At 73.7% G+C, this 56,142-nt stretch carries 51 protein-coding genes, 3 pseudogenes and 1 riboswitch (1 of these 55 only partly in view); of the genes and pseudogenes, 26 read left to right on the top strand and 28 right to left on the bottom strand.

The window, feature by feature from the left end; translation table 11 throughout:
• From AB0G63_RS27350 to AB0G63_RS27340, 3 genes and pseudogenes are all read right to left on the bottom strand, one after another.
• A pseudogene (locus AB0G63_RS27350) lies at positions 1–163 on the bottom strand (DMT family transporter) (its annotated part extends 584 nt beyond the left edge of the window); the annotation flags it as partial.
• Between the two features lie 52 nt (positions 164–215).
• The gene (locus AB0G63_RS27345; protein ID WP_360755236.1) at positions 216–1,037 is read right to left on the bottom strand and encodes an AraC family transcriptional regulator; all 822 of its coding nucleotides are present in this window, start codon (positions 1,035–1,037) and stop codon (positions 216–218) included.
• Between the two features lie 49 nt (positions 1,038–1,086).
• Positions 1,087–1,665, bottom strand: coding sequence for a Uma2 family endonuclease (locus tag AB0G63_RS27340; RefSeq protein WP_360755234.1), 579 nt, complete (start codon positions 1,663–1,665; stop codon positions 1,087–1,089).
• A 199-nt stretch (positions 1,666–1,864) separates the two neighbouring features.
• Between AB0G63_RS27340 and AB0G63_RS27335 the strand changes: the two genes are divergently transcribed.
• Positions 1,865–2,803, top strand: coding sequence for an ATP-binding cassette domain-containing protein (locus tag AB0G63_RS27335; protein WP_360755231.1), 939 nt, complete (start codon positions 1,865–1,867; stop codon positions 2,801–2,803).
• On the top strand, positions 2,800–3,561 hold the full coding sequence (locus AB0G63_RS27330; RefSeq protein WP_360755229.1) for an ABC transporter permease: 762 nt from the start codon (positions 2,800–2,802) through the stop codon (positions 3,559–3,561). The genes AB0G63_RS27335 and AB0G63_RS27330 overlap by 4 nt, the downstream gene beginning before the upstream one ends.
• Here the strand turns inward: AB0G63_RS27330 and AB0G63_RS27325 are convergent.
• Positions 3,545–6,724 carry a BTAD domain-containing putative transcriptional regulator gene (locus AB0G63_RS27325; protein WP_360755227.1) on the bottom strand — a complete coding sequence of 1,060 codons (3,180 nt, stop codon included), beginning with the start codon at positions 6,722–6,724 and terminating at the stop codon, positions 3,545–3,547. The genes AB0G63_RS27330 and AB0G63_RS27325 overlap by 17 nt on opposite strands.
• 181 nt (positions 6,725–6,905) lie before the next feature.
• Between AB0G63_RS27325 and yaaA the strand changes: the two genes are divergently transcribed.
• A complete protein-coding gene (yaaA, locus tag AB0G63_RS27320) occupies positions 6,906–7,688 on the top strand; it encodes a peroxide stress protein YaaA (RefSeq protein WP_360755225.1) in 783 nt (260 codons plus the stop codon).
• Between the two features lie 102 nt (positions 7,689–7,790).
• On the opposite strand, the gene AB0G63_RS27315 is transcribed toward yaaA, so the two are convergent.
• Complete coding sequence (locus AB0G63_RS27315) at positions 7,791–8,753, bottom strand: zinc-binding dehydrogenase (protein ID WP_360755222.1); 963 nt, start codon at positions 8,751–8,753, stop codon at positions 7,791–7,793.
• A 95-nt stretch (positions 8,754–8,848) separates the two neighbouring features.
• On the opposite strand from AB0G63_RS27315, the gene AB0G63_RS27310 reads away from it, so the two are divergent.
• The gene (locus AB0G63_RS27310) at positions 8,849–9,445 is read left to right on the top strand and encodes a helix-turn-helix domain-containing protein (RefSeq protein WP_360755219.1); all 597 of its coding nucleotides are present in this window, start codon (positions 8,849–8,851) and stop codon (positions 9,443–9,445) included.
• An 82-nt stretch (positions 9,446–9,527) separates the two neighbouring features.
• Here the strand turns inward: AB0G63_RS27310 and AB0G63_RS27305 are convergent, their stop codons facing one another.
• From AB0G63_RS27305 to AB0G63_RS27295, 3 genes are read right to left on the bottom strand one after another with little or no spacing between them, the layout of a single operon-like run.
• The gene (locus AB0G63_RS27305; RefSeq protein WP_360755216.1) at positions 9,528–10,799 is read right to left on the bottom strand and encodes a bifunctional RNase H/acid phosphatase; all 1,272 of its coding nucleotides are present in this window, start codon (positions 10,797–10,799) and stop codon (positions 9,528–9,530) included.
• Positions 10,800–10,808: 9 nt separating this feature from the next.
• Positions 10,809–11,552 (bottom strand): C4-type zinc ribbon domain-containing protein, encoded by a 744-nt coding sequence (locus AB0G63_RS27300; protein WP_360755272.1) that lies wholly within the window; start codon positions 11,550–11,552, stop codon positions 10,809–10,811.
• Positions 11,549–12,397: a Nif3-like dinuclear metal center hexameric protein gene (locus AB0G63_RS27295; protein WP_360755214.1), complete on the bottom strand. Its 849-nt coding sequence runs from the start codon at positions 12,395–12,397 to the stop codon at positions 11,549–11,551. The genes AB0G63_RS27300 and AB0G63_RS27295 overlap by 4 nt, the downstream gene beginning before the upstream one ends.
• A 222-nt stretch (positions 12,398–12,619) precedes the next feature.
• On the opposite strand from AB0G63_RS27295, the gene AB0G63_RS27290 reads away from it, so the two are divergent.
• Positions 12,620–13,987, top strand: a complete 1,368-nt coding sequence (locus AB0G63_RS27290) for a hypothetical protein (RefSeq protein WP_360755211.1) — start codon at positions 12,620–12,622, stop codon at positions 13,985–13,987.
• Between the two features lie 285 nt (positions 13,988–14,272).
• Here AB0G63_RS27290 and AB0G63_RS27285 read toward each other — a convergent pair whose 3' ends face one another.
• From AB0G63_RS27285 to AB0G63_RS27275, 3 genes are read right to left on the bottom strand one after another with little or no spacing between them, the layout of a single operon-like run.
• Entirely contained in the window at positions 14,273–15,214 is a 942-nt protein-coding gene (locus AB0G63_RS27285) for a 3-oxoacyl-ACP reductase (protein WP_360755209.1), read from the bottom strand.
• A gap of 35 nt (positions 15,215–15,249) precedes the next feature.
• Entirely contained in the window at positions 15,250–16,326 is a 1,077-nt protein-coding gene (locus tag AB0G63_RS27280) for a Zn-dependent alcohol dehydrogenase (protein WP_360755206.1), read from the bottom strand.
• A 47-nt stretch (positions 16,327–16,373) separates the two neighbouring features.
• Positions 16,374–17,231 carry a MaoC/PaaZ C-terminal domain-containing protein gene (locus AB0G63_RS27275; protein ID WP_360755204.1) on the bottom strand — a complete coding sequence of 286 codons (858 nt, stop codon included), beginning with the start codon at positions 17,229–17,231 and terminating at the stop codon, positions 16,374–16,376.
• Between the two features lie 410 nt (positions 17,232–17,641).
• On the opposite strand from AB0G63_RS27275, the gene AB0G63_RS27270 reads away from it, so the two are divergent.
• Together AB0G63_RS27270 and AB0G63_RS27265 are read left to right on the top strand one after the other, a co-directional pair.
• Complete coding sequence (locus AB0G63_RS27270) at positions 17,642–18,934, top strand: histidine kinase (RefSeq protein ID WP_360755201.1); 1,293 nt, start codon at positions 17,642–17,644, stop codon at positions 18,932–18,934.
• A 744-nt stretch (positions 18,935–19,678) separates the two neighbouring features.
• Entirely contained in the window at positions 19,679–20,311 is a 633-nt protein-coding gene (locus AB0G63_RS27265; protein ID WP_360755269.1) for a response regulator transcription factor, read from the top strand.
• A gap of 124 nt (positions 20,312–20,435) precedes the next feature.
• On the opposite strand, the gene AB0G63_RS27260 is transcribed toward AB0G63_RS27265, so the two are convergent.
• The 3 genes from AB0G63_RS27260 to AB0G63_RS27250 form a co-directional block, all read right to left on the bottom strand.
• Positions 20,436–21,857, bottom strand: a complete 1,422-nt coding sequence (locus AB0G63_RS27260; RefSeq protein WP_360755199.1) for an MFS transporter — start codon at positions 21,855–21,857, stop codon at positions 20,436–20,438.
• Between the two features lie 114 nt (positions 21,858–21,971).
• Positions 21,972–22,841, bottom strand: a complete 870-nt coding sequence (locus AB0G63_RS27255) for a hypothetical protein (RefSeq protein WP_360755197.1) — start codon at positions 22,839–22,841, stop codon at positions 21,972–21,974.
• Entirely contained in the window at positions 22,838–23,383 is a 546-nt protein-coding gene (locus AB0G63_RS27250) for a SigE family RNA polymerase sigma factor (protein ID WP_360755194.1), read from the bottom strand. Before AB0G63_RS27250 ends, AB0G63_RS27255 begins: the two co-directional genes overlap by 4 nt.
• Before the next feature lie 195 nt (positions 23,384–23,578).
• Here AB0G63_RS27250 and AB0G63_RS27245 point away from each other — a divergent pair, with 195 nt between their 5' ends.
• The 6 genes from AB0G63_RS27245 to AB0G63_RS27220 all read left to right on the top strand — a co-directional run bounded on the left by AB0G63_RS27245 (position 23,579) and on the right by AB0G63_RS27220 (position 29,473).
• Positions 23,579–25,312 carry an MFS transporter gene (locus AB0G63_RS27245; protein ID WP_360755191.1) on the top strand — a complete coding sequence of 578 codons (1,734 nt, stop codon included), beginning with the start codon at positions 23,579–23,581 and terminating at the stop codon, positions 25,310–25,312.
• 138 nt (positions 25,313–25,450) lie between these two features.
• Entirely contained in the window at positions 25,451–26,107 is a 657-nt protein-coding gene (locus AB0G63_RS27240) for a class I SAM-dependent methyltransferase (protein ID WP_360755266.1), read from the top strand.
• A 22-nt stretch (positions 26,108–26,129) separates the two neighbouring features.
• A complete protein-coding gene (locus AB0G63_RS27235) occupies positions 26,130–27,128 on the top strand; it encodes an N-acetylmuramoyl-L-alanine amidase (RefSeq protein ID WP_360755188.1) in 999 nt (332 codons plus the stop codon).
• Between the two features lie 83 nt (positions 27,129–27,211).
• On the top strand, positions 27,212–27,988 hold the full coding sequence (locus AB0G63_RS27230; protein WP_360755185.1) for a hypothetical protein: 777 nt from the start codon (positions 27,212–27,214) through the stop codon (positions 27,986–27,988).
• Between the two features lie 106 nt (positions 27,989–28,094).
• Entirely contained in the window at positions 28,095–29,105 is a 1,011-nt protein-coding gene (locus AB0G63_RS27225) for an LLM class F420-dependent oxidoreductase (RefSeq protein ID WP_360755183.1), read from the top strand.
• A gap of 74 nt (positions 29,106–29,179) precedes the next feature.
• Entirely contained in the window at positions 29,180–29,473 is a 294-nt protein-coding gene (locus AB0G63_RS27220) for a hypothetical protein (protein WP_324789480.1), read from the top strand.
• A 104-nt stretch (positions 29,474–29,577) separates the two neighbouring features.
• Here the strand turns inward: AB0G63_RS27220 and AB0G63_RS27215 are convergent, their stop codons facing one another.
• Genes AB0G63_RS27215 through AB0G63_RS27205 form a run of 3 tightly spaced genes read right to left on the bottom strand, consistent with a single transcriptional unit; the run spans position 29,578 to position 32,941 of the window.
• Positions 29,578–30,648, bottom strand: coding sequence for a prenyltransferase/squalene oxidase repeat-containing protein (locus AB0G63_RS27215; protein WP_360755180.1), 1,071 nt, complete (start codon positions 30,646–30,648; stop codon positions 29,578–29,580).
• Positions 30,645–31,379 carry a class I SAM-dependent methyltransferase gene (locus AB0G63_RS27210; protein ID WP_360755177.1) on the bottom strand — a complete coding sequence of 245 codons (735 nt, stop codon included), beginning with the start codon at positions 31,377–31,379 and terminating at the stop codon, positions 30,645–30,647. Before AB0G63_RS27210 ends, AB0G63_RS27215 begins: the two co-directional genes overlap by 4 nt.
• Positions 31,373–32,941, bottom strand: a complete 1,569-nt coding sequence (locus tag AB0G63_RS27205) for a glycosyltransferase family 4 protein (protein ID WP_360755174.1) — start codon at positions 32,939–32,941, stop codon at positions 31,373–31,375. The genes AB0G63_RS27210 and AB0G63_RS27205 overlap by 7 nt, the downstream gene beginning before the upstream one ends.
• A gap of 210 nt (positions 32,942–33,151) precedes the next feature.
• Here AB0G63_RS27205 and AB0G63_RS27200 point away from each other — a divergent pair, with 210 nt between their 5' ends.
• Positions 33,152–33,892, top strand: a complete 741-nt coding sequence (locus AB0G63_RS27200) for a TetR family transcriptional regulator (protein ID WP_360755171.1) — start codon at positions 33,152–33,154, stop codon at positions 33,890–33,892.
• On the opposite strand, the gene AB0G63_RS27195 is transcribed toward AB0G63_RS27200, so the two are convergent.
• From AB0G63_RS27195 to AB0G63_RS27185, 3 genes are all read right to left on the bottom strand, one after another.
• Positions 33,889–34,308, bottom strand: a complete 420-nt coding sequence (locus tag AB0G63_RS27195) for a hypothetical protein (RefSeq protein ID WP_360755169.1) — start codon at positions 34,306–34,308, stop codon at positions 33,889–33,891. The genes AB0G63_RS27200 and AB0G63_RS27195 overlap by 4 nt on opposite strands.
• A gap of 167 nt (positions 34,309–34,475) precedes the next feature.
• Positions 34,476–34,709: a ferredoxin gene (locus tag AB0G63_RS27190; protein ID WP_360755166.1), complete on the bottom strand. Its 234-nt coding sequence runs from the start codon at positions 34,707–34,709 to the stop codon at positions 34,476–34,478.
• Positions 34,710–34,715: 6 nt separating this feature from the next.
• Complete coding sequence (locus tag AB0G63_RS27185; protein WP_360755164.1) at positions 34,716–36,173, bottom strand: aldehyde dehydrogenase; 1,458 nt, start codon at positions 36,171–36,173, stop codon at positions 34,716–34,718.
• A gap of 132 nt (positions 36,174–36,305) precedes the next feature.
• On the opposite strand from AB0G63_RS27185, the gene AB0G63_RS27180 reads away from it, so the two are divergent.
• From AB0G63_RS27180 to AB0G63_RS27150, 7 genes and pseudogenes are all read left to right on the top strand, one after another.
• Positions 36,306–37,355, top strand: coding sequence for an MBL fold metallo-hydrolase (locus AB0G63_RS27180; protein WP_360755161.1), 1,050 nt, complete (start codon positions 36,306–36,308; stop codon positions 37,353–37,355).
• Positions 37,356–37,484: 129 nt separating this feature from the next.
• A riboswitch (cobalamin riboswitch) is annotated at positions 37,485–37,558 on the top strand.
• A gap of 128 nt (positions 37,559–37,686) precedes the next feature.
• Positions 37,687–38,922, top strand: coding sequence for a prenyltransferase/squalene oxidase repeat-containing protein (locus AB0G63_RS27175; protein ID WP_360755159.1), 1,236 nt, complete (start codon positions 37,687–37,689; stop codon positions 38,920–38,922).
• On the top strand, positions 38,919–39,578 hold the full coding sequence (locus AB0G63_RS27170; RefSeq protein ID WP_360755157.1) for an SCO2322 family protein: 660 nt from the start codon (positions 38,919–38,921) through the stop codon (positions 39,576–39,578). The genes AB0G63_RS27175 and AB0G63_RS27170 overlap by 4 nt, the downstream gene beginning before the upstream one ends.
• Entirely contained in the window at positions 39,568–40,704 is a 1,137-nt protein-coding gene (locus AB0G63_RS27165) for an energy-coupling factor transporter transmembrane component T (protein WP_360755154.1), read from the top strand. The genes AB0G63_RS27170 and AB0G63_RS27165 overlap by 11 nt, the downstream gene beginning before the upstream one ends.
• Positions 40,701–42,386 carry an ATP-binding cassette domain-containing protein gene (locus tag AB0G63_RS27160; RefSeq protein ID WP_360755151.1) on the top strand — a complete coding sequence of 562 codons (1,686 nt, stop codon included), beginning with the start codon at positions 40,701–40,703 and terminating at the stop codon, positions 42,384–42,386. Before AB0G63_RS27165 ends, AB0G63_RS27160 begins: the two co-directional genes overlap by 4 nt.
• Positions 42,383–43,234 carry an ECF transporter S component gene (locus AB0G63_RS27155; RefSeq protein WP_360755148.1) on the top strand — a complete coding sequence of 284 codons (852 nt, stop codon included), beginning with the start codon at positions 42,383–42,385 and terminating at the stop codon, positions 43,232–43,234. The genes AB0G63_RS27160 and AB0G63_RS27155 overlap by 4 nt, the downstream gene beginning before the upstream one ends.
• Positions 43,207–43,296, top strand: a pseudogene (locus AB0G63_RS27150) (lytic transglycosylase domain-containing protein); the annotation flags it as partial. The gene AB0G63_RS27155 and the pseudogene AB0G63_RS27150, both read left to right, overlap by 28 nt.
• Positions 43,297–43,580: 284 nt before the next feature.
• On the opposite strand, the gene AB0G63_RS27145 reads toward AB0G63_RS27150, so the two are convergent.
• Positions 43,581–43,820, bottom strand: a complete 240-nt coding sequence (locus AB0G63_RS27145; protein WP_360755145.1) for a hypothetical protein — start codon at positions 43,818–43,820, stop codon at positions 43,581–43,583.
• A 42-nt stretch (positions 43,821–43,862) separates the two neighbouring features.
• A complete protein-coding gene (locus AB0G63_RS27140; protein WP_360755142.1) occupies positions 43,863–45,032 on the bottom strand; it encodes a steroid 3-ketoacyl-CoA thiolase in 1,170 nt (389 codons plus the stop codon).
• 271 nt (positions 45,033–45,303) lie between these two features.
• Between AB0G63_RS27140 and AB0G63_RS27135 the strand changes: the two genes are divergently transcribed.
• Positions 45,304–46,539 (top strand): cytochrome P450, encoded by a 1,236-nt coding sequence (locus tag AB0G63_RS27135; protein WP_360755139.1) that lies wholly within the window; start codon positions 45,304–45,306, stop codon positions 46,537–46,539.
• 216 nt (positions 46,540–46,755) lie between these two features.
• Here AB0G63_RS27135 and AB0G63_RS27130 read toward each other — a convergent pair whose 3' ends face one another.
• The gene (locus AB0G63_RS27130) at positions 46,756–48,801 is read right to left on the bottom strand and encodes a bifunctional glycosyltransferase 87/phosphatase PAP2 family protein (RefSeq protein WP_360755136.1); all 2,046 of its coding nucleotides are present in this window, start codon (positions 48,799–48,801) and stop codon (positions 46,756–46,758) included.
• 348 nt (positions 48,802–49,149) lie between these two features.
• Positions 49,150–49,356 (bottom strand): hypothetical protein, encoded by a 207-nt coding sequence (locus tag AB0G63_RS27125; protein ID WP_360755134.1) that lies wholly within the window; start codon positions 49,354–49,356, stop codon positions 49,150–49,152.
• 228 nt (positions 49,357–49,584) lie between these two features.
• On the opposite strand from AB0G63_RS27125, the pseudogene AB0G63_RS27120 reads away from it, so the two are divergent.
• Positions 49,585–49,803 (top strand): annotated as a pseudogene (locus AB0G63_RS27120) (FCD domain-containing protein); the annotation flags it as partial.
• Positions 49,804–50,092: 289 nt separating this feature from the next.
• Here the strand turns inward: AB0G63_RS27120 and AB0G63_RS27115 are convergent.
• Complete coding sequence (locus tag AB0G63_RS27115; RefSeq protein WP_324789437.1) at positions 50,093–50,485, bottom strand: hypothetical protein; 393 nt, start codon at positions 50,483–50,485, stop codon at positions 50,093–50,095.
• Positions 50,486–50,601: 116 nt separating this feature from the next.
• Between AB0G63_RS27115 and AB0G63_RS27110 the strand changes: the two genes are divergently transcribed.
• The gene (locus AB0G63_RS27110; RefSeq protein ID WP_360755132.1) at positions 50,602–51,018 is read left to right on the top strand and encodes a DUF1992 domain-containing protein; all 417 of its coding nucleotides are present in this window, start codon (positions 50,602–50,604) and stop codon (positions 51,016–51,018) included.
• Here the strand turns inward: AB0G63_RS27110 and AB0G63_RS27105 are convergent.
• Positions 51,007–51,630: a hypothetical protein gene (locus AB0G63_RS27105; RefSeq protein ID WP_360755130.1), complete on the bottom strand. Its 624-nt coding sequence runs from the start codon at positions 51,628–51,630 to the stop codon at positions 51,007–51,009. The two genes, AB0G63_RS27110 and AB0G63_RS27105, sit on opposite strands and share 12 nt — an antisense overlap.
• A 5-nt stretch (positions 51,631–51,635) precedes the next feature.
• A complete protein-coding gene (locus AB0G63_RS27100) occupies positions 51,636–52,304 on the bottom strand; it encodes a hypothetical protein (RefSeq protein WP_360755128.1) in 669 nt (222 codons plus the stop codon).
• Positions 52,305–52,455: 151 nt separating this feature from the next.
• Between AB0G63_RS27100 and AB0G63_RS27095 the strand changes: the two genes are divergently transcribed.
• Positions 52,456–53,019 (top strand): GNAT family N-acetyltransferase, encoded by a 564-nt coding sequence (locus AB0G63_RS27095; protein WP_360755126.1) that lies wholly within the window; start codon positions 52,456–52,458, stop codon positions 53,017–53,019.
• On the opposite strand, the gene AB0G63_RS27090 is transcribed toward AB0G63_RS27095, so the two are convergent.
• Positions 52,943–54,970: an MFS transporter gene (locus tag AB0G63_RS27090; RefSeq protein ID WP_360755124.1), complete on the bottom strand. Its 2,028-nt coding sequence runs from the start codon at positions 54,968–54,970 to the stop codon at positions 52,943–52,945. The genes AB0G63_RS27095 and AB0G63_RS27090 overlap by 77 nt on opposite strands.
• 119 nt (positions 54,971–55,089) lie before the next feature.
• On the opposite strand from AB0G63_RS27090, the gene AB0G63_RS27085 reads away from it, so the two are divergent.
• The gene (locus AB0G63_RS27085; RefSeq protein ID WP_360755122.1) at positions 55,090–55,953 is read left to right on the top strand and encodes a peptidoglycan-binding domain-containing protein; all 864 of its coding nucleotides are present in this window, start codon (positions 55,090–55,092) and stop codon (positions 55,951–55,953) included.
• Positions 55,954–56,142: the final 189 nt, after the last annotated feature.

Below are 56,142 nucleotides of genomic sequence, written 5' to 3'. Positions count from 1 at the left end.
TCCAGTGCGTCCGCAGCGTGCGGGTGAGGCCGCCGCCGCGGAGGGCGAACGGGAGCAGCAGGGCCGCGCCCACGGCGCAGCGCGTGAACACCACCGCCGACGGGGAGAGGTCCTCCACCGCCACCTTGATCAACAGGTAGGGAACGCCCCAGACCACTCCCATCAGGGAGAACAGGAACCAGCCGCGTGCAGTCATGCGGCGAGTCTCCGGCCCCTCAGCACCCGCCGTCTTGAACGCTGTTGCGGTACGCCGCCGGGGTCACGCCCAGCACGCGGCGGAACCAGCGCGTCAGATGCGCCTGGTCCGCGAAGCCGACCAGGCCGGCCGCCTCGGCGGGGCGCAGACCGGCGTCCAGCAGGCCGCGGGCCCGGTGGACGCGGTGCTGCGCGAGCCAGGCGTACGGCGGCAGTCCCATGGCGGTGCGGAAGGCGCGCAGCAGCTGGTAGCGGGACAGGCCCAGGTCGCCGGCCAGGTCGGCGAGGGACGGCGGGTCGAGGAGTTCGTCGGCCAGGCGGTCGCGTACGACGCGGGCGATGCGGTCGGCGCCGGGGACGGCGTCGTCCGCCGGGCGGGCGGTGGAGTGGCGGCGGGCGAGGGCGGTGAGCAGCCAGGGCAGGCGGGACTCGGTCTCCAGGGGGTCCGGGCAGGCGCTCAGTTCGGTGTGGGTGCGCAGGACGGCCGTGGCCAGCTCGGGGTCGTCGATCAGCGGCTCGCGGAAGTGCGGTACGCCGCCGAGGGTGCCGTCCGTGAGCAACGCGGTCTGCGCGTACAGGGCGCGGTAGGCGTAGCCGTCGGTGGGGGTGCCGGGGCCGCCGGTGTGGGTCTCGCCAGGGGCCAGGACGACGATGGAGCCGGGGCCGGTGCGGATGTGGCCGCCGCGGTAGTCGATGACCTCCGAGCCGCCCACGCAGACGCCGACGGTGAACTCGTCGTGCGCGTGGGGCGCGTAGACGTGTGTGTCGAAGCGGGCGGTGAGCAGGTCGAGGCGGGGGCCGCACCGGCCGAGGCGTGCCCTGGTCCACCGTGCCTGCTCCACGCGCCGCCCCCTGTCTCCGCGTCGTCCTCAGGGTGCAACGCCCACGGGATCAGAGAAAGTCCGCGGTCTCCAGCTCGAAGGCGAACGGCTCGGGGAGGGGCAGCGGTTTGCCGAAGGGGAGGGTGCAGACCTGGCGGTAGTCGTCGTTGCGCGGGTCGCTGAACAGGGTGACCGACGCGGCCTCGCCGTCGACGAGCAGGTACAGCGGGATGCCTCCGCGGGCGTAACAGCGGCGCTTGGCCTCGCGGTCGGCGGCGGGCTTCGTGGAGGTCACCTCCAGCACCATGGCGACACCGTCGCAGGGCATCCAGGGTTCGGCCCCCCGGTAGAGCCGCAGCTCCATGGGGGCGAACGTCGCGTCGGGAATCGCGTGGTCTTTCGGGCAGCCTCCCCCACTCCGCAGCTTCAGCCCCTTGTTTCCCGCGAACTGCATGCGGGTTCGCGATTTCCTGATCACCTCTTCCACGATCAAGCCGATGTAGTCCTCGTGGTCCCCGTCCGGCGGCGGTGTCACAACGATCTCCCCGTCGATCAGCTCGGCCCGGAAACCCTCCGGGGTGTCCAGGGCGAGAAAGCCCTCCAGCAGGACCTCCGCCTGCGTGAGCTGCTCATGGGCCATGGCGGTCATGTCACGCCCCTCCTTCGGTCGCTCGCCAGCCTGGGACATCGGAAGATCACCTGTCCGTGGGATCGGGAACCGTTCCCTCGATCGTGGCACAGGATCGGCACGCCCACGACGACGACGGCCGCGGGGTCGGGAGCGCGTGTCAGGGGGCGTGTCAGAGGCGTGACAGGTGGGTGTCAGGGGCGGGCGCGACGGTGGGGGCATGAAGAATTCGGCGATCGCGGTCTCCGGGCTGCGCAAGGCGTACGGCGACAGAGCCGTCCTCGACGGCATCGGCTTCGAGGTCCCCGCGGGGACGGTCTTCTCCCTGCTCGGCCCGAACGGGGCGGGCAAGACGACGACAGTGAACATCCTGGCGACGCTGCTGACGGCCGACGCCGGGACGGTGCGCGTCGCCGGGTACGACGTGGCGGCCGAGACCCGGCAGGTGCGCGCGGCCATCGGCGTGACCGGCCAGTTCGCCGCGGTGGACGAGCTGCTGTCGGGCCGGGAGAACCTGCGGCTGATGGCGGACCTGAAGCGGGTACGCCCGGCCGATCCGCTGGTCACGCGGCTGCTGGAGCGGTTCGAGCTGGTGGAGGCGGCGGACGACAGGGTGTCGGCCTACTCCGGCGGTATGCGCCGGAAGCTGGACCTGGCGATGACGCTGGTCGGCGACCCGCGGATCATCTTCCTGGACGAGCCGACGACCGGGCTCGACCCGCGCAGCAGGCGCACGATGTGGGGGATCGTCCGCGAGCTGGTGGCCGCCGGCACCACGATCTTCCTCACCACGCAGTACCTCGAGGAGGCCGATCAGCTCGCCGACCGGATCGCGGTCCTCGACCGTGGCCGGCTGGTCGCCGAGGGCACTCCCGAGGAGCTCAAGCGCCAGGTCCCGGGCACCCACGTCCGGCTCCGGTTCGCCGGCCTCGACGAACTCGACGCGGCGGCACAGGTGTTGGCCGGGTCCGCGCGCGACGACCAGGAGCTGACCCTGCGGGTGCCCAGCGACGGCGAGTCCAGGTCGCTGCGGGCCCTGCTGGACCGGCTCGACGAACACACGATCAACGCCCAGGAGTTCTCAGTGCACCGGCCCGACCTCGACGACGTCTTCTTCGCCCTGACCGGGCGCCCGAGCACCGAGGCGGTGGCGAAGTGAGCAGCCTGTCCACGGCGTTGGCCGACTCGGCGATCATGTTGCGCCGCAATGTGAAGCACACCCTGCGCAATCCGCTCGTGGTGTTCAACGCGGTCCTGTTCCCGATCGTGCTCATGCTCATGTTCGTGAAGGTGCTCGGGGGCGCCTTCAGCGTCGGTGAGGACTACATCGACTACGCGACGCCGGGCCTGCTCGTGATGGCGGTGAGCTACGGGCTGGGGTCCACCGCGACGGCCGTGAACGACGACATGCGCAAGGGCGTCATCAACCGGTTCAAGGCCATGGACGTCTCCCGCGGCGCCGTGCTGACCGGGCAGGTCGTCGTCACCACCGTGCGTTGCCTGGTGGCCTGCGCGGCCATCGTCGCGGTGGCCTTCGCGCTGGGCTTCGACCCGGGCGCGAGCGCCCTCGACTGGCTCGGCGTGCTGGGCCTGCTCCTGCTGCTCACCTTCGCGGCAAGCTGGCTCACCGTAGCTCTGGGGCTGGCCGCGAAGACCGCGGAGTCGGCAGGCCTGGCCACCGTGCCGCTGGTGATGCTGCCGTTCCTGAGCAGCGCGATCGTGCCCGCGGACACGATGGGGGCGGGCGTGCGGCAGTTCGCGGAGTACCAGCCCTTCACGCCGATCATCGAGACGCTGCGCGGGCTGCTGGCGGGCGACCCGTCGAGCGGCGACGCGTACGCGGCCGTCGCCTGGTGCGTCGGGCTCGCCGTCCTCGGTTACGTGTGGGCGGTGTCCACGTTCAGGAAGCGAGCGTGACCTCGACGAGTCGGGACCAGCCGGTCCGCTCCCCCTCCGCGGCCGCCTGGGCGAACCGCGCGTCGCCGAGGCGGCGCCGCGCGGCCCGCTCGATGCGGGCCGGGTCCGGGTAGGAGCGGTCCTGGAGCCCGCACACGCCCGCACTCGCCGCGAGCAGCCGCGCGGCCTGCTCGGGCTCGTCGCGGCGCAGGGCCAGGTCGGCCACCCCGACGACGGTCCGGGCGAGCAGCGGCGCGTATCCCGCCTCGGCGGCGGCCGCGCAGGCCGCCGCGCGGTGCGTCCGGGCATCGCCGAGGTCGTGGGCGAGGTAGCCGAGGAGGTCGTGCGTCACCGCGCGGACGTTCGCCATCTGCGCCTCGTCGCCCAACGCGGCCGTCGCGAGGCCGAGTTGCCGGTGTGCCTCCTCGGCGTCGCCGGCCCAGCGGGCGAGTTCCGCCCTGGACAGGGCCAGTTCGGCCAGCGCGTCCGGCCAGGTGACCCGCTGCGCGCAGCGCTGCGCCTCGGCGAGGGCGGCCGCCGCGGCGTCCCGGTCGCCCAGCAGCCAGTGGAGCTGAGCTTGCCGTGACCGCATCCTGATGACGTCCTCGGTGGTGCCGGCCTCGGTGACGACCGTTATCGCCTGTTCGTAGTGCTCGCGGGCGCGGGCGAACTCGCCGCGTGCGGCGAGCCGGTCCGCCAGCTCGGTCAGCGCGAACGAGATGCCGAACCGTTCGCCGAGCGCCCGGAACTCGGCGAGCGCCGTCTCCAGGTACGCGTCCGCGTCCCGTCCGTCCCGTCCGCCCCGGCCGAGCACGATCCGCATCTTGCCCAGGTGCAGCCGTGCCAGCGCGCGCACCCAGGGGTCCTCGTTGTCCAGCAGCGGTTCGAACGCGGGCAGGAACTCACCGGGCGCGCGCAGCAGGTGCTCCAGCGCGTCGACCAGCCCCAGCAGCGGGTACCGGCGACGGCTGCGGCGGCTGAACCGGTGCGCCTCGCGGATCCACTCGGCGGCCTGGCGTTCGTCGCCCCGCCCGGAGCTGACGAACAGCACCACCAGCGCGTACGCCATGGCCCGGACCTCGTCGCCCACCTCGCCGGGGACACGGGTGGCCGCGGTGATCAGCTCCAGCCCCTCGGTGCGGTGCCCGCCGAGCCACCAGTACCAGCCCGCGCCCGCCGCGAGCCGCATCGCCGCCTGTGCCTCGCCCGCCGCCAGCGCGCCGCGCAGCGCCGCGCCGATGTTGTCGTGCTCGGCCGCGAGCGTGGCCAGCCACTCCAGTTGCTCCGCGCGGCGCAGGTGCGGTTCTGCGGTCTCGGCCAGCTCGGTGAAGCAGGCCAGGTGCGCGCGGCGGGCCCGGTCCGCTTCGCCCGCCTCCGCGAGCCGGTGCCGGGCGTACTCCCTGATCGTGCCGATCATGCGGTAACGCGGGGCCCCGTCGCCCTCGGCGAGCAGCAGCGACTTCTCGGCGAGCGCGGTGAGCAGGTCGAGTACGTCGTCCCGCTCGACCGCGTCGCCCGCGTCACCGGCGTCGCCCGCGCAGACCCGTTCGGCCGCCTCCAGGCTCGCTCCGCCGGAGAACACCGCGAGCCGGCGCAGCACCGCCCGCTCGGCGTGACTGAGCAGCTCCCAGCTCCAGTCGATCGCCGCGCGCAGCGTCCGGTGGCGCGGCAGCGCGGTCCGGCTGCCGCCGGTCAGCAGGCGGAAGCGGTCGTCGAGCCGGGCGGCGAGCTGGTCGACGGGCATGGTGCGCAGCCGGGCCGCGGCCAGTTCGATGGCCAGCGGAATCCCGTCCAGGGCCCGGCACACGCGCGCCATCGTCGCCAGCGTGCGGGCATCGGCCGAAAGGTCGCGGCGGACCGCCCCGGCCCGGTCCCGCAGCAGCCGGACCGCGGGCGAGGACGCGATCTCGTCGGGGGTCGCGTCGGCCGCCGGCAGGGCCAGCGGCTCGACCTGCCACACCGCCTCGCCGGTGATGCCGAGCGGTTCCCGGCTGGTCGCCAGGATCCGCAGCCGCCGGCACTCCCCGAGCACCCGGTGGGCGAAGACCGCCGCGGACTCGATCACGTGCTCGCAGTCGTCCAGGATCAGCAGCGCCTCCCGCTCGCGGATGGCGGCGATGAGCCGGTCCGTCGGCTCGGCGTTCGCGGCCCCGCCGAGCAGGGCGTCCCGCAGGCCGAGCCCGGCGAGCGTCGCCTGCGCGACGTCGGCCACGTCGCCGTTCGCGGGGACGGCGGCGAGCTCCACCAGCCAGGCCCCGTCCGGCAGGCCGTCGAGGAGCGTGCGCGCGGTCTCGGCGGCCAGCCGGGACTTGCCCGAACCGGCCGGTCCGATCACGGTGGTCAGCCGGTGCCGGGCGAGGAGGTCGCGGACGGCGGCGACGTCGTCGTCCTTGCCGACGAACGCGGTCAGCTCGGCCCGCAGGTTGGTCCTGCCACCCTCCTGTCGCCGCCCCGGCTCGCCCCGCAGAAGGGCGACGTGCAGCGCGGCCAGGTCCGGCGATGGGTCGACGCCCAGCGCGTCGGCCAGGGCCTCCCGCGCCCGCTGGTACACCAGCAGCGCCTCGCTGTCGCGGCCGGCCGCGGCGAGGGCGCGCATCAGCGCGGCGACCAGCCGTTCCCGCAGCGGGTGCGCGGCCACCAGGTCGGTCAGCTCCGTGACGGTGTCCGCCGCGTGGCCGAGGGCGGCCTCCGCGTCGTACCGCTCCTCCAGGGCGGCCAGCCGCAACTCCTCCAGCCGGGCGGCCGCGGCGCCGCACGCGGCGCTGTCGTGCAGGCCGACGTCCTGCAGGGCCGCCCCGCGCCACAGGCCGAGCGCCTCGCGCAGCAGCCGCACCCGCCGGGAGGCATCCCCGGCGCCGGCCCGGCACACGGTGAGGAGACGTTCGAACCGCACGGCGTCGACGGCGTCGGGGTCCAGCGCCAGCCGGTAGCCGGCCGGATGCCCCTCGACCACCCCGTCCGGCAGCACCTTCCGCAGCCGGGAGACCAGGCGCTGCAGGGCGTTCGTCGCGTCGGCGGGCGGGTGCTCGCCCCAGATCCAGTCGACCAGTGACGTTCTCGGGACCACGTGCCCCGCCTTGAGCGCGAGGGCGGCCAGCAGTCCGCGCAGGCGTACGCCCGGCACGTCGACCGAGGCGCCGTCAGCCGCGCGGACCTCCAACGGACCCAGCATCCCGATCTGCACCCGCTGATTTTGCCACGGGGGCCGGCGGGCGCCTCCGGGCCGACGACGCCTCGTCGAGGGGGAGTTGAGCGGGCGCCGGGTGGCCGCCGGGCGGGCCGCGAGAGGCGGGGCGGCACGGGCGTCCCGGTGCGCTCGCGGCCCCCGTACGCTGGCGCAGAGCTGAACCGAAGGAGATCCGTCCGTGCTTGTCCTGCTGCCCCCGTCCGAAGGCAAGGCCTCCCCCGGCCGTGGCGCCCCGCTGAAGTTGGAGTCGCTGTCGCTGCCGGGACTGACCGCCGCCCGCGAGGCCGTCCTCGACGAGCTGGTCGAACTGTGCGCCGGGGACGAGGACAAGGCGCGCGAGGTGCTGGGGCTGAGCGAGGGGCTGCGCGGCGAGGTCGCGAAGAACGCCGCCCTGCGCACGGCCGGCACGCGGCCCGCCGGGGAGATCTACACCGGCGTGCTGTACGACGCCCTCGGCCTGGCGTCCCTGGACGCGGCGGCGAAGGAGCGGGCGGCGCGCTCGCTGCTGGTCTTCTCCGGACTGTGGGGCGCGGTCCGGGTGACCGACGAGATTCCTTCCTACCGCTGCTCGATGGGCGTCAAGCTGCCCGGGATCGGGGCGCTGGCCGGGCACTGGCGGGCGGCGATGGCGTCCGTGCTGCCGGAGGCGGCCGGGGACGGGCTGGTGCTGGACCTGCGGTCCTCCGCGTACGCGGCCGCGTGGAAGCCGAAGGGCGAGGTCGCCGGGCGGACGGCGACCGTGCGGGTGCTGCACGCGCCGACCCGGAAAGTCGTCAGCCACTTCAACAAGGCAACCAAGGGCCGGATCGTCCGGAGCCTGCTCACGGCGGGCGCGGTGGTGTCGGCGCCGGGTGAGCTGGTGGAGGCACTGCGCGACCTCGGCTACGCCGTCGAGGCGCAGGCGCCCGCGGCGGCGGGCCGCGCCTGGGCACTGGACGTGCTGGTCGACCAGGTGCACTGAGGTCGCGCGCGGCGAGGCCGAGTCGCCTGCTGCCTCCGTACCAGCCCGGGGGCCCCGGCCGAACGGACGGCACGGTCCACCGCGGAAACGGAGAGCGCGGGGCTACGGTGTCAGCACGATCCTGCCGAAGACTTCACCCGCGTCCATCTTCTGGTGCGCCGACACGGCTTCGTCCAGCGGCAGCACTTCGTGCACCACCGCTTCGATCTCGCCACGGCCGGCTGCGGCGAACTGCTCGCTGCGTACGGCACTCAGGTCGGCCGGGGTGACGGTAGCGGCGCTGAAAGCGGCGAAGGACATCGATTTCTGGAACGCCGCCATGATCTTCGTACCGAAGTCGGCGGGCGGCTGACCTGCGACAGCGCCCACGGCCACCATGCGGCCGTTCGGGTTGAGCCTGTCGAAGAACGACGGCATGTCCTCACCGGCCACAACATCGATGATGACGTCATAGCCCGCGGGAGCCTCTTCCCCTCCGTCGCCGGAGCGGTCCAGCACGTGGGTCGCGCCGAGACGGCGCAGCCGCTCGCCGCGCTCGGCCGACGATGTCGTCACCGCCACCGCGGCGGCACCACCGCGGGCCGCGAGCTGCACCGCCATGATGCCGATACCGCCGGCCGCGCCACGCACCAGGACGGTCTCCCCGGGAACGAAATGGGCGTGGCGAAGCCCGAAGTGGGCCACCGCACCGGAACTGCCGAGCGTCACCGCGGCAGCGGCGGACAGACCGCTGGGCAGGGGAAGAATCCGCTCGACCGGTACGACGGCCTGTTCGACGTAGCCTCCGCCGGTACCGGTGAAGCCCCACACCCGCAGGCCGGTCCACGACGCGTCGACGCCGTCACCGACCGCGGTCACGGTGCCCGCCACCTCGCTGCCCGGGATGTGGCCCTCCTGGAATCCGTAGGCGGCCAGAGCCCCGCTCCGGATCAAGGTGTCGACACCGCCGACGCCCACCGCCTCGGTGGCTATCAGTACCTGCCCGGCAGCAGGTGCGGGTACCGGCAGGTCGACAGCAGCCAGAACGTCGGGGCTTCCGAACCTCTGGATCGAGATTGCCTTCAACGTGGTCTCCAGGTTCTCGGACCGCTCGAGCGCGAGAGCTTCTACGCCTCGGACGGTAACCGGACGCCCCCGCCCGCCTGGATAAAGTGAGAGTGGTGACCGACCGTTTGCCTCATACGTTGCGCTCCGACGCGCTGGACAACCGCGAACGCATCCTCGACGCGGCCCGAGCGCTGTTCTCCGCCGACGGCCTGGACGTGCCGATGCGGGAGGTCGCGCGGCGTGCCGGGGTGGGGCCTGCCACCTTGTACCGCCGCTTCCCGACCAAGCGGATGCTGGTCACCGAGGCCTTCGCGGAGCAGCTCCACGCATGTCGCGCCATCGTCGACGAGGGGTGCGCCGATCCTGATCCGTGGCGTGGCCTGTGCCTGGTAATCGAGAGGATCTGTGAGCTGCACGCACGCGACCGGGGCTTCACCGAAGCCTTCCTGTCGGCCTACCCGGGGGTGACGGATGTCGCCGCAGGCCGTGAGCACACGGTGAAAGCCGTCGCCGAACTGGCTCAGCGAGCCAAGGAAGCGGGGCGCCTGCGGTCCGACTTCGTCCTGGACGACCTGATTCTCGTACTCATGGCCAACAAGGGGATCCACGCCACATCGGCCGCCGGCCAGGTCAAGGCCTCCCGACGCTTCGCGGGGCTGGTGATCCAGGCGTTCGAAGCCTGCCCTCGGCACGCACAGCCGCTGCGGTGATCTTCGCGGTCTTCGAGGAGAACGGCTACCGGGATGGTGACAGCGTTCTCGGGCCCGGCAGCCGAACGGTCGGGCGGGGCGGTCAGCGCAGGTGGGAGGTGTCGTTGAAGAGGCGGACGCTTGCGTTGCCGTCCGCGTAGTAGGCCACCGCCGACAGGGAGGCCGCCGACAGTTCCATGCGGAACAGGGACTCCGGCGGGGCGCCCAGGGCGAGCCGTACGAAGGTCTTGATCGGCGTCACGTGGGTGACGAGCAGGACCGTGCGGCCCGCGTACGCCGCGGTCAGCTTGTCGCGGGTGGCGGCGATCCGGGTGGCGGTGGCCGCGAAGCTCTCGCCGCCGCCGGTCGGCTCGGCCTCCGGGTCGACGAGCCAGGCGTTCAGGTCCTCCGGGTGACGTTCCCGCACCTCGGCGAAGGTGAGGCCCTCCCAGGCGCCGAAGTCCGTCTCGCGCAGGCCGTCGTCGACGCTGACCTCCAGGCCGAGGCGTTCGGCGACGATGCCGGCGGTCTCGCGGGTGCGGGCGAGGGGGGAGGCGACGATGTGCTGGATCGTGCCGCGCCGGGCGAGGGCGGCCCCGGCCCGCTCGGCCTGCTCCCTGCCGACGTCGGAGAGCGAGGGATCGCTGCCGCCGGACCCGGAGAACCGCTTCTGCGGGGTCAGCGGCGTCTCCCCGTGCCGCAGCAGCACGAAGGTGGCCGGGGCCCCCATGTCGGCCGGAGCCCAGCCGGGAGAGGCCACGGTGCGCGCGGCACGGACGTCGGCATCGGCCTTGGCGGCCTCGCCGGCAGCCGGAGTGCCGGCTCGGTCGCGGCCGCGCGCCAGCGCCTCGCGCGCCTTCGCCGCGCCGGTCCTCGCGTCGCCGGGCGGGGCCGTCGGCTCGGCGGGGGACACGGCCTGCGCGGACGTGGAGGCCGGCGCGGACGTCGGCTCCGTCCACTGCTCGCCCCGGGCTCCGGCGTCCATCGCCTCGTTCGCCAAGCGGTCCGCATGCTTGTTCCGGTCCCGCGGGATCCACTCGTACGTCACCCGGTCCGGCGGGAAGACCCGCGCCGCCTGCATCGCCAGCGGCTTCATGTCGGGGTGCTTGATCTTCCAACGCCCGGACATCTGCTCCACGACGAGCTTGGAGTCCATGCGGACGTGCACGGTGGCCGACGGGTCCAGCCGGTGCGCGGCGCGCAGGCCCGCGAGCAGGCCCCGGTACTCGGCCACGTTGTTCGTGGCGACGCCGATGTACTCCGCGGTCTCCGTCAGGGTCTCCCCCGTCGCCGCGTCGCGCACCACGGAGCCGTACCCCGCGGGTCCCGGGTTGCCCCGCGACCCGCCGTCGGCCTCGACGACGAACTCCCGCACGGCCGGCCCCTACAGGCCGGACTCGGCCGTGCGCACCAGGATGCGGCGGCAGTTCTCGCAGCGCACCACCGTGTCGGGGGCGGCCGCGCGGATGTCGTTGATGTCGGTGATGGACAGCTCCTGGCGGCAGCCCTGGCAGGTGCGCTGGTACAGCTTCGCCGCGCCGATGCCGCCCTGCTGCTCGCGCAGCTTGTCGTAGAGCTTCAGCAGGTCCGCGGGGACGGAGGCGGCGACGACCTCGCGTTCCTTGGTCACGGAGGCCACCTCGCCGTCGATCTCCTCGAAGGCGGCGGCCCGGCGGGCGGTCGCGTCGTCGATCTTCGACTGGACTGAGGCGACGCGCTCGGTCAGCTCGTTCACCCGCTCCTGCGCCGACTCGCGGCGCTCCATGACCTCCAGCACGATGTCCTCCAGATCGCCCTGCCGCTTGGCGAGGGAGGCGATCTCCCGCTGGAGGTTCTCCAGGTCCTTGGGCGAGGTGATCGCGCCGGAGTCCAGGCGCTGCTGGTCGCGGACGGCGCGCTGGCGCACCTGGTCCACGTCCTGCTCCGCCTTGGTCTGCTCGCGGGCGCAGTCGCTCTCCTCGGTCTGCGCGGCCACCAGGAGGTCGCGCAGCTGGGTTGCATCCTTGGTCAGCGACTCGATCTCGGCGTGCTCGGGCAGCGACCTGCGCTTGTGCGCGAGCTGCTGCAGGCGCACGTCGAGGGCCTGGACGTCGAGGAGTCGGATCTGGTCGGCGGGCGCGGCGTTCAGTTGGGGGCTCCAGGTGAAGGGGAGTGACTGGTCCAGGGGTCGGTGACCGTCTTGGAGACGTGGACGCGCAGGTCCCATCCGTGCCGGTCGGAGATTTCGTCGAGCTGACTCGCGGCCAGCTCGCACCAGGGCCACTCGGTGGCCCAGTGCGCCGCGTCGAGCAGCGCGAGGGGACGATGGGCGCTGGCCGCCATGAACTCGGAGGCCGGGTGGTGGCGCAGGTCCGCGGTGAGGAAGGCGTCGACGCCGGCCGCCCGGACGTGGTCGAAGAGGCTGTCGCCGGAGCCGCCGCTGACGGCGACGGTGCGGATCGGCGCCTCGGGGTCGCCGGCGACGCGGATGCCCTGCGCGGTGGCGGGCAGCCGCTCGGCGGCGCGGGCGGCGAACTCGCGCAGCGGCAGCGGGTGGTCCAGTTCGCAGACGCGGCCGAGGCCGCGGCGGCCGTGCGGGTCGCCCGGGTCGGGGACGAGGGGGCCGGTCACCCGCAGGTCCAGCGCGCCGGCGAGCGCGTCGCTGACGCCCGGGTCGGCCGTGTCGGCGTTGGTGTGGGCGACGTGCAAGGCGATGTCGTTCTTGATCAGCGTGTGCACCACACGGCCCTTGAAGGTGGAGGCCGCGACCGTCGTCGTCCCGCGCAGATAGAGCGGGTGGTGGGTGACCAGCAGGCCGGCGCCCAGTTTCACCGCCTCGTCGACGATCTCCTGGACGGGGTCGACGGCGAACAGGACCCGGGTGACCTCCTGGTCGGGGTCGCCCACGACCGTGCCGACCGCGTCCCAGGACTCGGCCCGCTCGGCGGGCCACAGGTTCTCCAGCGCGGCGATGACTTCAGACAGACGGGGCACGGGAAAAGGCTACCTGCCTGCACCGCGCCGCTGAACCGGTGCCGGGGACCGGCTCCGAGGACCGGCGCCGGGGACCCTGCGGGGCCGGGCCCGCCTTCAGCACACGGGCCGTCGCGTCCTCAGGCGAATCGTTCCTGGGCCACCCTTATGTGTGAAGCGGCCGCCAGCCTGTCCCCGCCTGCGCGTACGAAAACTAGCGTCGTCGCAGGAGGTGACCAGACGATGACGGCCTGTGCGATCGAGCCCGGGACGGCGCCCGGGGACGGCGCCCCGCGGGCGGGCTGCTGCACGATCACCGTGGACGGCTCCTACGCCGCCCGCCTCGCGCCGGACGGCGACTCCTGGTTCCCGGAGCGCTGGACACTCGACGGTCCCGAGCCGTACGCCGTGCCGCTGCCCGGCAGCCGGCCGGAGCAGCCGGGCAGCGAGGTGCAGCCGATGGGCGACGGGCGGGTGCTGATCCGCCGGGCGGCCGAGGGGCGGCACGTCTTCGCGCTGCTGTACCCGACCGGACCGGGCACGGGTGAGCTGCCGCTCGGGACGGTCGAGTGCCCGGAGCCCGGCAGCCGGCTGCGGCTGCTGCCGCCGGCGCCGGGCGGCGAGCGGGCGTACGCCCTCGTCGTGGGCCGGCGCTCCAGCACGGTGTGGCGGGTGGTGGGCGGCGCCTTCGGGCCGGAGCCCGTGGCGGAGGTCCCGGGGCGCTGCTCGGGCGGGGTGTGGCTGGAGCGGTCGGGACGGATGCTGGCCCTGGACCGGGAGACCGGCGGCCGGACCAAGACGGTGGTGGCCGACCTGGAGCGGGGCGGCGAGATCTCGCCGCTGCTGCAGATCGCCGCCGACAGCGACGACCGGCTGCTGCTCGCCGACCTGGACAGCGGGCTGCTGCTGATCAGCTCGGACGCGCCCTCGCCCGGACAGGAGCGGCTGGGCTGGGGTGTGCTCGGCAGCACGCTGCCGGTGCGCTTCCCCGAGAGCCTGCGGCTGCCCGGCTGCGCGGTGACGCCATTCGCGATCCAGCCGGGGCAGGTGCTGACGCCGGAGAGCTGTGCGGTGGCGCTGCGCATCGACGGTCCGGCCGGCGGCTGGGTCGGGGTGTGGCGGCCGGAGGGACGGCGGATCCACCATCTCCCGGCGCCCGAGGGGTGGTTGGCGGGCGCTGGGCTGTACACGCCGGACGGTGTGCTGCTGCTGCCGTACGCGACGGGCGAGGTGCCGTGCGGCGTGGCGCGGGTGCCGGCGCCCGTACGGCAGCCGGAGAGCGACGTCACGGCGGTACGGGCAGCGTGGGAGCGCGTGACCCCGGCCCCGGAGGGCGCGAAGCCCGCGCGGGAGGACGCGAACCCCGTGTGGGAGGGCGCTTCCCCGGCCTCGGAGGGCGCGAACCCCGCGTCGCCGGACGGCTCGCCTCCGCCGGACGGCGCGTCACCGCCGGGCGGCTCGCCTCCGCGGGACGACGATCCGGAGCCCGCCGCGCCGCGTCCGGTGCCGTTGCAGCAGGCGCCGTTGGGGGGCCTTGTAACGAAATCGTCCCGGTCGGCTGGTCGCCTGGATCCGGCCCTCGGGGGGCTGGATAGACTCGCCGGGCTGTAAAGAGATCATGTTTTGACGGGGTGAAGAGTTCCGATGAGCGACGCACGTATCATGCAGCCGCTGCCCGCCGAAGCCCGGGAGGACACCGGCCACGGCCGGCACCGGGGCCCGATCTCGGCACAGGACGGTGACACGGCCCCCCCACGGCCGGCACCGCAAGCCCGCCGAGGACGCGGAAGCAGCGGCCTGACACATGCACGACGGGGGCCCGCACGCCGGACGGCGTGCGGGCCCCTCCGCGTGTCCGCCCCGGGCCGTCCCGGCGCTGCTCGCGGCCACTCGCGACTACTCGCGGCTGAGCCGCAGCACCTCCGCCGCCCCGAACGTCTCCCCGGCCGGCCGCTCCGCGTAGTGCGGGGTGAGCAGCGCGTCCAGTTCGTCGTGGCTGAAGGTGTCCTGCTTGCTGTCGAACTTCGCACGCACCCGCGGCCGTTCGACGACGGCCACCATGCCGCCGTGCACGACGAGCAGCTGGCCGTTGATCCGGGAGGCGGCCGGAGACGCCAAGTAGCCGACGAGGGGCGCGACATGCTCGGGGGCGAGCGGGTCGAGGCCGCCGTCGGCCGGGCGGGCGAGGCCGGCGAAGACGTCCTCGGTCATCCGGGTGCGGGCGCGCGGGCAGATCACGTTCGCGGTCACCCCGTACTTGGCGAGCGCGAGCGCCGTCGAGGTGGTCAGCCCGACGATTCCGCCCTTCGCGGCGGCGTAGTTGGGCTGCCCGGCGGATCCGGCGAGGAACGCCTCCGAGGAGGTGTTGACGATCCGCCCGTACACCGGCGCGCCGGTCGCCTTGGACCGCTCCCGCCAGTGCGCCGCGGCGAAGCGGGTGGTGTTGAAGTGCCCCTTGAGGTGGACGCGGATCACCGAGTCCCACTCGTCCTCGGTCATGGAGAAGACCATGCGGTCGCGCAGGATGCCCGCGTTGTTGACCAGGATGTCGAGACGGCCGTACTCGGCGATCACCGACTCGATCATCTCGCGGGCCTGGGCGAAGTCGGACACGTCTCCGGTGTGGGCCAGCGCCGTGCCGCCCGCGGCGCGGATCTCGGCGGCGACCTGCTCGGCGGGGCCCGCGGAGGCGTTCCCCGAGCCGTCCCGGCCCGGCTGCCCGAAGTCGTTGACGACGACGGCCGCGCCGAGCCGGGCGAGTTCCAGCGCCTCGGCGCGGCCCAGGCCCCGGCCGGCGCCGGTGACCAGGGCGGACAGTCCTTCCAGTGGCAGCGACACGGACACTCCCGTCATCCCGTCATCCCGTCGTCCCGTCAGATCTCGACGCACGTGCGCAGCGCGGTGCCCGTGCGCATCTGCTCGATCGCCTCGTCGATCCGGGCCAGCGGCACCCGGTGCGTGATCAGGCCCGCGAGGTCGATGCGGCCCGCCCGCCACAGGGCGATGGTCCGCTCGTAGGAGCGCAGGATGTCGCCGCCGCCGTACATCGAGGGCAGGATGCGCTTCTCGTCGAAGAACAGCTCGAACATGTTGAGCTGGAGGAAGTCGTCCATGGCGCCCGCGCCGACCACGACCAGGGTGCCGCCGCGCCGGGTGTTCTCGTACGCCGCGCGGGCGGTGGCCGACCTGCCGACGACCTCGAAGACGTAGTCGAAGCCCTCGCCGCCGGTGACCTGCTGCCTGGCGTCGGCCAGTTCGTCCGGCGGCACGGCCCGCGTGGCGCCGAACCGCAGCGCGGCCTCCCGGCGCGAGGCGACGGGGTCGACGGCGACGATCTCGGCGGCGCCCTTCAGCCGCGCCCCCTGGACGGCGCAGATGCCGACGCCGCCGCAGCCGATCACGGCGACCGACGAACCGGCCTCCACGTCGGCGGTGTTCAGGGCGGCGCCGAGGCCGGTGGTGACCCCGCAGCCGATCAGCGCGGCGATGTCGAAGGGCACGTCGTCCGGGATCGGCACCGCGCAGCCGGCGTCGACGACGACCTCCTCGGCGAAGGTGCCGGTCCCGGCGAAGCCGAACACGTCACCGGCGGGGCGGCGGAAGTTGGGGGTGCCCGCGTTCATGAACCCGGCCAGGCACAGCTCGGTCTGGCCGCGCCCGCAGGCGGGGCAGCTGCCGCAGGCCGGCAGCCAGCACACGACGACCCGGTCGCCGGGCTTGACGTGGCCGACGCCCTCGCCGACCTCGAGGATCTCGCCCGCGCCCTCGTGCCCGGGCACGAACGGCGCCGGCTGCGGCAGCACCCCGCTCATCGCGGACAGGTCGGAGTGGCACAGCCCCGTGGCGCGCACCCGGATCCTGACCTTGCCGGGCCCGAAGCCCACCGCCTCGACGTCGTCGAGGACCTCCAGCTTGTCCTGGCCGATCTCGTGCAGTACCGCTGCGCGCATGGTGCGGCTCCCCTCAGGTCATCCAGGGTTCACAGGTCATCCGGGGTTCAGGAGTGTTCGACGATCGTGTCGGCGAGGACGGGGGCGTCCGCCCGCTCGACGGCGGTGACGGTCACCCGTACCCGGCCGGTCTGCCGCCACATGCGGATGCGCAGGGTCTCGCCGGGGTACACGACCCCGGCGAACCGGGTGGCGTACGAGCGCACCCGGCCGGTGTCGCCGTCGAGCAGCGTGTCGACGACCGCCTTGAGCGTCATGCCGTAGGTGCACAGTCCGTGCAGGATGGGGCGTTCGAATCCGGCGCGCTTGGCGAAGTCGGGGTCGGCGTGCAGCGGGTTCCAGTCGCCGCTGAGGCGGTAGATGAGGGCCTGGTCCTCGCGGACCGGCCGCTCGACGGTCCGGTCGGGCTCGCCCGTGGGCGGCTCGAGGCGGGCGGAGGGGCCGCGGTCGCCGCCCCAGCCGCCCTCGCCGCGTACGAAGATCTGGGCGTCGTTGGTCCACAGCGGGCCCTCGGCGTCGGCGGCCTCGGTGCGCAGGACGAGGACGGCCGCCGTGCCCTTGTCGTACACGGCGGCGATGCGGGAGGTGGCGGTGGCGGTGCCCTCGGCCGGGATGGGGCGGTGGACGGTGAGGGCCTGGCCGCCGTGCAGGACCCTGGCGAGGTCGACGTCGACGCCCGGCATGGACAGGCCGCCGATCACGCCCGGGGCGCCCGCGCCCGCGACGGTGGCGAAGCTCGGCAGGACGTGCAGCCGGGACTCCAGGGTGTAGCGCAGCTCGTCGGGGTCCGTGGCGGGGACGCCCGCGCCGATGCCGAGATGGTAGAGCTGGACGTCCTTGCGGTCCCAGGCGATCTCCGCGGAACGGGGTCCGGCGGCGAGGGCCTTGGCTGCGTCGATGGGCATGGGGCTCCTGGAGGTGATGGCGGGAAGACCCCGGTGCGGCCGTCCGCACCGTCGGCCGCACCGGGGTCGCTGCGGGCCGACCTAGAACGCGTTCCAGTCCGGCGCCCTCTGTATAGCCGAGGGTCCCGCAGTTGTGAAGGCTCCTGACGGCACGTCAGGTCGCCGGGGCGGGATGCCGGGACATTTGTCCCGTGGGAGTCCGTACGGGTGCCCCTGCCGGACGGGGCGGCCGGTGCGTAGCGTCGTCGGCACGACCGAGGGGGCCGTGCCGTCGTACCGGCGGGCCGGGCCCCGCCGTACGAACGGGGAGCAGAGTGATGGACCGGTTCCGCAGGAAATCGTGCGGATTTCGCAGGGTCTCGTGCCGAGGGGACGCGAGGGACGCGACGCGGCGGGCCGGCGGGCGCGCCGTGCGGCCGGGCGGGCGGGGGCCCGAGGATCCCGGGCCGCCCGCCTCCGGGTTCTCGCTGCTGCCCTGGCTGCTGATGGGAATGGGCGCGTTCTCCAACCTCTTCCAGGGCGAGACCCCCAACCCGTGGATCGGCGGCCTGGGCCTGCTCACCTTCAACTCCCTCTACATCTACGTGGCGTTCCGCTCCTTCGTGAAGGAGACGCGGGCGGCGGTGTCCACGCGGGCGGCACTGGCGGTGATGGCGCTGCTGACCTGCGGTCTCGCCATCGGCTACGGCGGCAACTGGCTGCTGTTCTTCCCGCTGCTCGGCCTCGCGACGGGGGCGGCGCTGCGGGGGCCCGGGCTGCGCTGGACGGGCACGGGCGTCGCCGTCCTCGCGGCGTCGGTCTGCTGCGCCCGCGAGGGCTGGAGCGGTCTCGGCATCGCGTACGCCACCTGGATCTCGACGATGGTGACGGCGGCGATCCTGTCGCTGTCGGAGGCGGTACGGGAACTTCGTGCCGCCCGTGAGGAACTGGCCCGGCGCGCGGTCGAGAAGGAGCGACTGCGGTTCTCCCGCGACCTGCACGACCTGCTCGGTCACACGCTGTCGGTGATCGTGGTGAAGTCGGAGGCGGCACGGCGGCTCGCGCCGCGGGACCTGGACGGGGCGCTCACGCAGATCACCGACATCGAGTCGGTGGGCCGGCAGGCGCTCACGGAGATCCGCGAGGCGGTGACCGGGTACCGCGAGGGCAGCCTCGCCACGGAACTGGACCGGGCCCGCTCGGTGCTGACGGCGGCCGGTGTCGAGCCCGTGGTCACGCGGTCCGGACCGCCGCTCGCCCGGCAGACGGAGGCGCTGCTGGGGTGGGTGGTGCGGGAGGCCGTGACGAACGTCTTACGGCACAGCGGGGCGAGCCGCTGCGAGATCGCCCTCGACGGCACCCCCGAGCGGGTCAGCCTGACGGTCACCGACAACGGCGGCACCCGGGACGCCGGGACGGCGGGGGCGGGGAGTGCGCCGGGTGTCGGCGGGGCCGGGGACGCTGGGGGTGTCGGAGGTGTCGGGGGTGCCGACGGCATCGGTGGCGCGGGCAGCGTGGGGGGTGGCACGGGCCTGAAGGGCCTGATGGAACGCCTCACGATGGCGGGCGGGAGCCTACGGGCCACCGCGTCACCGCACGGCTTCACGATCACCGCCGAACTGCCGGCGGACCCGGCGGAGTCCGCGGAGCCCCCCTTGTCCGCGCCCCTTCCGCCGCAGACGGGGTCACCGCTGCCGACGGGCACCGCGGCCGGGACGCCGTGACCGCCCGCCGCCCGGCGGCCGTCGCCACCGGCCGGGTGACCGGCGGCCGGGTGAGCGGTGGCGGCCGAGCAGCCGACCCGTCGCCTTGCGGCGAGGAGCCACACCACGGCCGCGGGAGACCGGGCGGCATGGCCACCGCCGCCGACGGCACCGCGTCCCGGACGGACGGACGGGCCGGGAAACCGCGGATCGGCCGGGCGGGCCGGGATGTCACGGGCCGGAGGGACGGTCGGGGATGTCATGAGCCGGGCGGATTGCGCGGGCCGGACGAGCGGGCACGGGTATCGCGAACCGGCCCCGGACGTGCCGAGGCCGCACATAGCCGGACAAGCGGGCCCGGCTCGGAGGAGCCGGGGCCGGACCAACCGGGTCGCAGCGGGCCGGGCGTCGCTGACCGGACCCGGACCGGCCGAGGCCGCACCTGGCCGGGCTCGGAAGGGCCGGGGCCGCACCTGGCCGGACAGGCGGACCGGGCATCACGGACCGAACCCGGACGGACCGAACCCGGACGGACCGAGGCCGGACGGACCGAGGCCACACCGGACCGAGGCCACACCGGACCGGGCAAGCAGACCGGGATGCCGCAGACCGGACCCGGGGCCGGCCGAGACCACAGCCAGCCGGGGGCCGCGGACCGGGATGCCGCGGACCGGACCCGGGCCGGCCGAGACCACAGCCAGCCGGACGCCCCGGCTCGGACGGGCCGGGGCGGCGCGGGCGCTCTACGCTTGGGCCGTGGACGAGATGCCCCCGGATCGCCGGCCGGGTAAGTGCGTGCGGGTCCTGCTCGCCGAGGACCAGGGAATGATGCGGGGCGCCCTCGCCCTGCTGCTCGGCATGGAGGACGACATGGAGGTCGTCGCCCAGGTCGGGACGGGCGACGCCATCGTGGACGCCGCCCTCCTCCGCCGCCCGGACGTCGCCCTGCTGGACATCGAGCTGCCCGGCATGAGCGGTCTGGACGCCGCCGCCGCACTGCGCGACCAGGTGCCCGACTGCCGGGTGCTGATCCTGACCACCTTCGCCCGCCCCGGCTACCTGCGGCGGGCCATGGAGGCCGGAGCCGCGGGGTTCCTGGTCAAGGACGGGCCGGTGGAGGAGCTGGCGGCCGCGATCCGCCGGGTGCTGACCGGCGAGAGCGTGATCGACCCCGCGCTGGCCGCGGCGGCGCTGAGCGCCGGGCCCAGCCCCCTCACCCCCCGGGAGTGCGACGTCCTCAGGGCGTCCGCGGACGGCGCGACCGTCGCCGACATAGCCGCCCGGCTGCACCTGTCGGAGTCCACCGTCCGCAACTACCTCTCCTCCGCGATCGGCAAGACCGGCAGCCGCAACCGCATGGAGGCGATGCGGGAGGCACGGCAGCAGGGGTGGCTGTGAGCGCCCCCTCGTGAGGCCCCGTCCGTCAGACCCCGCCCGTTGGGCCCCGTCCGTCAGTCCCCGTCCGTCGGGCCCCTCCCGTCAAACCCCCTCCGTCGGGCCCCGCCCGCCCGGCCTCCCCGCCTCATCTGGCGGAGCCCCGGCGCGGCAGCCACGCCAGCATCAGCACCGTCCCCGCGAGCAGCACGCACGCCCCGGTGCGGAACACCAGGGCGTATCCGTCCGTCAGCGCTGCCGGGGTGTCGCCGCCCGCCGAACGGGCCGCCGCGATCGTCGACATCACCGCGAGGCCGAGCGAGCCGCCCATCGTGCGTGAGGTGTTGATCAGCCCGGAGACCAGGCCCGCCTCCCCCGGCGCCGCCCCGGACGTGGCGAGCGCGGCGAGCGGAGTCGCCGTGAGGCCCGCGCCCAGCATCATCAGGATGCCGGGGACCATGATCTCCGTCAGGTACGCGCCCTGCGGGGTCATCGCCGACTGCCAGCCGAAGCCGGCCGCCGCCACCAGCGTGCCGAGCGTGGCCACGGTGCGCGCGCCGAGCACCCGCATGAAGCGGGGGGCCGCCTTCGATCCGACGAGCACGGCCAGGGAGCTCGGCACCAGGGCCAGACCGGCCTGGAGCGGGGTGTAGCCCAGCACGTTCTGGGCGTACAGCGTCATGAAGAACCACATGCAGAACATCGCCGAGCCGCACAGGAACATGGCGGCGTTCGCCGACGACACCGCCCGCAGCCGCAGCAGCCGGAGCGGCATCAGCGGAGCCGCCGTGCGCGCCTCGACGGCCAGGAAGAGCGCGATCAGGGCGAGCCCGGCGGCGAGCGGCGCCAGGGTGGCCGTCGCCGCCCACCCCTCGGCCTCGGTCTGCGAGATGCCGTACGCGAGGGTGGCGAGCCCCGCCGTCGCCAGCACCGCGCCCGGCAGGTCCAGGCGCCGCCCGTCGCTGTCGCTGCTCTCCACCAGCCATCTGCGGGCCCCGGCGAGGACGACCGCCCCGACGGGCACGTTGATCAGCAGCACCCACCGCCAGGACAGACCGTCCACCAGCAGCCCGCCGACGAGCCCGCCCGCGGCGCCGCCGCCCGCGCCCACCGCGGTCCAGGTGGCGATCGCCCGGGCCCGCGCCGGACCCTCGGGCACGGCGGAGGTGAGGATGGTGAGCGTGGAGGGCGCGAGAACCGCCGCCCCGAGCCCCTGCACGGCCCGCGCGAGCAGTAGTTGAGCGCCCTCCCCCGCCAGCCCGCCGCCCAGCGAGGCCAGCGTGAACAGGGCGAGCCCGACCAGGAACATCCGCTTACGCCCGTACAGGTCGCCGGCTCGCCCGCCGAGCAGCATGAACCCGGCGAAGGCGATCGCGTAGGCGTTCACCACCCATTGCAGCCCCTGTGCGCTCAGCCCCAGGTCGGCCCGCATGGACGGCAGCGCTACGTTGACGACGGAGACGTCGAGGACGACCAGGAACTGTCCGGCGCACGCGAGCGCGACGACCAGCCAGGTGGGAGGCGCGGTGCGAGGTGGTGAGGTGCGGGTGTCCGCTGCGGCTCCGAGCATGGGTGCCATGCTCTCAACCCGGCGGCGCACGGTGCATCGGGATTTCGCTCCGGAGCGCCTCGGCCGTAGGACCTAGGACCCGGTCGGAGTCAACCATCGGGTGGCTGTGCGGGTTCACCGTGTCGCCTCCTGCGAGCTGTAGGCCGTCGCCTCGTGTGACCGGTAGGCCGTCACCTCCGCCGACTTGTAGGCCGTGCCGCGGGGAGCGAGGCACACGAACCAGTCGTCCGGGGATCCTCCGGCGGACCGGATGCCCTGCGGGACGCCGCCGTTCGCGCTGTTCACCGCGGTGCGGTGGAGGCTGGTGCTCGTGCCGTCCTTCCAGACGCAGGTGACCTGCCGGACGGCCTTGGCGACCCGGCCGACCACCAGGCGCGAGGACCCGGAACCGGGCACCAGGGACAGCGCGCCGGCGTCGAGGTCCGTGCCCGCCTGGACGTCCGTCCCGGGGAGCGTGTTCTCGATCACCAGGGAGCTCTTTCCGCCGTAGCTGCGGTGCACGAAGTACGCGCGTTTGCCGACCAGATCGGAAGCCCTGTCGACGTCCGGCGGGTTCTCGCCGCGCGCCCGCATCGCGTCGAGCTGGGCCTGCGCATCGACCTCCTCGCTCGGGGCCGGCCACATGTCGAGGGTGACCTTCCATTCCTTGCCGTCCTCGGTCCCGGCCGCCAGCACGGTCCGCCGAGGTGCGTACAGCTCCGGCATGACGCTGGGCGCCGGTGGACGGGTCGCCGGCTCCGCCCCACGCCCGTCGCCGCCCGGCAGGCCCGCGAGCGCCAGGGTGCCCGTCGAGCCGACGATCGCCAGGGCCGCCGCCGTGGCGACCGCCCAGCGCCGGGCCCTGCGGCGGCGTCCGCCGCGGATCAGAGCCTGGGTGGGGGCTATGCCGACCTCGGCCTCGTCCGCGGCCTCGGCCAGCAGGAAGGCGATGTCCCTCTCCGTCATGTTCGCCATGTCGTGGTTCGTCTCCCGGTATGCGCTCATCGCTGCCGCCCTCCCCCGCTCGTGACCATGTCCGCCAGTCCCGGTATGGCGCGGAGCTTCGCGATCCCCTTGGCCGCGTTGCTCTTGACCGCGCCGACCGAGCAGCCCATCGCCTGCGCCGCCTGGGTCTCGGTGAGGTCCTCCCAGTAGCGCAGGACGACCGCCTCCCGCTGCCGCGGGGGCAACTGGGCGAGCGCCGTCAGCAGGACGCCCCGGTCGTCGGCCTGCGCGATGCGGTCGCCGCTGTCGGCGACCTCGCGCACCAGGCCGGAGTCGTCCTTCGGCGCCAGGAACTCCCGGAGCTTTCTGCGGTGCTTGCGGGCGTGCGCGTTGATCATCACTCGCCGTACGTACGCCTCCGGGTCGTCGGCCGAGCCGACCCTCCGCCAGGCCACGTAGACCTGCTCGAGCGTCGACTGGACCAGGTCCTCGGCGGCGTGCTGCTCCCCCGTGAGAAGAAATGCCGTCCGCATCAGCCGCGGCCAGCGGCCGGTGACAAAGCCCTGGAACTCCCTGTCCCGGGCCTGCTTGCGATCCCCCATGGGCACCTCCTAGATGTCATAAGGAGTCCATGAGCCGCCCGGACCGTTGCCTCGGACCCGAGGTTCTCCGCGGAACTGACCGTGAGTCAGATATTCATGGGCCGGTCAAGAATTCGTTAGGGACCCGAAGCAACGGAATAGTTGCTCATGCATACGAGGTTTACCAGGCACTTATCTCACTGGAGGCCTCACCCCATGACCCACACGACGAACGACCAGCCCGCCCGGGCGGCGAGCGGGGCCGTGGTCCCGGTCCTCGCCTTCGCGGGGATCGTTGTCGCGGTGATGCAGACCCTGCTCGTCCCGGTCATCAAGGATCTGCCGCAGCTGCTGGACACCGCCCCCAGCAACGCCACCTGGGTCCTGACCTCGACACTGCTCTCGGGCGCCGTCGCCACCCCGATCATGGGCCGCCTCGGCGACCTGTACGGCAAGCGGCGCATGCTCATCGTCAGCCTCGCGGTGATGGTGGCCGGCGCCCTGGTCAGCGCGCTCACCAGCACGCTGCTGCCGATGATCGCCGGCCGTACCCTCCAGGGCTTCGCGATGGGCGCGATCCCGCTCGGCATCGGCCTGATGCGCGACATGCTGCCCCGCGAGCGGCTCGGCTCGGCCATGGCCCTGATGAGCTCCTCGATCGGCGTCGGCGGCGGGCTCGCGCTGCCGCTCGCGGCCCTGGTCGCCCAGCACGCCGACTGGCACGCCCTGTTCTACGGCGCCGCCGGCCTCGGCGCCCTGTCGATCGCCCTCACCCTCCTCGTCGTACCTGAGTCCCCGATGCGCGCCGAGGGGTCCTTCGACCTGCTGGGCGCGCTCGGCCTGTCCGCCGGTCTGGTGCTGTTCCTGCTGCCGATCACCAAGGGCAGCGACTGGGGCTGGTCCTCGGGCACCACGCTCGGCCTGTTCGGCGCGGCGGCCGTCGTCCTGCTCCTGTGGGGCGTGCTGGAACTGCGCGTCCAGGCCCCGCTGGTGGACCTGCGCACCACGGCCCGCCCCGCGGTCCTCTTCACCAACCTCGCGTCGATCATGGTGGGCGTCAGCTTCTACGTCGTCTCGCTCGTCCTGCCCCAGCTGCTCCAGCTGCCGAAGGCGACCGGTTACGGCCTCGGCCAGTCGATGGTGGTCGCCGGTCTGCTCGTCGCCCCGCTGGGCCTGACGATGATGTTCACGGCGCCCGTCTACGCCCGCCTGTCGGCGCGGTACGGCCCGAAGGTCACGCTCATCCTCGGCATGCTGATCATCGGGATCGGCTACGGCGCCGGCCTCGGCCTGATGAGCGCCCCCTGGCAGAGCCTCGTCATCTCGGTGATCCTCGGCACGGGCATCGGCCTGGCCTACTCCTCGCTCCCCGCCCTGATCGTCGGCGCGGTCCCGGCCTCGGAGACGGGCGCCGCCAACGGCCTGAACACCCTGATGCGCTCCATCGGCACGTCCGTGTCGAGCGCCGTCATCGGCATGGTGCTCGCCAACACCGCGAACGACGTCGGCGGCGTCCCGGTCCCGACCCTGCACGGCTTCCGGGTCTCCTTCCTGATCGCGACGGGCGCGGTGGCCGTCGGCCTGCTGATGGCCGTGTTCCTGCCCCGGCCCGACCGGGCGCCGCGGCTGCGCGCGAGCAGCGAGGAGGAGGCGAACCTGGCGCGCGCCGAGGAGGCGCTGCGCGGCTTCCGCGGCCGGGTGCTGGACGCCTCCGGCGCCCCGGTGGCCCGCGCCAAGGTCACGCTCATCGACCGGCGGGGCCGCCAGGCGGGCGCGACGCTGTCCGCGCAGGACGGCAGCTACGCCCTCGCCGTGCCGTCCGGGGGCGCGTACGTCCTCGCCGCGCGGGCGGCCGGGCACGGTCCGCTCGCCTCGTCGGCGACGCACGGCGGCGACGAGGGCGCGGTGGAGGTGGACCTCCCGCTGCCGGGCACCGCGGTCTCGGCGTAGCCGACCCGGCCCTCGCAGGCCCCCTCGCCGGCCCCTCACCGGTCCCTCGTCGGCCCCTCGCCGCACCCCCTGTCGCCCGGCGGCAGGGGGTGCGGCAGCATGGGGCGCCGAGACGACCGCTACGGAAAGGCGTATCCGATGCCCGTGCCCGCGGCACCCAAGCCGGAGATCCTGGCCGCGTTCGAGGCCGCCAAGGGGTTCATGCCCGTGCACGAGGGCCTCGCCCTGTACGCGGCGGCCGCCGAGGCGGGCGGGCTCGGGCTGCCGCTGCTGGAGGTCGGCACGTACTGCGGCCGCTCCACGGTCCTGCTCGCCGACGCGGCCCGCCAGGCGTCGGTCACCGCGCTGACGATCGACCACCACCGCGGCAGCGAGGAACAGCAGCCGGGCTGGGACTACCACGACCCGGAGACGGTGGACCCGGAGCTCGGCCTGATGGACACCCTGCCGACGTTCCGCCGCACCCTGTACCGGGCGGGCCTGGAGGACCACGTGGTGGCCCTGGTCGGGCGCTCCCCGCAGGTGGCGGAGGTCTGGGCCGCTCCGCTCGGCCTCGTCTTCATCGACGGCGGGCACACCGACGAGCACGCCACCGCGGACTACGAGGGCTGGGCCCCCCATGTGGCCCAGGGCGGCCTGCTGCTCATCCACGACGTCTTCCCGGACCCGAAGGACGAGTTCACCGGCCAGGCCCCGTACCGCGTCTATCTCAGGGCGCTCGCGTCCGGCGCCTTCACCGAGGTCTCGGCGACCGACTCGTTGCGCGTCCTGCGGCGAACGGGGGCGGGGATCTGAGCGCGCGGTTAGAGTCGCAGACGTGTCGTACGTAGGCCCGGACTTCGATCCGCCCCAGCCCCGCCGCTCCCGCCGTCCGCTGACCGTCGCCCTCGCCGCGCTGGTGCCGGGCGCGCTGCTCGGGTGGCTGGCGTACCAGGCCGTGGGCGCCTCCGGGGACGACGGCGGCCAGGACCGGGCGTCCGTCGCCTCGTCCGCGTCGGCGTCGTCCGGCGGCCCGGCCGCCTCCACGGCGCCCTCGACGTCCAAGGCGTCCTCGGCGTCCTCGGCGTCCGCGACCGGCGACGACGAGCGGCCGGCCTCGCCCGCGCCGTCCTCCGCCCGGTCCGCGCCCGCCGCCTCCGGCCCCCTCAAGGGCAAGGTCGTCGTCATCGACCCGGGGCACAACCCGGGCAATTTCCAGCACACCGCCGACATCAACCGGAAGGTGAACATCGGCACGAACCTCAAGGAGTGCGACACCACGGGCACGTCCACCAACGCGGGTTACTCCGAGGCCCGCTTCACGCTGGACGTCGCCCGGCGGCTGCGGACGATCCTGCAGAAGCAGGGCGTGAGGGTGAAGTTCACGCAGGACGGCGACCGTCCCTGGGGTCCGTGCGTGGACGAGCGTGCCCGCATCGGCAACGCCGCCCACGCCGACGCCGCGATCTCCATCCACGCGGACGGCGCCGCGGCAGGCGACCGCGGCTTCCACGTCATCCTGCCGGGCGCGGTGCACGCGGGCGCCGCCGACACCCGTCCGATCGTCGATTCCTCCGCCGATCTCGGCGAGCGCGTGGCGGGCAATTTCGTCCGCGCCACGGGCAGCGCGCCGTCCAATTACATCGGCGACGGCACCGGTCTCGTCACGCGTAAGGACCTGGGCGGTCTCAATCTCTCAACGGTTCCCAAGGTGTTCATCGAGTGCGGGAACATGCGCGATAGCAAGGACGCGGCACTGCTGACGAGCGGAGCCTGGCGGCAGAAGGCCGCGCAGGGGATCTCTGAGGGAATCGTGAGTTTCCTGCGCGCTTCGTGAACCGGCGGCGCGACCCGGCGAACACACGTGCCCGGCGGACGATAGTGTCTACCGACGACGAGACGACCTGAGAAGGACCTGAAGTGAATATCCGCTCCCTCACTCGAGGCGACGGCGTGGTGATCGGAGCAGCGGTATTGCTGTTCATCGCGTCGTTCCTCAAGTTCTATTCCGCCGACGGGTTCAACTGGAACCAGAACGCGTGGGACAGCCTCGGCACCGGTCTCGGCCTCTACATGGGCGGAGTCATCGGTGCCGCTCTGATCGTCGTCAACCGCTCCCTGCCCCAGCCGCGCAAGGTCGCGGGCCTCGACCTGGGTGCGGCGGGCACGGCGTTCGCGGTTCTCACCGCGTGGACGCTGTTCTGGACCCTGGTGGACGTGCCGGACGGCGTCAGCGCCGGCGCGGGCCTCGTCCTCGGCTTCATCGCCGCTCTCGTCCTGGCCGGCGCGGCGGTCGCCACCCCGCTGGTCCCGGCGCTGCAGGCCGCGCTCGTCCCCGCTCCCGGACCCGTCGCCCCGCAGCCCTACGGCGGTCAGCCGCAGGGCGGTTACGGCTACCCCGGCGCCGGAGCCGGCGCCCCGGCGCAGCCGTACGGCGGTCAGCCGCAGCCGGGGCAGCCGGTGGGCGGTCAGCCGCAGCAGACCCCGCCGCCGGCCGCCGACTTCTCGCCGTTCTGGTTCGCCGTGCCGGTGGCGCGGCCGCTGTTCGCCGAGGACGGCTCGCCCACGCCGATCGCCGAACTCGTGCCGGGCACCTGGTACCTGGCGGTCGAGCAGCGCGGACCGAGCCTGGTCGCGCAGACGCAGGACGGCCGTCGCGGGGTGCTGCAGGACACCTCAGGCATCCAGCGCGGCTGACCGCCGCGAGCCGTCGCGCGGCCCCTCGCCCTTCCGGGCGGGGGGCCGTTGTCGTACAGTCGCAGCCCCGGACGGCGACTGACGGTCCGTCAGAAAGGTGGACGCCATGCGGCTCGGTCTCGCGCTCGGCTACTGGGGACGCGGCCCCCGTGCCGACCACGTGCCGCTGGCCCAGGAGGCCGAGCGGCTCGGCTACGACTCCGTGTGGACCGCCGAGTCGTGGGGGTCGGACGCGTTCACCCCGCTGGCCTGGATCGCGGCGCACACGTCGACGATCAAGCTGGGTACGGCCGTTGCCCAGATGGCCGCCCGTCCGCCGACCACCACCGCGATGCACGCGCTCACCCTCGACCACCTCTCCGGCGGCCGCATGATGCTCGGCCTCGGGCTGTCCGGGCCGCAGGTGGTGGAGGGCTGGTACGGCAGGCCGTTCCCGAGGTCGCCGCTGACGGCGACCCGGGAGTACGTCGACGTCGTACGGCAGGTGCTGCGGCGCGCCGCGCCGGTCGCGCTCGACGGCCGGTTCCACTCCCACCCCTACCGGGGTGAGGACGGCACCGGGCTCGGGAAGCCGCTGAAACCCATCACCCACCCCCTGCGGCCCGGCCTGCCCGTGCTGCTGGGCGCGGAGGGCCCGAAGAACGTCGCGCAGACGCTGCGGATCGCCGACGGCTGGCTGCCGCTGTACTGGTCGCCGACGCGGCCGGAGGCGTACGGGCCCGCCGTCGGGGACGTGCGTCCCGGGTTCCTCGTCGCCCCGCTGGTCCAGGTCCGGGTCTGCGACGACGTGGCGGAGGGCCTCGCGCCGGTCAAGGCCATGCTCGGCTTCTACATCGGCGGCATGGGCCACGCCGCCCGCAACTTCCACGCCGACCTGATGGCCCGCATGGGGTACGAGGAGCAGGCGCGCCGGATCCAGCGGCTGTTCCTGGACGGCAGGCGCGAGGAGGCCGTCCGCGCGGTGCCGGACGCCTTCGCCGACGAGATCTCCCTGGTCGGACCGCCGGAACGGATCGCCGAGCGGCTTCAGGCCTGGCGCGCGGGACCGGTGACGGACCTGCTGGCGCTGGCCCCGGACCTGCGGACGCTGCGCGTCCTGGCCGAGCTCAACTCCTAGGCCCCGCCGCTCGACGGGAGAACTCGCGGGACCGGGCCGGGTTTCGTCCGCGTTCCGGCGGCAACCCGACTGGTATGTCGCCTAGATATCGCAACGGTACGAACTCGGCCGGCACGGTCATCGCGATCGTCGCCGACGTCATGGCCGGCATCCTGGGCCTGTGGATCCTGATGTACCTGCTGGACGCCAACCGGGCGAACGACTTCGTGCAGTTCGTGCACGACGCCGCCCGCTGGCTGGCGGGCTGGTCGTACGACCTGTTCACGTTCGACGCGGCGTGGGCACGGGTGGTGGCCGGCTACGGCCTGGCCGCGGTCGTCTACCTGTTCGTGGGCCACGCCATCGCCAACCGCGCCCAGCGGCACTGACCTCCACCCGGAGCGCCGACCCCACCCGGATCGCCGACCCCGCCCGGATCGCCGACCCTGCCCGGTGACCGGGCGGCGGCACCGGGGCCCGGGCGGCGGCGGGCTCAGTCGCAGCAGTCGGGGTCCAGGCCGGCCGGCAGGCGGTCGCCGCCGAAGACCGTGCAGGTCGCCTCGTGGCCGCCCAGGGCGGCGACCGCGAGGAGCAGTGAACCCGCGGTCCAGGTGGTCAGTTCCCGGGGCCAGATCGCCTCGTCCTCGAAGACGTACCCAGTCCAGTACAGGCCGCTGTCCGCGTCCCGCAGGTGCTGGATCGCCTTGAGCACCTCCAGCGCCCGGTCGGACTCGCCCATCGCCCACAGCGTCAGGGCGAGTTCGGCCGACTCGCCGCCGGTCACCCAGGGGTTGGGCACGACGCAGCGCACCCCCAGGCCGGGGACCACGAATCGGTCCCAGCCCTCCTCGATACGGGACTTGGCCTCCGCGCCGGTCAACGCGCCGCCCAGCACCGGGTAGTACCAGTCCATCGAGTAGCGGTCCTTGTCGAGAAACCGCTCCGGGTGGCGGCGGATCGCGTGACGCAGCGCGCCGGCCGCCAACTCCCAGTCGGGCTGCGCCTCTTCACGCTGCTCGGCGATGGCCAGGGCGCAGCGCAGGGCATGGTGGACGGAGGAGCAGCCGGTCAGCAGGGCGTCCGTGACGGCCGTGCCGTCGTCCTCGCGCTTCCAGCCGATCTGCCCGCCGGGCTGCTGCAGCCGGAGCACGTACTCGACCGCCGCGTACACGTGCGGCCACATGCGGTCCAGGAAGGTGTCGTCGCCGGTCGACAGGTAGTGGTGCCACACGCCGACCGCGATGTAGGCGACGAAGTTCGTCTCCCGGCCGCGGTCGGTGACGTCGGCGAAGTCGCCGTCCGCGTAGGCCGCGTACCAGGAGCCGTCCTCGTTCTGGTGCCGGGCGAGCCACTCGTAGGCCCGCTCGGCGGCCTCGCGCTCGCCCGCCGCGTCCAGCGCCATCGCGGCCTCGGTGTGGTCCCACGGGTCGAGGTGGTGGCCCCTGAACCACGGGATCGCCCCGTCCTCCCGCTGCTCGGCGAGGATGCCGCGGACGGTCGCGGCGGCCTGCTCGGCGGTGAGGACCCCGGGCAGGACGAGGTGTTCCGTCCGGGGTGTGGTCACTTGGCGTCCACCCGGGGCAGGTGGGGCTTGGTCGCGTACGCCACGAAGCTCTTGCCGATCAGCGGGTTCAGCGCCTGCTCGGCGACCCGGGTGGCCAGCGGCTTCTTCATGATGTCCCAGACCAGCAGCTTGTGGTACGCCCGCACCGGCAGCGCCTTGTCGTTGTCGACGCCGAACGCGCACTTCAGCCACCAGTACGGCGAGTGCAGCGCGTGCGCGTGGTGCGTGCCGTACGGCTTCAGGCCGGCCTCGCGGATCTTCGCGAGGAGCTCGTCGGCCTTGTAGATGCGGATGTGGCCGCCCTCGACCTCGTGGTAGGCGTCCGACAGCGTCCAGCAGACCTTCTCGGGGCCGTAGCGCGGGACGGTGATGGCGATCCGGCCGCCGGGCTTGAGCACCCGCACCATCTCGGCGAGCACGCGCTTGTCGTCCGGGATGTGCTCCATCACCTCGGAGATGATCACGACGTCGAAGGACTCGTCGGGGAAGGGCAGCGCCAGGGCGTCGCCCTCCATGGCGGTCGCGGTGGCGCCCTCCGGGGCCTCGCCCGCCTCCTTCATCGCCGCGAACCACTTCGCGACCTCGCGGATCTCCTCGCCGTTCTGGTCGAGCGCCACGACCTGAGCGCCGCGCCGGTAGCACTCGAACGCGTGCCGGCCGGCGCCGCAGCCGAGGTCCAGGACGCGGTCGCCCGGGGCGAGCGGGAACCGGGAGAAGTCGACGGTCAGCACGTGGCCCTGCTTTCGCGGTTGGTATCGACGTCGGTCATGGGTGCGGCGGCTTCCGGCTGGGCGGCGGCCGCACCCGCTGTCGCCGGGGCGGCCGGTTCCGGCTTCGCCGCTGCGGCTGTTTCCGTCTTCGCCGGGGCGGCCGTTCCGGCTTGCGCCTCGGCGCCCGCTTCCGCGGTGGCGGCGGCAGCGTTTACGGCGCCCGCTCGGCCGCTCGCCGCCGCGGAGCGGCGGGGGCCTGCGGGGGCGGGAACGGCGGAGCGGGCGATCGCCTCGCGGTACCGGGCCACCGTGCCCTCGGCGGCCCGGGCCCACGTGAAGCGCCGCAGCACCCGCTCACGCCCGGCGCGGCCCAGCCGCACCCGCAGCTCCGGGTCGCCGAGCAGCCGGCTCAGTCCCGCCGCCAGCGCCCCGGAGTCGCCGGGCGGCACGGCCAGGCAGGTCTCGCCGTCACGGCCGGCCACCTCCGGGATCGCCCCGCCGGTCGTCGCTACCAGCGGCGTCCCGGTGGCCATGGCCTCGGCCGCCGGCAGCGAGAACCCCTCGTACAGGGACGGCACGCACGCGACCTCGGCGGAGCGCACCAGGTCGACCAGTTCGGCGTCCGAGATGCCCTTGACGAACTCGACGGCGCCCTCGAGGCCGTAGCGCTCGACCGCCTGCGCGACCGGGCCCTCCGCGGGCCGCTTGCCGACGACGACGAGGTGGGCCGCCGGGTGCTCGGTGCGCACCTTGGCGAGCGCCTCGACCAGGAAGACCAGGCCCTTGAGCGGCACGTCCGCACTGGACGTCGTCACGATCCGGCCCGGCACCACGGGCACCGACGGGTCGGGCGAGAACAGGTCGGTGTCGGCGCCGATGTGGACGACGTGGATGCGTTCGTCGCGCACGCCGAGGTGGTCGACGATCTCCTGGCGCGAGGTGCCGGAGACGGTGAGCACGGACGGCAGCCGGCGCGCGACGCGCTTCTGCATGCGGGTGAAGGCGTACCAGCGCCGCACGGCGTACCTGCGCTGCCATCCCTCGGCCGCGTCCAGCTCCAACTGCCGGTCGACGGTGATGGGGTGGTGGATGGTGGTGACCAGGGGCGCGCCGACGTCCCCCAACAGGCCGTATCCGAGGGTCTGGTTGTCGTGCACGACGTCGAACTCGCCGCGGCGGGCGCGCAGATGGCGGCGGGCGCGCAGGGAGAAGGTCAGCGGCTCGGGGAAGCCGCCGGTCCACATGGTGGCGACCTCCAGCGCGTCGATCCAGTCGCGGTACTCGTCGCGCTTCGGGGTGCGGAAGGGGTCCGGCTGACGGTAGAGGTCGAGGCTCGGCAGCTCGGTCAGGGACAGCCGGCCGTCATAGTCCTCGGCATCGTCCAGAACGGGGTACGGTTGCGAGCCGATGACCTCGACCCGGTGGCCGAGGCGGGCCAGTTCGCGCGACAGGTGCCGTACGTAGACGCCCTGGCCGCCGCAGAACGGGTTCCCTTTGTAGGTGAGGAGCGCGATGTCGAGCGGTCGCTCGCCGTCTGCGGCACGGTCCCCCCGAGGGCCCGCCTGACTGGCCTCAGCGGTCACTCTGGGCCCCCTTCTGGCTGCACTGTCCCGCGAGATTACGCCGGGACGCTAATCTAGAACAAGTTTCAGACTTGATCGTCCAGGAGGCTCTGAATCTACCGGCAGGTAGGGGTGCTGTGACCAGTGGATCAGGTGATTCGCGCCACGGCCGACGCCCTGTCATGCTCGGTCCGATCACCTGCCCTCACCGAATGTCACGGAACGGTGCCCATGTCCGCGGAAGCCAAGGTGTCCAAGGTGTCCAAGGCGGAAGCCGCTGCCGCGCGGCCGGCCTCCGCCCGGCCGGCGGCGGCGCCGCTCACCGAGCGCCAGGAGGCGCGGCGCCGCCGCATCCTGCACGCGAGCGCCCAGTTGGCCAGCCGGGGCGGTTTCGACGCGGTGCAGATGCGGGAGGTCGCCGAGTCCTCGCAGGTGGCGCTGGGCACCCTGTACCGCTACTTCCCGTCCAAGGTGCACCTGCTGGTCGCCACGATGCAGGACCAGTTGGAGCACATGCACGGCACGCTGCGCAAGAAGCCGCCGCAGGGCGAGACGGCGGCGGAGCGGGTGGCGGAGACCCTGATGCGGGCCTTCCGGGCGCTGCAGCGCGAGCCGCACCTGGCCGACGCGATGGTCCGCGCGCTCACCTTCGCCGACCGCAGCGTCTCGCCGGAGGTCGACCAGGTCTCCCGCCAGACGACGGTGATCATCCTGGACGCGATGGGTCTGGACAGCCCGACCCCCGATCAGCTCTCCGCGGTCCGCGTCATCGAACACACCTGGCACTCGGCCCTGATCACCTGGCTCTCGGGCCGCGCCTCCATCGCCCAGGTGAAGATCGACATCGAGACGGTGTGCCGCCTGATCGACCTGACGGAGGTCAGGGAGACGGACCAGCTCCGCCGTCCCGCCCACCCGGCGGCGCCGCCCCGGGCGCCCGCTCACGGCCGTACCGGTCGAGACGGTTCCTAGCCTCGGCCGCTCCCACAGGCCTCGTCCAGCCCGAGGAACGACACTCCCGCCGACTCGCCCGTCCGGGACGAACCTTCGGTCGGGGACATCACGATCTGGTCGGACAGGCCGCCCGTGCCGGTCAGGACGCTCAGCGTCCAAGCCGAGCGGTGGAGCTCCCAGCCGGCCCCGCCGTCGTTCGCCATCTGCCCGGTCACGGTCCAGCCGCGCCTTTTCAGCTCGCCGACGGTGCGCTGCGCGGCCTCTCGGTCCGACGCACCGGACGCATCGACCTCTCCGAACACCGAGCAGCGGCCGGCTCCCGGCAGGGAGGCCTTGTCGGCGAACTCGGGCTGCTCCAGTCCCCCGACGTCGGCGGCGGCAAGGACGTCATTCCGTACGGCATCGGGGGTCAACGTCGCCTCGTCCGCCGCCACGGCGGACGCCCCGCCCCCTGCCGGTCGCCCGCTCGAGCCGCCGCACCCCGTCAACGTCACCGCTGCCACGACCGCTCCGGCCACGACGACAACAGCCCCCACCCCTCGCACAGTTCTCCCTCTTCACAGAGCACACACAGGCCGGGAAGGAGTTTCGCACAGGGGCGCTACTCCTCGGGCGGGAACACCGGCTCCTCGCTCCCCTGCAAGGTGATCCTGATCGCCTCGACCGGGCAGTTCTCCGCGGCCTCCAGGATGCGTTCGCCGGCGTCCGTCTCCGGCTCGACGGGCTGGGACTGGCGGCCCGCGTCGAGGCGGAAGCCGTCCGGGGCGTGGTGGACGCACTGGGCGGAGCCGATGCACAGGGAGCGGTCGACGTCGACGTGCCAGCGGTCGCCCATGCCTCCTCACGCCTCCCAGCCGGCCGGCAGGTGGATCATCTTGTGCTCGAGGTACTCGCCGTAGCCCTCGGGCCCGAACTCCCGCCCCAGACCGGAGTTCTTGTAGCCGCCGAACGGGCCGAGCATGTCCAGGCTGAAGGTGTTGACGGAGTACGTGCCGGTACGGACCTGCCGGGCGACCTCGATGCCGTGGGCCACGTCGGCCGTCCAGACGCTGCCGCTCAGCCCGTAGTCCGAGTCGTTCGCGATTTTCAGGGCCTCGGCCTCGTCGCCGTAGGGCAGCAGGCAGATGACGGGGCCGAAGATCTCCTCGCGGGCGATCCGCATGGAGTTGTCGACGTCGCCGAAGAGCGTCGGCTCGACGTACCAGCCGCGGTCCAGGCCCGCGGGGCGGCCGCCGCCGGTGAGGATCTTGGCGCCCTCCTCCTGGCCGATGCGGATGTAGTCGAGGTTGCGCTGCTGCTGGCGCCGGGCCACCAGGGGGCCGACCTGGGTCGCCGGGTCCAGCGGGTCGCCGACCACGAGCGCGCTCGCCGCGGCGGCGAAGGCGTCGGCGAACTCGTCGTAGCGGGCACGCGGTACGAGGATGCGGGTCTGGGCCACGCACGCCTGGCCGTTGTTCATCCAGGCCGCGGGGACGATGCCCGCGACGGACGTCTCCAGGTCCGCGTCCGGCAGCACGACCGCCGCCGACTTGCCGCCCAGTTCCAGGGTCACCCGGGTCAGGTTGCGCGCGGCCACCTCCATCACGCGTCGGCCGGCCGCGACGGAGCCGGTGAAGGACACCTTGTCGACGCCCGGGTGCCCGACCAGGTACTCGCTGACCTCGCGGTCGGCCGGCAGGATCGACAGCACGCCCTCCGGCAGCCCCGCCTCGCGGGTGATGTCGGCGAGGAGGTAGGCGTCCAGCGGCGACTCGGGCGACGGCTTGAGCAGCACCGTGCAGCCGGTGAGCAGCGCGGGCGCGAGCTTGGCGGCGGCCACGAACTGCGGGACGTTCCACGGCACCACGGCCGCGACCACCCCGACCGGCTCGCGGCGCACGAGGATCCTCCCCAGCACGCCGTCGCGCGTCTCCTCGTACCGGAAGTTCCGGGCGACCGTGATCGCCGCGTCCCACACCATCATCGCGCCGAGCGCCTGCGCGAGGACGCTCCAGGAGTACGGCGAGCCGTTCTCGGAGGAGATCACGCGGGCGATCTCCTCGTGCCGTGCAGCGATCCCGTCCTTGATGCGGGTGACCACCGCGATCCGCTCGTCGAGGGTCATCCGGGGCCAGGGGCCCTCGTCGAACGCCGTCCGCGCCACCGCGACCGCCCGGTCCACGTCCGCCGCCGAGGCGTGCGGCACCCGTCCGAGGACCTGCTCCGTGTGCGGCGAGATCACCTCGATGACGTCCTCGCCCAGGGGATCGGTCAACTCCCCGCCGATGAACAGCTGTCCGTGTTCCACGAGCTCGGTCATGACCGACTGCCTCCTACGGGGTCGGGCGGCACCGTTTCTGACGCTCTTTCAGGAACTGATACCAGTTCTAGTTATAGTGAGCAATGGCTTCGCAGCGGGGTCAGTCGACGAGCGACCAGGACGGGGCGGCCCATGGCGCAGGTGCACGACCACGGCGGCGGCGTACGGTCCGTCGAGGTCCCCATCCCGGACAATCCGCTCGGGTACACGCTCGTGTACGTCGTGGACACCGACCGCGGCCCGGTGCTGGTCGACACCGGCTGGGACGATCCCGGCTCCTGGGACACCCTCGCCGAGGGCCTGACGGTGTGCGGCACGGCCGTGGGCGAGATCCACGGGGTGGTGATCACCCACCACCACCCCGACCACCACGGCCTGTCCGGCCGGGTACGGGAGGCGTCCGGCGCGTGGATCGCCATGCACGCCGCGGACACCGCCGTCGTACGGCGCACCCGCGATACCCGGCCGGGCCGCTGGTTCGCCTACATGGCGGCCAAACTCACCGCCGCCGGCGCCCCCGAGGACCACGTCGCGCCCCTGCGCGCCGCCGTCCCCCGCAGCACCCTCCCGGGCCTCTCCCCCGCCCTGCCGGACCGCGAGATCGTCCCCGGCGAACTCCTCGACCTGCCCGGCCGCCGCCTGCGCGCGATCTGGACGCCCGGCCACACGCCCGGCCACGTCTGCCTGCACCTGGAGGAGGAGCACCCGGCCCGGCACCCGGCCCGACTTCCGGGCCACGGCCGCCTGTTCTCCGGCGACCACCTGCTCCCCGGGATCACCCCGCACATCGGCCTGTACGAGGACCCCGACGACGCCACCCCCACCGATCCCCTAGGCGACTACCTCGACTCCCTCGAACGCGTCGGCCGGCTCGCCCCCGCCGAGGTGCTCCCCGCCCACCAGCACACCTTCACCGACGCACCCGCCCGCGTACGGGAGTTGCTGGCGCACCACGAGGAACGGCTCGCCGGTCTGCGCGCCCTCCTGGCCGAGCCGCTCACGCCCTGGCAGCTCGCCGAGCGCATGGAGTGGAACCGGCCCTGGGCGCAGATACCTTACGGATCGAGGAACATCGCGGTCTCGGAGGCCGAGGCCCACCTGCGACGCCTGGTGAAGCTGGGCCGGGCGGAGGCGGTGGCGGGGAGCGACCCGGTGGCGTACATGGCCGTGGGGCACGTATGAACACGCGCCCACACAGCCCACGGAGCCCATGGAGAGACCGTGCCGGGGTGACGGGTGCCACTCACGGCCGCCGCTCAGGGCGTTTCTACGGGCCGGTACAGTAGCCAGGTCGTCATCACACCCGTACGGGGGGAAGCCGGTGCAATTCCGGCGCTGACCCGCAACCGTGAACCGCTCGCCGAGGGCGGTCAGCCGGACTGCCCCGTACGGTCGTGACCGGCTCAGGTGCGTCGGCGGTCCGCCGGCGCACGGCACCGTCGAGGCATACGGAGCCGAGCCGCCCGGGGTGTCCCGTGCTGCCCGCTCCCGTAGGGGAAGGCACCCGCCGAGCATGAACGTCGTCCGCCGCACCGCCGCGGCCCTGGCAGCCACCGCCGTGATCGGCACGGGCGCGCCCGCCGTCGCCGCGACCTCGTCGCCGTCCCCGTCGGCGGCGATACCCGACGGCCTGTACGGCACCTCCGACCCGAAGTACGACGGCGTCTGGCGCCAGTCGCTGGCGCTGCTCGCGCAGGACACCGCGGGCGTGCGCCCGGCGGCGAAGGCGGTGGACTGGCTGGTGGGCCAGCAGTGCGCGAACGGCGCCTTCGCGCCGTTCCGCGCGGATGCCGCCAAGGCCTGCGACGCCAAGGTCGTGGTCGACACGAACAGCACGGCCGCCGCCGTCCAGGCCCTCGCCGCCCTCGGCGGCCACGACGCCGCCACCGGCAAGGCCGTCGGCTGGCTGAAGTCCGTGCAGAACAAGGACGGCGGCTGGGGCTACGCGCCGGGCGGGGCGAGCGACGCCAACTCGACGTCCGTCGTCATCGGCGCCCTCGCCGCCGTGGGCGAGCAGCCCGCGCGGGTCACCAGGGGCGGCAAGTCCCCCTACGACGCCCTGCTGAAGCTCGCCCTCCCGTGCGACGCGAAGGACGCGGGCGCCTTCGCCTACCAGCCCGACAAGAAGGGCGCGCTCGCCGCCAACGCGGACGCGACGGCCGCGGCCGTGGTGGGCGCCCTCGGCAAGGGGCTGACCGGGGCCGCCGCGAAGCCGACGGGCGCCTCCCCGGCCTGCGTCGACGCGAGCGATGCCGGGCAGGCCGCGCGCAACGCCGCCGCGTACCTCATCAAGGCCCTGGCGAAGGGCCACCACCTGACCTCGGCCATGCCCGGCGCCAAGCCCCAGCCCGACTACGGCAACACCGCCGACGCGGTCCTCGCCCTCGCCACCGCGGGCCAGGGCGACCAGGCGGCCGGCGCCGTGCGCTGGCTGGAGGCGAACTCCGCGCAGTGGGCTCGGACCAACGGACCGGCCGCCTACGCGGAGCTGATCCTCGCCGCGAACGCGGCGCGCGCCGACGTGCGCGACTTCGGCGGCCAGGACCTGGTCGGGCTGCTGAACGCCACCGGCCCCGAGCCGGCGTCCGTCCCGGCCTCCGCCACCGCCTCCGCCAAGGCCCACAGGGCCGAGGCCGGCAAGAAGGACGACTCCGGTTTCGGCGTCTGGTGGATCGTCGGCGTGTTCCTCGTCGCCGGCATCGGCGTCGGTTTCCTGCTCAGTGGCCGCAACAGGAGGCGACAGCCGTGACGCGCCGCCTCGCCGTCCTGCTGACCACCGTGCTGCTGACCCTGGCCGCCACCGGCCAGGCCCGGGCCACCGGCTACCGCTACTGGTCCTTCTGGGAATCGGAGGCCGGCCGGTGGACCTACGCCACCCAGGGCCCCGCCACCGCCCGCCCCGCCGACGGCGCTGTCCAGGGCTTCCGCTTCGCGGTGAGCGAGGACTCCGGCGACGCGGCGAAGCCGCGCGGGGCCGCCTCCTTCTCGATGATCTGCGCGCGGACTCCGGCGCGGGAGGGCGAGAAGCGGGTGGCTCTCGTCCTCGACTTCGGCACGGCGGCCGACGCCCCGTCCGGCGAGACGCCGCCGGCCGGCCGTACCGCGTGCGCGCGGGTGCCGGCCGACGCCAGCACGGCGGACGCCCTGGCCTCGGTGGCGAAGCCGCTGCGCTACGACACCAACGCCCTGTTGTGCGCGATCGCCGGGTATCCGCAGAAGGGGTGCGGGGAGCAGGTCGCCGGCGCGAAGAAGCCGGCGGCCGACGCAAAGACGGACGAAATGAAAGAGGCGGACGGGGCGGACGGCGGCGGCCCGTCGGTGGGGCTGTTCGCCGGTGCGGGAGCGGTCGCGCTGCTGGGCGCGGCGGCGGTGTGGCAGACCCGGCGACGCAGGCATGGCGGGTAAGCCCTCGCTGCACCCGGGCGCCTGGTGGCTGTGGTCGCTCGGTCTGGGCACCGCGGCCACCCGCACCACCAACCCCCTGCTGCTCGCCCTGCTCGTCGCGACGTCCGCCTACGTCGTCGCCGTCTGCCGCACCGGGGCCCCCTGGGCGCGCTCCTACTCCGCGTTCGTCAAGCTCGCGCTCGCCGTGCTCAGCGTCCGCCTGTTCTTCGCCGTCGCCCTCGGCTCCCCGATCCCCGGCACGCACGTGATCGTCGCCCTGCCCGAAGTCCCCCTGCCGCACTGGGCGCAGGGCGTCCGCCTGGGCGGCGAGGTCACCGCCGAGTCACTCGTCTTCGCCTGCTACGACGGCCTGAAGCTGGCCACGCTGCTGATCTGCGTGGGCGCCGCGAACGCCCTCGCCAACCCCTCCCGTCTGCTGAAGTCCCTCCCGGGCGCCCTGTACGAGACGGGTGTCGCGGTGGTCGTCGCCCTGACCTTCGCGCCGAACCTCATCGCCGACGTCCAGCGGCTGCGCGCCGCCCGCCGGCTGCGCGGCCGTCCCGACAGCGGCGTCCGCGGCCTGCTGCACGTCGGACTGCCGGTGCTGGAGGGCGCGTTGGAGCGGTCCGTCGCGCTGGCCGCCGCGATGGACGCCCGCGGCTACGGCCGCACCGCCGAGGTGGCGCCCGCCGTGCGCCGCACCACCGCCGCCCTCACCCTCGGCGGCCTGCTCGGCGTCTGCGCCGGAACGTACGGGCTGCTCACCGCCGCGGGCGGCGCCTACGGGCTGCCGCTGCTGCTCGCCGGGGCGGCCGCGGCCCTGGCCGGACTGCGCCTCGGCGGCCGCCGCAGCCCGCGCACGCGGTACCGCCCGGACCGGTGGGACGTCCGCGCCTGGCTGGTCGCGGGCTCCGGTGCCGCGGTCGCCGCGCTGCTCGCCCTCGCCGCCGCCGGCGACCCGGAGGCGCTGCACCCCGGCGTCGTCCCGCTCGTCGCCCCCGCCCTGCCGCTGTGGCCCGCGGCGGCCGTGCTGCTCGGCCTGCTGCCGTCCTTCCTCGCCCCCAAGGAGCCATCGCTCCCAAACAGCCACCGTGTTCAAAGGAGCCACCGTGATCGAGGAGCCGTCGTGACCGAGGAGCCGTCGTGATCCGCTTCGAGGACGTCTCCGTGACGTACGACGGCGCGGCCGAACCCACCGTCCGCGGCGTGGACTTCGAGGTCCCGGAGGGCGAACTGGTGCTGCTGGTCGGCCCGTCGGGGGTCGGCAAGTCCACGATCCTCGGCACGGTCAGCGGCCTGGTCCCGCACTTCACGGGCGGCACGCTGCGCGGCCGCGTCACGGTCGCGGGCCGCGACACCCGCACCCACAAGCCGCGCGAACTCGCGGACGTGGTCGGCACGGTGGGGCAGGACCCGCTCTCGCACTTCGTCACCGACACCGTGGAGGACGAACTCGCCTACGGGATGGAGTCGTTGGGCCTGCCGCCCGCCGTGATGCGACGCCGTGTGGAGGAGACCCTCGACCTGCTCGGCCTGGCCGGCCTCCGCGACCGTCCGATCGCCACCCTCTCCGGCGGCCAGCAGCAGCGCGTCGCCATCGGCTCGGTCCTCACCCCGCACCCCGAGGTCCTCGTCCTCGACGAACCGACCTCGGCCCTCGACCCGGCGGCCGCGGAAGAGGTCCTCGCGGTCCTGCAACGCCTCGTGCACGACCTCGGCACCACGGTCCTGATGGCGGAACACCGCCTGGAACGCGTCATCCAGTACGCCGACCAGGTCGTCCTCCTCCCCGCCCCCGCGGCGCCCCCGGTCCTCGGCGACCCGGCCGGGATGATGGCCGTGTCGCCGGTGTGTCCGCCGGTGGTGGACCTGGGCCGCCTGGCCGGCTGGTCCCCGCTGCCGCTGACGGTACGGGACGCGCGGCGCCGGGCCGGCGACCTCCGGGAGCGGCTGTCACGACGGGCGCGGCCCGGGGTCACCCCGCAGGCCCCGGCGAGCGTGCCGCCCCCTCGCCCCGCCCCCGCCGGCCGGTGGCGGCCGGCCTTCCGCAGGCACCGGGCCCCCGTCACCGCCGCGCCCACCGTCGCCGAGGTCCGCTCCCTGTCCGTCCGCCGGGCCCGGGTGGACGCCCTCCGCCGGATCGACCTCACCGTCGCCCCCGGCGAGACCATCGCTCTCATGGGCCGCAACGGCGCCGGCAAGTCCACCCTCCTCGGCACCCTCGTCGGCCTCGTCGCCCCGACCAGCGGCTCGGTCCTGACCGGCGGCGTGCCCCCGCACCGCACACCCCCCGCCGACCTGGTGCGCCGTGTCGGCCTGGTCCCGCAGGAACCCCGTGACCTCCTGTACGCCGACACGGTCGCGGCCGAGTGCGCCGCCGCCGACCGCGACGCCCACGCCGACCCCGGCACCTGCCGCGCCCTGGTCTCCGAACTCCTCCCCGGCATACCGGACGACACCCACCCACGCGACCTCTCGGAGGGCCAGCGCCTCACGCTCGCGCTCGCCGTCGTCCTGACCGCGCGCCCGCCCCTGCTCCTGCTCGACGAGCCGACCCGGGGCCTGGACTACGCGGCCAAGGCCCGCCTCGTGACCCTGCTGCGCTCCCTCGCCGCCGAGGGCCACGCGATCGTCCTCGCCACGCACGACGTCGAACTCGCCGCCGAACTCGCCCACCGGGTGGTCCTGCTCGCCGAGGGCGAGGTGATCGCGGACGGCCCGACCGCGGAGGTCGTCGTCTCCTCCCCTTCCTTCGCCCCGCAGGTCACGAAGATCCTGGCCCCGCAGGAGTGGCTGACGGTCGCCCAGGTCCGGGAGGCACTGGGATGACCGGACGAGCCAGAGCGGTCCGCCTCGGCCCCCGCTCCGTCGCCGCCCTCATCCTGGTCAGCGCCGTGGGGGTGGCCGGCTTCGGCTGGCCCTTCCTCGCCCCGCCTTCCTCGCAGCTCAGCGCGCACGCGCAGGACGCGCCCTGGCTCTTCGCCGGCCTGCTGGTGCTGCTGGTCGCCGTCGTGGCCGCGACGATCGCCGAGTCCGGGCTCGGCCCGAAGGCCGTCGCCATGCTCGGGGTGCTCGCGGCGGCCGGCGCCGCCCTGCGTCCGATCGGCGCCGGAACCGCCGGCATCGAGCCGATGTTCTTCCTGATGGTGCTCAGCGGCCGGGTGCTGGGTCCCGGGTTCGGCTTCACCCTCGGCTCGCTCACCATGTTCGCGTCGGCGCTGCTGACCGGCGGGGTGGGCCCGTGGATGCCGTTCCAGATGCTGGCGATGGGCTGGTTCACCATGGGCGCGGGCCTGCTGCCGGGCCCGGACCGGCTGCGCGGCCGCGCCGAGACCGGCCTCCTCGCCGTCTACGGCTTCCTCGCCGCGTTCGCCTACGGCACGATCATGAACCTCGCCGGCTGGCCCTTCATGGGCGCGCTCGCCTCGGGCATCGCCTTCGATCCGCACGCGGCCGTCCCCGCCAACCTGGCCCGCTTCGTCGCCTACTGTGCGGCCACGTCCCTGGGCTGGGACATGGGCCGGGCCGTGGTCACCGTGGTGCTGACGCTGACGCTGGGCCCGGCCGTGCTCAGGGCGCTGCGCAGAGCCACCCGCCGGTCCGCGTTCGAGACAGCGGTCACCTTCGAGGCCCCGGCAAGCGGTGAGCGCAGATCAAGCGGAGCCTGCGGTACATGAACTCCCGCTACCGCAGCCCCACCGCCGCCTGGGCCTTCTGGCAGGCCAACGGCCGGCACTGACCGGGCAGCCACGACGCCGTCGCAGCCGGGAGGCGGCCCGCCGCGGCACTTCCGGCCGAGCGCTCAGCCCCGCCGCACCCCGTCGGAGAACCGCACGATCATCCCCCCGCGTCCACGGTGGACCCGGGTGCACCGCGTCCCGGCCGGCCGGGGACGCGGGCGGCGGCGGCCCGGGACCGTAGCGACCGTGCGACCGTGCGACCGGAACGACCCGTGCGACCGGAACGACCGGAACAACCCATGCGACCGGAACGACCGGAACAACCGGAACAACCGGATACGGGCTACGCCTGCTGCGTGACGCCACCTTCCTTCGCCGCCCTGCGGGATCTCCACTCCTTGCGGAACAAGTGGGCGCGCAGGACGGCGATCGCCAGGAACAGCAGGCCGAAGCCGCCCCGGGCCAGGCCTCCCACCATGACGAACCAGTAGAGGGCCAGGCCGGCGAAGCCGAGGCAGACGGCGACCATGACCGGTTCGCGGATGTAGAAGGGCAGGGCACGGAGGATCACGTTGATCAGCACCGGCCAAGTTGATCAGTTCGCGTCAACCCTGCCAAGTCGTTTTCACAGCCGCTGGAGGATCGTCCCGGTGGCCAGGCCGCCGCCGGCGCACATCGTCACCAGCGCGAACTCCTTGTCGGTGCGCTCCAGTTCATGGAGGGCGGTGATGATCAGCCGGGCCCCGGTGGCGCCGACGGGGTGCCCGAGCGCGATCGCGCCGCCGTTGACGTTCACCTTGGCCAGGTCCTGTCCGAAGACCTGGGCCCAGCTCAGCACCACGGAGGCGAAGGCCTCGTTGATCTCGACGACGTCGATGTCCTTCAGCGACATGCCCGCCTTGCCGAGCACCGCGCGCGTCGCGTCGATGGGACCGTCGAGGTGGAAGTGCGGGTCGGCGCCCACCAGGGCCTGGGCCACGATCCGCGCCCGCGGCCGCAGCTTCAGCGCCCGGGCCATCCGTTTCGAGGCCCACATGATGGCCGCCGCGCCGTCGCTGATCTGCGACGAGTTGCCGGCCGTGTGGACGGCCGTGGGCATCACCGGCTTCAGGCGCGCCAGCGCCTCCATGGAGGTGTCGCGCAGCCCCTCGTCGCGGTCGACGAGGCGCCACATGCCCTGACCGGCCTGCTGCTCCTCCTCGGTGGTCGGGACCTGGACGGCGAACGTCTCCTTCTTGAACCGCTCCTCGGCCCAGGCCACGGCGGCCCGCTCCTGCGAGACCAGGCCGAGCGAGTCGACGTTCTCCCGTGTCAGGCCGCGACGGCGGGCGATCCGCTCCGCCGCCTCGAACTGGTTCGGCAGGTCGACGTTCCACTCGTCGGGGAACGGCTTGCCCGGCCCGTGCTTCGAGCCCGACCCCAGCGGCACCCGCGACATCGCCTCGACGCCGCACGAGATGCCGACGTCGATCACGCCCGTGGCGACCATGTTGGCCACCATGTGCGCCGCCTGCTGCGAGGACCCGCACTGGCAGTCGACCGTCGTCGCCGCGGTCTCGTAGGGCAGTCCCATGGCCAGCCACGCCGTGCGCGCGGGGTTCATGGACTGCTCGCCGGCGTGCGTGACGGTGCCGCCGACGATCTGCTCGACGCAGTCGGCGGGTATGCCGGTGCGGCCGAGGAGTTCACGGTAGGTCTCGCCCAGGAGGTAGGCGGGGTGCAGGTTGGCGAGCGCGCCACCGCGCTTGCCGATGGGGGTGCGTACGGCTTCGACGATCACGGGTTCCGCGGCCATGGGGGGTTGATCCTCTCCTCCGGTACCCGCGCGAGGGGGGCGTCCCGGCCCACCCGCCACGCAGAACTAGTACGTGTTCTAGTTCTAAGGGCAGTGTGCTGACGCCGCACGCGCCCTCGCAAGGGTCGTGCAGCGCCCGATGTCTTGATCTGCAGATCTGCACGGATCCCGCACGCAATTGACGGCGCCGCACCCCTTGCCAGTTGTAGAACCCGTTATTACCTTCACCGCAATTCCTGATGGACCGTCAGACGGCTGGAGTGAGTTGCCGATGCCCTGTCCAGCGCTCCCCGACGGGTTCGACTTCACCGACCCCGATGTGCTGCACCAGCGTGTGCCCCTGCCGGAGTTCGCGGAACTGCGCCGGGCCGAACCGGTGCGCTGGATCCCCCAGCCGGGCAACGTGGCCGGCTTCCGGGACGAGGGCTACTGGGCCGTCACCCGGCACGCCGACGTCAAGTACGTCTCCACTCACCCGGAGTTGTTCTCCTCCACCCTCAACACGGCGATCATCCGCTTCAACGAACACATCGAGCGCGACGCGATCGACGCCCAGCGGCTCATTCTGCTGAACATGGACCCCCCGGAACACACCAGGGTGCGCCAGATCGTGCAGCGCGTCTTCACCCCGCGCGCCATCCGCGCCCTGCAGGACCGGCTGCGCGCCCGCGCCGACGCCATCGCACGCGCCGCCGTGGCCCACCCGGGCCCGTTCGACTTCGTCACCGAGGTCGCCTGCGAACTGCCCCTCCAGGCGATCGCCGAGCTCATCGGCATCCCGCAGGACGACCGGGCCAAGATCTTCGACTGGTCCAACAAGATGATCGCCTACGACGACCCCGAGTACGCCATCACCGAGGAGGTCGGCACCGAGTCGGCCACCGAGCTCATCGCCTACGCCATGAACATGGCCGCCGACCGCAAGCAGTGCCCGGCGAAGGACATCGTGACGACGCTGGTGGCCGCGGAGGACGAGGGCAGTCTCAGCTCCGACGAGTTCGGCTTCTTCGTGCTGATGCTGGCCGTGGCCGGAAACGAGACCACCCGCAACGCCATCACCCACGGCATGCACGCCTTCCTCACCCACCCGGACCAGTGGGAGCTGTACAAGCGCGAGCGCCCGGCGACGGCGGCGGAGGAGATCGTCCGGTGGGCGACCCCCGTCAACGCCTTCCAGCGCACCGCCACCCAGGACACCGAACTCGGCGGCAAGCGGATCCGGAAGGGCGACCGGGTGGGCCTCTTCTACGCCTCCGCCAACCACGACCCCGACGTCTTCGACGACCCCGGCAGCTTCGACATCACCCGCGACCCCAACCCGCACCTCGGCTTCGGCGGGGGCGGCCCGCACTACTGCCTCGGCAAGTCCCTGGCCGTCCTGGAGATCGACCTCATCTTCGACGCGATCGCCGACGCCCTGCCCACCCTCACCCTGGCCGGTGAGCCGCGCCGGCTGCGCTCCTCCTGGATCAACGGCGTGAAGGAACTCCGCGTCGAAGCGGGCTGACCCGTCTCGGGCCGGCGGCATCCCGGCGCCGCCGGCCCGTCCGCGGGGGAGGCAGGAGCGCACCTCGTCCCGACGCCCCGCCCCTGCCTCCCCCGGGGGGCCTCAGCCGCACGGTCCACCGCCGCACGGTCCACCGCCGTACGGTCCGCCACCGCCGTACGGTCCGCCACCGCCGTCCGATCCGCCCCCGTCGCCGGGCCGGAGGCGACAGCGCCGTCAGCTGGGTGCGGGTTCCTTGCGCGGCACGCGTTCCGCGTCGGCCGCCGGGACCGCGGCCGCGCCGGCACGGGGACCCTGCAACAGGTACGCCAGCCCGAAGCCCGCGCCCACGACCACCGCGCCGCCGACCGCGTCCAGCACCCAGTGGTTGCCGGTCGCCACGATCGCCGAGACGGTGAACAGCGGGTGCAGCAGGCCGAGGGCCTTCATCCACCACCGGGGAGCGATGACCGCGATGGCCAGTCCGCACCACAGCGACCAGCCGAAGTGCAGCGACGGCATCGCCGCGTACTGGTTGGTGAGGGCGGTCAGCGTGCCGTAGTCGGGCCTGGAGAAGTCCTGCACGCCGTGCACGGTGTCGATGATGCCGAGGCCGGGCAGCAGCCGCGGCGGCGCCAGCGGGTAGAGCCAGAAGCCGACCAGCGCGAGCAGCGTGGCGAAGCCGAGGGAGGCCCGGGCCCAGCGGTAGTCGACGGGGCGGCGCCAGTACAGCACGGCGAGGACGCTCAGCGGGACGACGAAGTGGAACGACTCGTAGTAGAAGTCGAAGAAGTCGCGCAGCCAGCCGACCTTGACGACCGCGTGGTTGGCCCAGTGCTCGATGTCGATGTGCAGGGCACGCTCGAGGCCGAGGATCTGGTGCCCGTGCGCCTCGGCCCGCGCCCGGCCGCCCGAGATGGTGCCGCCGGTCGCCGCGAGGCGGACCTGCTGGTAGGCGGCGTAGGTGACGCGGATGAGGAGCAGTTCGAGGAGCAGGTTCGGGCGGGTCAGCACCCGGCGCAGGGCCGGCAGGAGCGGCACGTGGCGGAAACGGGCCGGGACGGGATCCGCGTACTCGGTGGGGATCGGCGACCGGTAGTGCGGCGAGGTGCGGGACAGGAACGGCACGACGGTCGCCGCGGCGAGGGCGGCGAGCAGCACGACGTTGTCGCGCAGGACGTACAGGGCCGCCATGTTCGGCAGCATCATCCTGGCGGGCAGCGTCATCACCAGGACGACGGCGACCGGCCACACGTACCGGTCGGAGGCCCGTTTGCCGACGCGGCCGACGACGGCGAGCAGCACCCACAGCAGCTGGTGCTGCCAGGTGGTCGGCGACACGGCGATGGCCGCGCAGCCGGTGATCGCGACGGCGAGCAGCAGCTGGCCCTCGCGGGCGTAGCGCACGGCGCGGCGCAGCCCGAGGAAGGCGACGGCGGCGCCGAGCACGAGGAACAGGGCGATCTCCAGCGGCCCGGCGAGGCCGAGCCGGAGCAGGGCGCCGTGCAGGGACTGGTTGGCGAGGTCGTCGGCCGCGCCGCCGAGACCGGTGCCCGCCATGTGGTGCACCCAGTAGGTGTACGAGTCGTGCGGCATCGCCGCCCAGGCGAGCGCGGTGCAGCCGGCGAAGGCGGCACCGGTGGTCAGGGCGGCGCGGCGGCGGCCGGTGAACCACAGCAGCGGCGCGAAGAGCAGGACCGTCGGCTGCAGCGCGGCGGCGAAGCCGATGAGCAGCCCGCCGGTGTACCGGCCGCGTACGACGAAGCAGCCCAGCAGCACCAGCAGGACCGGGATGATGCTGGTCTGGCCCAGCCAGAGCGTGTTGCGCACCGGCAGCGACAGCATCAGCAGACTGATCGCGACGGGCGCGGCGAGCAGGGAGGTGCGTCTGCTCACCGGCGGCGGCAGCGCGCGGGCGGTGACCAGGCCGAGCGCGACGACCAGCAGCAGCGTGCCGAAGGTCCAGCCCCAGCCGAGGGCCTGTTCGGCCGCCCGGGTGAGCGGCTTCATGACGAGGCCGCCGAAGGGTGTGCCGGTGAAACGGGTGGAGTCGTACAGCGACCCCTTCACGTGCAGGACGCCGTCGGGGCCGACCCAGGTCTCCAGGTCCGTCAGCCGCTCGCCCCGGGGGGTGCCGAGGACCACGGCCACCTGCCGTACCGCGAGGACCGCCGCGATCAGCCACAGGCCCAGCCTCGTCGCGCGCAGGCCTCCTCCGGCCCCGCCGACGGCCGTCGTCCCGAAGGGTTCCGCCGGTCGCCCGCTGTGCTCCACGTTCGCCACGCCTGGTCGGCCTCCCGCCCCGTCGTTCCTGTGCGCACCCTATGGCTCGCACCTCCCCCGGAGGGAGACGCCGGCAACCCCTGCTTCACCTGGCGTCGATCCCCCTTTTATCGGGATGACGATAGTCGGCCGGGGGTTGTGCCGCTGCCGGCGGGCGCGAGGTGGATCACATCCGAGTCCCCCGCGGAACCTGCCAGGAACGGCAATCGACCCGGCTCAGGACCCGTTCACCTGCCCCGTGCACCTGCTTGACCGGGTCGCCCGCACCGCCCGCACCGCCCGCGCCGAGCAGGGCGAGCGGGCACGCGGGCGGTGTCCGTCAGGGCAGGCCGCCCTGGGACCAGTCGCTCATCCGGGGAAGGACATGAACGGTGTTCCCGGCGTCTGCGGCGGGACCGGGGCAGGCTGCGGTTGCGGCTCGGGCGGGGCGGCCCGGCGCCGGGGAGGCAGGTGCAGGCCGAACAGCGAGCCGATGTCGGCGGCCAGTTCGGCGGCATGGCCGGCCGACTCCCGCGCCGGCACGCCCAGCCGGCGCAGGGCACCGGCGAAGGGCACCGGCGAAGGCGTCCTCCACCAGCTCCAGCCGCCGGGACAGACCCGCGCCGCCGTACGGCCGGCCGGACAGTGCGGTGAGGACCCCCTCCGTCCGGCGCCGCACCAGGCCGAGGGCCTCCCAGCCGGACGGCCGCGCGGCGGGCATCCTGCCCTCGGCCCTCGGGACCCTCGGTACCCTCGGGACCTCGCGGGGGCAGGCCGAGCGCGCCGAGGATCCGGTCGCCGAGCGTGGAGTGCCAGCCGGTCAGGGCGGTGGCGCGCGGGGCCGTGCCGGTGACCACGGCCGAGCGGGCCATCACCGATCTCGACCGGCTGGGACCGGAGGCGCCGCACAGCACCTTCGTCGAGTCCGACCTGCGCTTCCACCAGTCACTGGCGGACGCGGTCGGCGGCCCCCGGCTCAGCCGCCTCTACCGGGACATCAAGGGCGAGATGCACCTGTGCATGGTGCAGACCCGGCACACCCTCGGACGCGAACGCATCGTCGCCGAGCACGGAGCGGTGCTTGGAGGCGCTGCGCGCCGGGGACGCCGAGGAGGCCGTCCGCCGCATGGAGGCCCACCTCGACGGAGCGTGCCGTTCACTGCGACGCCTCTTCGCCGACGACGCGGGCTGACGACGAGCCCGCGGAAAAACCGATCGGCCGCCCCGCCCGCCCCTCACGGGAACGGACCGGACGGCCGAAGCCGATCGGCGTGGTCGGCTGACCCACGACTAACCTACGACTAACCCACGACTAACCCTCGTGGTAAAAGCCGACGTTGACACTGCGCGGGGCGGTGCGGTCCTGGATGACGACCTCGCCGTTGCTGCCCGGGGGCAGCGCCACATGACCTCCGTAGGCGATGGTCTGCGCGTACTCCCCGACGATCAGCCGGACCTCCGAGGACGGGTCGGGCTGCGAACCGCGCAGCCAGGTCACCTGCCAGGTCCCCTCCGGGCCGCACCGGAACTCCAGGTGCACGCGGGAGACGAACAGCCAGTCGTCGGGGGTCGCCAGACGGCACACCGACTTGTCCCGCCCCACCCGCAGCACGGCGCCGGGCTCACTCGGCGCGTCGGCCATGACCATGCCGGCCGTGGCACCCTCTTGCTCCCCCGAGACGGTGGCCATGGTGAGTTCGAGCACGTGCGCTCCTCCTGAACGATCCCTCGACGGCCTGCAACCGCCTCGTACGCCTGCCTGGTCGGCGCACCGCGGAATGATAAATCGCCCGGCCGTGTCCCGTCCGGCACAATGAGCTCATGACCGAGCGAAAGCCGCCCGGCGTGCCGTTCGAGTCCTGGGTGGACAAACAGATCCGCGACGCGCAGGCGCGCGGCGACTTCGCCACGCTGCCCGGCGCCGGCAAACCCCTGCCGGACGGCGCGGACACCTCGTACGACGAGCTGTGGTGGGTCAGGCGGAAGATTGCGCGCGAGGGCCTGTCGGTCCTGCCGCCGACCCTGGCCCTGCGCAAGGAGGCCGAGGACGCGCTCGAAGCGGCGTACGCGGCGCCCTCGGAACGGATCGTCCGGAAGATCATCACGGAGATCAACGTGAAGATCCGCGACATGATGTTCAAGCCGCCGCCCGGCCCCCCGCTGGGCAAGAAGCCGTACGACGTGGAAGAGGTCGTACGCCGGTGGCGGGAGGGCCGGGCGGACGGGTCACCCGCGTAGCAGGCGTTCGGCCAGCGCGCGGTAGTCCCGCAGGGCCAGCCGCAGTCGCTCGGTGTCGCCGGCGGCCGCCGACTCCCCGGCCCGCCCGTCCTCGCCCTGCCAGGAAGCGCGCAGAGTACGGCGGCGCCGCGTCACGGCCTCCGCGAAGCGGCCGGCGATCTCCTCCAGGACCCGGTCGGCCTCCTCGACGGCGGTGTGCGGCGCGTCGACGAACCCCGCCACCGCGTGCTGCAGCCGCTCCGAGAACGTGTCGCACTCGTCGGCGGAAAGCAGCCGCGAGCGGGCACGCCCCTCCTCACCACGGCCGTGCGCGCCACTGTCGGCGCCGGTGCCGACACCGGCGTGCGCGCCGGTACCAACCCGCCCGTCCGTGCCGGTGTGCGTGCCGCCATCGGTGTACGCACCGCTGCCCGCACCCCTGTCGCCGCCCGTCCACGGACCGCCGGCCGCGCGAGAACCGCCCGCTGAACTGCCCGTTGAGCCGCCCGCTGAACCGCCCGCTGAACCGCCCGTCGAACTGCCCGTCGAACTGCCCGTTGAGCTGCCCTCGGGGGGACCGCCCCGCTCCGCCGGTGCCGGTGTGCCGCCCGTCGGGCGTGTCACGTCGGACATCTGTCTCAGCCCTCCTTCGGGTGACGCCGGCCGAACGCCCAAGGCGTGGCCTTGCGGGCAGGAGCCCTGCCCGCGCTGCCCGCCTCGTCGCGGCGCAGGCCGCCGTCGCGGCCGGAGTCGGTCATCAGTTCCTCGAACAGGGCGCGCGCCTCGACCATGGCCGCGCGCATCTCCTCGGTGCCGGCCCGCTCACCCGCGTCCCCGGCGTTCCCGGGCAGGTGGGCGGCTCGGTGCACCTGGCGGTAGCCGTGCACGTGGTGGGCGTGGTGGACGGACAGGGCGGCGAGCTGCTCCTCGTACTGGCCGCCGTCGGGGAAGCCGCGCTCCGCGGCGAGTTCGGCGATCAGCCGGTCGGCCTCGGCGACCGCCTCACGCGGCGAGTCGACGAAGCGCTCCTGCGCGGCCGCCCAGCGCGCCTCGAACTGCTGGCGCCGCGCCGTCTCCAGCGGCCGTGCCCGCAGCGATCCGTGCCGCTCCACGCGCTCGGTGAGTTCACGTTCGGCGGCCTTGGCGTCCCCGTCGTGCCGGGCCACGACGCGGTCGTACTCGGGCCCGAAACGCCGCTTCAGGTCCCGGCCGCCGCGCGGGCCCCGGGAACGCAGGGTCAGGACGGCCGCGACAACGACCACGGCCGCCACGATCACGATCAAAGCAACGATCATGCCTGTGGACATGGATGCCTTCCGTTGTGTCGGCCCAACGGGCCGGTTCTGTCATCGGGTTGCCCGCAAGGCACCGCTCAAACGGCGAGCGCGGCGCACCCCCGCCGCGCCCGCCCCGAAACCGGTTGCACCCCCCGCCCCCCGCCTCCGCAGAATGAACGGCATGACCTGGACCATCTCTGCGGAACCCCCCGACTCCCCCGCCGCCGTCGCCCTGTGGCGGTCGTACTACACCGAGGTCAGCGACCGCTGGTACCTGCTGCACGAGGGCCGCCGGACCGACCCGGCCGAACTCGAGCGCGAGATCGCCGCCGCCACGGGCGCCGAACTGGTCCCGCCCACCGGCGAGTTGCTGATCGCCCGGCACGACGGCGAACCGGCCGGCTCGGCGGGCGTGCGCATCCTGGACCCCGCCACGGCCGAACTCACCCGCGTCTTCGTGCGCGAGGAGCTGCGCGGCCGGGGTGGCGCCCCGCTGCTGGTCCGCGCGGCGGAGGAGGCCGCCCGTGAACTGGGCGCCACGCGCATGATCCTCGACACCCGCAGCGACCTGGTGGAGGCCCGCGCCCTGTACGCCCGCCTCGGCTACACCGAGACCGAGCCGCACAACGACGACCCTTACGCCGGGCACTGGTTCGCCAAGGACCTGCTCAACCGAGCCGCGCCGACGCCCCGTTCTGCGGCTGCTCACGGTCCGATCCGCACAGTTCCCCGGTCAACTCCCTGACCAGCTGCGTCAGATCGGTCGGCCGGCCCGGCCCCCACCAGTCGCCGAGCAGCGTGGCCAGGGACTCCTCCCGGGCCAGCGCCAGCCGCTCGGCGACCTCCCGCCCTTGCTCGGTCAGGACCAGGTCCAGGCCCTCTCGCTCGGCCAGCCGCCGCTCCTCCACCTGCCGGACGGCGGCGATCACCACCGCCAGCGGCAGGGAACTGCGCTCGGCGAGCAGACCCGGCTCGACCGTCCCGTGCTTCTTGATCCGCAGCAGCAGCCAGCTCGCGGCGGGCAGCAGGTCGTACCCGGACCGCTCGGTGATCTCCCGGTAGATCTGGCGCCGCCCCTCCCGCGTGCCGAGCACGGACAGCGCGCGGCACACCTCGTCGTACGACGACCGCTCCACCGGATTGCTGGCCAGCGTCTCGGTCACGTCGGGCGCGGTGACCGACCCGCGCAGCGTGTCCTCCTTCAGGAAGCAGGCCAGCACGAACCCGAGGAGGGCGACGGGGGCGGCGTAGAGGAAGACGTCGGAGATGGACTGCGCGTAGGCGTGCAGGGCGGCCGGGCGCAGGGAGGCGGGCAGCGCGGCGATCCCCCGCGGGTCGGACTTGAGCGCGTCGACGGAGACCCCCGCCACGCCCCGGAAGGCGCCGGTCAGCCGGTCGTCCAGCCGGCCCGCGAACACGGTCCCGAAGACGGCGACGCCGAACGAGGCCCCGATGGACCGGAAGAAGGTCGCGCCGGAGGTGGCGACGCCGAGATCGTCGTACGACACGGCGTTCTGCACGATGAGCACGAGCACCTGCATGACGAGCCCCAGCCCCAGCCCGAACACGAAGAAACAGGAACTCATCTCAGCCGTGGAACTGGTCTCGTCGAGCCGGTGGAGCAGCATCAGCCCGATCGCGGTGACCGCCGTGCCGGCGACGGGGAACACCTTCCACCGCCCGGTGCGGCTGACGGTCTGCCCGGAGAGGGTCGACGACAGCAGCATGCCGACCACCATCGGCAGCATGTGCACACCGGACATGGTCGGCGTCACGCCGTGGACGACCTGAAGGAAGGTGGGCAGGTAGGTCATCGCCCCGAACATGGCGAAGCCGACGATGAAGCTGATGACGGCGGACAAAGTGAACGTACGGATCCGGAAGAGCTTCGGCGGCAGCACGGGCTCGGCGGCCCGCCGTTCCACGAGCACGAACGCCACGCCGAGCGCGACGCCCAGCACCACGAGCCCGACGGTCTCGGCCGACCCCCACGCCCACGTCGTGCCGCCCAGCGAGGCGACGAGCACCAGACAGGTGGCCACGGACGCGATCAGGAACGTACCGAGGTAGTCGATCGTGTGCCGGGCGCCCCTGCGCGGAATGTGCAGCGCACCCGCGATCACGGCCAGCGCGACCACGCCGACCGGCAGATTGACGTAGAAGACCCACCGCCAGCTCAGGTGCTCGGTGAACAGCCCGCCGAGCAGCGGCCCCAGCACACTGGTCGTCCCGAACACGGCCCCGAACAGCCCCTGGTAGCGCCCCCGGTCGCGCGGCGGGACGAGGTCGCCGACGATCGCCATGGACAGCACCATGAGCCCGCCGCCGCCCAGCCCCTGGAGCGCCCGGAAGGCGATGAGCTGCCCCATGCCCTGCGCCATGCCGCACAGCGCGGAACCCACCAGGAAGATCACGATCGCGGCCTGGAACAGCCTCTTGCGCCCGTACTGGTCGCCCAGCTTGCCCCACAGCGGGGTGGCGGCGGTCGAGGCGAGCAGGTAGGCGGTCACCACCCACGACAGGTGCTCCAGCCCGCCGAGGTCGCTGACGATCGTCGGCAGCGCGGTCGACACGATCGTCTGGTCCAGTGCGGCGAGCAGCATCCCGAGGAGCAGGGCGCCGATCGACGCCAGCACGTTCCGCGGCACGTGCGGTGTGTCCCGCACGTCCGTGACACCCTGCGCGCTCACGGCCATGGAGCCCTCCCGGGGATCAGACGCCGGCTTCCATCGTCGTCCGGGTGGCCGGTTATGGCCTGTCGAGCCCCAGCCGTGAAGGAGATCTGCATAATCTCCGCAGGGGGAGGGACGAACACGTGAAGGAACCGAACGACTGTCCGGAATGCGGCGCGCCGAGGACGGCCGACAACACTCCGTCCTGCCCGTGCGGCCGGCGGGCGTCCCAGGCGCTGCGGGAGGCACGCCGGGCGGAGGCGGCAGCCGCGGAGGACTTCGACCCGCTGCGGATACGCCCGTACGTGGACCTGGCCGCCCCCACGGAGGCGCCGCCGCGCCTGCCGCCGCTGACGTACGAGCCGGCCCTGGACGACCCCACACCCCTCGACGACGAGCCGGCCCCCGAGCCACAGAACCGCCCCCACCGCGGACGCCGAACCGTACTGCTGATCGCCGCCGCGGCGGTCTCCGCCGTCACCACGGCAACGGTGGCCAGTGGCCTGTTCTCGTACGACACCCCGTCCCGCGACACCGCCCTCCCCGACGGCATACGCGCGAGCGTGCCGGACACGGAGACCAGCGAGCCGCCCCCGTCGACCGCCACCCGCCCGCCGACACCCACGCCCCCCTCCCAGCCCTCGTCCCCCTCGGCGTCCCCGTCGGCGACGACCGCCTCACCGAGCCCCACCACCACCCCGTCGGCCACGCCCACACCGACCGGCACCCCCTCGGTCACCGCGACCGGCACCGTCCAGTCGGCCACCACCACCCCCCAGCCGACCCAGGTCCTGCGCCTCGGCGACCAGGGCCCCGGGGTGGCCGAACTCCAGCTCCGCCTACGCAGCCTCTACCTCTACGACGGCGACGTGAACGGCCACTTCGACGCCCGGGTGGAGAACGCCGTACGCGTCTACCAGTGGACCCGCGGCATCACCGCGGACGGGCTGGGCGTCTACGGCGCGGAGACCCGCACGAGTCTGGAGGCGGAAACCACGGACGGCTGACAGCCGCGCACGGCGGGAAGGGGACGGGACGGGGGTGTTCGCCCGCAGCGGTTGGCGCGTCAACCCCAGTACCTCTCGAACCCCCGATTCCGCGCCGTTCCGAGGACGGACACCCCCGTGCCCGGCCCCCCCCCCCCCCCCCCCCCCCCCCCCAAAAAACAACCCCCCACCCCCCCACCCCCCCCCCCA

This window comes from Streptomyces sp. NPDC020996 (assembly GCF_040641355.1).
Classification (GTDB): domain Bacteria; phylum Actinomycetota; class Actinomycetes; order Streptomycetales; family Streptomycetaceae; genus Streptomyces.
The sequence above is the reverse complement of the archived record's forward strand: the minus strand, read 5'-3'. Positions and strand labels throughout refer to the sequence as shown.

Coding starts and splice junctions, on each gene's coding strand:
- AB0G63_RS27340 (WP_360755234.1), bottom strand. CDS start 1,665: ATGACCGCCATGGCCCATGAGCAGCTCACGCAGGCGGAGGTCCTGCTG.
- AB0G63_RS27335 (WP_360755231.1), top strand. CDS start 1,865: ATGAAGAATTCGGCGATCGCGGTCTCCGGGCTGCGCAAGGCGTACGGC.
- AB0G63_RS27290 (WP_360755211.1), top strand. CDS start 12,620: ATGACGGCCTGTGCGATCGAGCCCGGGACGGCGCCCGGGGACGGCGCC.
- AB0G63_RS27280 (WP_360755206.1), bottom strand. CDS start 16,326: ATGCGCGCAGCGGTACTGCACGAGATCGGCCAGGACAAGCTGGAGGTC.
- AB0G63_RS27275 (WP_360755204.1), bottom strand. CDS start 17,231: ATGCCCATCGACGCAGCCAAGGCCCTCGCCGCCGGACCCCGTTCCGCG.
- AB0G63_RS27265 (WP_360755269.1), top strand. CDS start 19,679: ATGCCCCCGGATCGCCGGCCGGGTAAGTGCGTGCGGGTCCTGCTCGCC.
- AB0G63_RS27260 (WP_360755199.1), bottom strand. CDS start 21,857: ATGCTCGGAGCCGCAGCGGACACCCGCACCTCACCACCTCGCACCGCG.
- AB0G63_RS27255 (WP_360755197.1), bottom strand. CDS start 22,841: ATGAGCGCATACCGGGAGACGAACCACGACATGGCGAACATGACGGAG.
- AB0G63_RS27250 (WP_360755194.1), bottom strand. CDS start 23,383: ATGGGGGATCGCAAGCAGGCCCGGGACAGGGAGTTCCAGGGCTTTGTC.
- AB0G63_RS27245 (WP_360755191.1), top strand. CDS start 23,579: ATGACCCACACGACGAACGACCAGCCCGCCCGGGCGGCGAGCGGGGCC.
- AB0G63_RS27240 (WP_360755266.1), top strand. CDS start 25,451: ATGCCCGTGCCCGCGGCACCCAAGCCGGAGATCCTGGCCGCGTTCGAG.
- AB0G63_RS27225 (WP_360755183.1), top strand. CDS start 28,095: ATGCGGCTCGGTCTCGCGCTCGGCTACTGGGGACGCGGCCCCCGTGCC.
- AB0G63_RS27220 (WP_324789480.1), top strand. CDS start 29,180: ATGTCGCCTAGATATCGCAACGGTACGAACTCGGCCGGCACGGTCATC.
- AB0G63_RS27200 (WP_360755171.1), top strand. CDS start 33,152: ATGTCCGCGGAAGCCAAGGTGTCCAAGGTGTCCAAGGCGGAAGCCGCT.
- AB0G63_RS27190 (WP_360755166.1), bottom strand. CDS start 34,709: ATGGGCGACCGCTGGCACGTCGACGTCGACCGCTCCCTGTGCATCGGC.
- AB0G63_RS27185 (WP_360755164.1), bottom strand. CDS start 36,173: ATGACCGAGCTCGTGGAACACGGACAGCTGTTCATCGGCGGGGAGTTG.
- AB0G63_RS27180 (WP_360755161.1), top strand. CDS start 36,306: ATGGCGCAGGTGCACGACCACGGCGGCGGCGTACGGTCCGTCGAGGTC.
- AB0G63_RS27175 (WP_360755159.1), top strand. CDS start 37,687: ATGAACGTCGTCCGCCGCACCGCCGCGGCCCTGGCAGCCACCGCCGTG.
- AB0G63_RS27165 (WP_360755154.1), top strand. CDS start 39,568: ATGGCGGGTAAGCCCTCGCTGCACCCGGGCGCCTGGTGGCTGTGGTCG.
- AB0G63_RS27155 (WP_360755148.1), top strand. CDS start 42,383: ATGACCGGACGAGCCAGAGCGGTCCGCCTCGGCCCCCGCTCCGTCGCC.
- AB0G63_RS27140 (WP_360755142.1), bottom strand. CDS start 45,032: ATGGCCGCGGAACCCGTGATCGTCGAAGCCGTACGCACCCCCATCGGC.
- AB0G63_RS27135 (WP_360755139.1), top strand. CDS start 45,304: ATGCCCTGTCCAGCGCTCCCCGACGGGTTCGACTTCACCGACCCCGAT.
- AB0G63_RS27110 (WP_360755132.1), top strand. CDS start 50,602: ATGACCGAGCGAAAGCCGCCCGGCGTGCCGTTCGAGTCCTGGGTGGAC.
- AB0G63_RS27105 (WP_360755130.1), bottom strand. CDS start 51,630: ATGTCCGACGTGACACGCCCGACGGGCGGCACACCGGCACCGGCGGAG.
- AB0G63_RS27100 (WP_360755128.1), bottom strand. CDS start 52,304: ATGTCCACAGGCATGATCGTTGCTTTGATCGTGATCGTGGCGGCCGTG.
- AB0G63_RS27095 (WP_360755126.1), top strand. CDS start 52,456: ATGACCTGGACCATCTCTGCGGAACCCCCCGACTCCCCCGCCGCCGTC.
- AB0G63_RS27090 (WP_360755124.1), bottom strand. CDS start 54,970: ATGGCCGTGAGCGCGCAGGGTGTCACGGACGTGCGGGACACACCGCAC.